The 57,671-nt window shown below is 73.7% G+C and carries 42 protein-coding genes (1 of these 42 running past the window's edge); 19 read left to right on the top strand and 23 right to left on the bottom strand.

Annotation, left to right across the window (positions count from 1 at the left end; all coding sequences use genetic code 11):
* Positions 1-1,031: hypothetical protein (locus tag CKY47_RS34705; protein ID WP_306750607.1), on the bottom strand; the 1,031-nt coding region annotated here is incomplete at its 3' end.
* Positions 1,032-1,550: 519 nt separating this feature from the next.
* Between CKY47_RS34705 and CKY47_RS34710 the strand changes: the two genes are divergently transcribed.
* A complete protein-coding gene (locus CKY47_RS34710) occupies positions 1,551-2,060 on the top strand; it encodes a hypothetical protein (protein ID WP_306750609.1) in 510 nt (169 codons plus the stop codon).
* A 260-nt stretch (positions 2,061-2,320) separates the two neighbouring features.
* On the opposite strand, the gene CKY47_RS34715 is transcribed toward CKY47_RS34710, so the two are convergent.
* The 4 genes from CKY47_RS34715 to CKY47_RS34730 are packed head-to-tail and all read right to left on the bottom strand — an operon-like array spanning position 2,321 to position 5,730.
* A complete protein-coding gene (locus CKY47_RS34715; RefSeq protein WP_306750610.1) occupies positions 2,321-3,043 on the bottom strand; it encodes an ABC transporter permease in 723 nt (240 codons plus the stop codon).
* The gene (locus tag CKY47_RS34720) at positions 3,040-3,951 is read right to left on the bottom strand and encodes an ABC transporter ATP-binding protein (RefSeq protein ID WP_306750611.1); all 912 of its coding nucleotides are present in this window, start codon (positions 3,949-3,951) and stop codon (positions 3,040-3,042) included. Before CKY47_RS34720 ends, CKY47_RS34715 begins: the two co-directional genes overlap by 4 nt.
* Positions 3,948-4,808, bottom strand: a complete 861-nt coding sequence (locus CKY47_RS34725; protein WP_306750612.1) for a hypothetical protein — start codon at positions 4,806-4,808, stop codon at positions 3,948-3,950. The genes CKY47_RS34720 and CKY47_RS34725 overlap by 4 nt, the downstream gene beginning before the upstream one ends.
* Positions 4,801-5,730 (bottom strand): ABC transporter ATP-binding protein, encoded by a 930-nt coding sequence (locus CKY47_RS34730; RefSeq protein WP_306750613.1) that lies wholly within the window; start codon positions 5,728-5,730, stop codon positions 4,801-4,803. Before CKY47_RS34730 ends, CKY47_RS34725 begins: the two co-directional genes overlap by 8 nt.
* A 113-nt stretch (positions 5,731-5,843) precedes the next feature.
* Between CKY47_RS34730 and CKY47_RS37135 the strand changes: the two genes are divergently transcribed.
* Positions 5,844-6,269: an alpha-galactosidase gene (locus CKY47_RS37135; RefSeq protein WP_371320787.1), complete on the top strand. Its 426-nt coding sequence runs from the start codon at positions 5,844-5,846 to the stop codon at positions 6,267-6,269.
* A gap of 444 nt (positions 6,270-6,713) precedes the next feature.
* Here the strand turns inward: CKY47_RS37135 and CKY47_RS34735 are convergent, their stop codons facing one another.
* Together CKY47_RS34735 and CKY47_RS34740 are read right to left on the bottom strand one after the other, a co-directional pair.
* Positions 6,714-8,279, bottom strand: a complete 1,566-nt coding sequence (locus CKY47_RS34735) for a pectate lyase family protein (protein ID WP_306750614.1) — start codon at positions 8,277-8,279, stop codon at positions 6,714-6,716.
* A 456-nt stretch (positions 8,280-8,735) separates the two neighbouring features.
* On the bottom strand, positions 8,736-9,317 hold the full coding sequence (locus tag CKY47_RS34740) for an integrase core domain-containing protein (RefSeq protein ID WP_306750615.1): 582 nt from the start codon (positions 9,315-9,317) through the stop codon (positions 8,736-8,738).
* 329 nt (positions 9,318-9,646) lie between these two features.
* On the opposite strand from CKY47_RS34740, the gene CKY47_RS34745 reads away from it, so the two are divergent.
* Positions 9,647-10,786 carry a family 43 glycosylhydrolase gene (locus tag CKY47_RS34745; protein WP_306750616.1) on the top strand — a complete coding sequence of 380 codons (1,140 nt, stop codon included), beginning with the start codon at positions 9,647-9,649 and terminating at the stop codon, positions 10,784-10,786.
* A gap of 91 nt (positions 10,787-10,877) precedes the next feature.
* On the opposite strand, the gene CKY47_RS34750 is transcribed toward CKY47_RS34745, so the two are convergent.
* The 4 genes from CKY47_RS34750 to CKY47_RS34765 form a co-directional block, all read right to left on the bottom strand.
* A complete protein-coding gene (locus CKY47_RS34750) occupies positions 10,878-11,591 on the bottom strand; it encodes an endonuclease/exonuclease/phosphatase family protein (RefSeq protein ID WP_306750617.1) in 714 nt (237 codons plus the stop codon).
* A 1,704-nt stretch (positions 11,592-13,295) separates the two neighbouring features.
* Positions 13,296-13,454: a hypothetical protein gene (locus CKY47_RS34755; protein ID WP_306750618.1), complete on the bottom strand. Its 159-nt coding sequence runs from the start codon at positions 13,452-13,454 to the stop codon at positions 13,296-13,298.
* Between the two features lie 28 nt (positions 13,455-13,482).
* Complete coding sequence (locus CKY47_RS34760) at positions 13,483-14,487, bottom strand: squalene cyclase (protein WP_306750619.1); 1,005 nt, start codon at positions 14,485-14,487, stop codon at positions 13,483-13,485.
* A 179-nt stretch (positions 14,488-14,666) separates the two neighbouring features.
* Complete coding sequence (locus CKY47_RS34765; protein ID WP_306750620.1) at positions 14,667-15,731, bottom strand: CobW family GTP-binding protein; 1,065 nt, start codon at positions 15,729-15,731, stop codon at positions 14,667-14,669.
* Positions 15,732-15,917: 186 nt separating this feature from the next.
* Between CKY47_RS34765 and CKY47_RS34770 the strand changes: the two genes are divergently transcribed.
* On the top strand, positions 15,918-16,214 hold the full coding sequence (locus CKY47_RS34770) for a hypothetical protein (protein WP_306750621.1): 297 nt from the start codon (positions 15,918-15,920) through the stop codon (positions 16,212-16,214).
* 60 nt (positions 16,215-16,274) lie between these two features.
* Here the strand turns inward: CKY47_RS34770 and CKY47_RS34775 are convergent, their stop codons facing one another.
* Positions 16,275-16,643, bottom strand: coding sequence for a hypothetical protein (locus CKY47_RS34775; RefSeq protein WP_306750622.1), 369 nt, complete (start codon positions 16,641-16,643; stop codon positions 16,275-16,277).
* Between the two features lie 411 nt (positions 16,644-17,054).
* Entirely contained in the window at positions 17,055-18,215 is a 1,161-nt protein-coding gene (locus CKY47_RS34780) for a GTP-binding protein (protein ID WP_306750623.1), read from the bottom strand.
* 445 nt (positions 18,216-18,660) lie between these two features.
* Between CKY47_RS34780 and CKY47_RS34785 the strand changes: the two genes are divergently transcribed.
* The 5 genes from CKY47_RS34785 to CKY47_RS34805 are packed head-to-tail and all read left to right on the top strand — an operon-like array spanning position 18,661 to position 36,065.
* Entirely contained in the window at positions 18,661-22,674 is a 4,014-nt protein-coding gene (locus tag CKY47_RS34785; RefSeq protein WP_306750624.1) for a non-ribosomal peptide synthetase, read from the top strand.
* Positions 22,671-28,991 (top strand): SDR family NAD(P)-dependent oxidoreductase, encoded by a 6,321-nt coding sequence (locus CKY47_RS34790; protein WP_306750625.1) that lies wholly within the window; start codon positions 22,671-22,673, stop codon positions 28,989-28,991. Before CKY47_RS34785 ends, CKY47_RS34790 begins: the two co-directional genes overlap by 4 nt.
* A 47-nt stretch (positions 28,992-29,038) precedes the next feature.
* A complete protein-coding gene (locus CKY47_RS34795; protein WP_306750626.1) occupies positions 29,039-30,544 on the top strand; it encodes an ABC transporter substrate-binding protein in 1,506 nt (501 codons plus the stop codon).
* The gene (locus CKY47_RS34800; RefSeq protein ID WP_306750627.1) at positions 30,544-31,479 is read left to right on the top strand and encodes an ABC transporter permease; all 936 of its coding nucleotides are present in this window, start codon (positions 30,544-30,546) and stop codon (positions 31,477-31,479) included. Before CKY47_RS34795 ends, CKY47_RS34800 begins: the two co-directional genes overlap by 1 nt.
* The gene (locus tag CKY47_RS34805; RefSeq protein WP_306750628.1) at positions 31,476-36,065 is read left to right on the top strand and encodes an ATP-binding cassette domain-containing protein; all 4,590 of its coding nucleotides are present in this window, start codon (positions 31,476-31,478) and stop codon (positions 36,063-36,065) included. The genes CKY47_RS34800 and CKY47_RS34805 overlap by 4 nt, the downstream gene beginning before the upstream one ends.
* Before the next feature lie 21 nt (positions 36,066-36,086).
* Here CKY47_RS34805 and CKY47_RS34810 read toward each other — a convergent pair whose 3' ends face one another.
* Entirely contained in the window at positions 36,087-37,013 is a 927-nt protein-coding gene (locus CKY47_RS34810; protein WP_306750629.1) for an NAD(P)/FAD-dependent oxidoreductase, read from the bottom strand.
* A 31-nt stretch (positions 37,014-37,044) separates the two neighbouring features.
* Here CKY47_RS34810 and CKY47_RS34815 point away from each other — a divergent pair, with 31 nt between their 5' ends.
* Positions 37,045-37,782, top strand: coding sequence for a thioesterase II family protein (locus CKY47_RS34815; RefSeq protein ID WP_306750630.1), 738 nt, complete (start codon positions 37,045-37,047; stop codon positions 37,780-37,782).
* A gap of 9 nt (positions 37,783-37,791) precedes the next feature.
* On the opposite strand, the gene CKY47_RS34820 is transcribed toward CKY47_RS34815, so the two are convergent.
* The 5 genes from CKY47_RS34820 to CKY47_RS34840 all read right to left on the bottom strand — a co-directional run bounded on the left by CKY47_RS34820 (position 37,792) and on the right by CKY47_RS34840 (position 43,357).
* On the bottom strand, positions 37,792-38,547 hold the full coding sequence (locus CKY47_RS34820; RefSeq protein ID WP_306750631.1) for a class I SAM-dependent methyltransferase: 756 nt from the start codon (positions 38,545-38,547) through the stop codon (positions 37,792-37,794).
* 4 nt (positions 38,548-38,551) lie between these two features.
* A complete protein-coding gene (locus tag CKY47_RS34825; RefSeq protein WP_306750632.1) occupies positions 38,552-39,619 on the bottom strand; it encodes a saccharopine dehydrogenase NADP-binding domain-containing protein in 1,068 nt (355 codons plus the stop codon).
* Positions 39,616-41,610 (bottom strand): phosphopantetheine-binding protein, encoded by a 1,995-nt coding sequence (locus tag CKY47_RS34830; protein WP_306750633.1) that lies wholly within the window; start codon positions 41,608-41,610, stop codon positions 39,616-39,618. Before CKY47_RS34830 ends, CKY47_RS34825 begins: the two co-directional genes overlap by 4 nt.
* Positions 41,607-42,749, bottom strand: a complete 1,143-nt coding sequence (locus CKY47_RS34835) for a class I SAM-dependent methyltransferase (RefSeq protein WP_306750634.1) — start codon at positions 42,747-42,749, stop codon at positions 41,607-41,609. The genes CKY47_RS34830 and CKY47_RS34835 overlap by 4 nt, the downstream gene beginning before the upstream one ends.
* Positions 42,750-42,913: 164 nt before the next feature.
* Positions 42,914-43,357: a Fur family transcriptional regulator gene (locus CKY47_RS34840; protein ID WP_306750635.1), complete on the bottom strand. Its 444-nt coding sequence runs from the start codon at positions 43,355-43,357 to the stop codon at positions 42,914-42,916.
* 721 nt (positions 43,358-44,078) lie between these two features.
* Between CKY47_RS34840 and CKY47_RS34845 the strand changes: the two genes are divergently transcribed.
* The 4 genes from CKY47_RS34845 to CKY47_RS34860 all read left to right on the top strand — a co-directional run bounded on the left by CKY47_RS34845 (position 44,079) and on the right by CKY47_RS34860 (position 49,328).
* On the top strand, positions 44,079-45,125 hold the full coding sequence (locus CKY47_RS34845; RefSeq protein WP_306750636.1) for a glycosyltransferase family 4 protein: 1,047 nt from the start codon (positions 44,079-44,081) through the stop codon (positions 45,123-45,125).
* A 213-nt stretch (positions 45,126-45,338) separates the two neighbouring features.
* Entirely contained in the window at positions 45,339-46,355 is a 1,017-nt protein-coding gene (locus tag CKY47_RS34850; RefSeq protein WP_306750637.1) for a hypothetical protein, read from the top strand.
* Positions 46,352-48,343, top strand: a complete 1,992-nt coding sequence (locus CKY47_RS34855) for a LamG domain-containing protein (RefSeq protein ID WP_306750638.1) — start codon at positions 46,352-46,354, stop codon at positions 48,341-48,343. Before CKY47_RS34850 ends, CKY47_RS34855 begins: the two co-directional genes overlap by 4 nt.
* 232 nt (positions 48,344-48,575) lie before the next feature.
* Complete coding sequence (locus CKY47_RS34860; RefSeq protein WP_306750639.1) at positions 48,576-49,328, top strand: class I SAM-dependent methyltransferase; 753 nt, start codon at positions 48,576-48,578, stop codon at positions 49,326-49,328.
* Here the strand turns inward: CKY47_RS34860 and CKY47_RS34865 are convergent.
* A complete protein-coding gene (locus CKY47_RS34865) occupies positions 49,318-50,529 on the bottom strand; it encodes an MFS transporter (protein WP_306750640.1) in 1,212 nt (403 codons plus the stop codon). The genes CKY47_RS34860 and CKY47_RS34865 overlap by 11 nt on opposite strands.
* A gap of 5 nt (positions 50,530-50,534) precedes the next feature.
* A complete protein-coding gene (locus CKY47_RS34870) occupies positions 50,535-51,668 on the bottom strand; it encodes a PrpF domain-containing protein (RefSeq protein WP_306750641.1) in 1,134 nt (377 codons plus the stop codon).
* Between the two features lie 342 nt (positions 51,669-52,010).
* On the opposite strand from CKY47_RS34870, the gene CKY47_RS34875 reads away from it, so the two are divergent.
* From CKY47_RS34875 to CKY47_RS34890, 4 genes are all read left to right on the top strand, one after another.
* Positions 52,011-52,850 (top strand): glutamate ABC transporter substrate-binding protein, encoded by an 840-nt coding sequence (locus CKY47_RS34875; protein WP_306750642.1) that lies wholly within the window; start codon positions 52,011-52,013, stop codon positions 52,848-52,850.
* A 131-nt stretch (positions 52,851-52,981) separates the two neighbouring features.
* Positions 52,982-53,518 carry a hypothetical protein gene (locus CKY47_RS34880; protein ID WP_306750644.1) on the top strand — a complete coding sequence of 179 codons (537 nt, stop codon included), beginning with the start codon at positions 52,982-52,984 and terminating at the stop codon, positions 53,516-53,518.
* The gene (locus CKY47_RS34885; RefSeq protein ID WP_306750645.1) at positions 53,515-53,856 is read left to right on the top strand and encodes a hypothetical protein; all 342 of its coding nucleotides are present in this window, start codon (positions 53,515-53,517) and stop codon (positions 53,854-53,856) included. The genes CKY47_RS34880 and CKY47_RS34885 overlap by 4 nt, the downstream gene beginning before the upstream one ends.
* A 147-nt stretch (positions 53,857-54,003) precedes the next feature.
* Positions 54,004-55,248, top strand: coding sequence for a wax ester/triacylglycerol synthase domain-containing protein (locus tag CKY47_RS34890; protein ID WP_306750646.1), 1,245 nt, complete (start codon positions 54,004-54,006; stop codon positions 55,246-55,248).
* Between the two features lie 350 nt (positions 55,249-55,598).
* Here CKY47_RS34890 and CKY47_RS34895 read toward each other — a convergent pair whose 3' ends face one another.
* Positions 55,599-56,456, bottom strand: a complete 858-nt coding sequence (locus tag CKY47_RS34895) for an oxygenase MpaB family protein (protein WP_306750647.1) — start codon at positions 56,454-56,456, stop codon at positions 55,599-55,601.
* A 22-nt stretch (positions 56,457-56,478) separates the two neighbouring features.
* A complete protein-coding gene (locus CKY47_RS34900) occupies positions 56,479-56,937 on the bottom strand; it encodes an SRPBCC family protein (RefSeq protein ID WP_306750648.1) in 459 nt (152 codons plus the stop codon).
* Positions 56,938-57,286: 349 nt separating this feature from the next.
* Between CKY47_RS34900 and CKY47_RS34905 the strand changes: the two genes are divergently transcribed.
* The coding region annotated (locus CKY47_RS34905) for a hypothetical protein (protein ID WP_306750649.1) crosses the window boundary (this coding region is incomplete at its 3' end): on the top strand, positions 57,287-57,671 show 385 of its 683 nt. Its footprint extends 298 nt past the window's final position.

Genomic DNA, 57,671 nt, shown 5'->3' on the forward strand with positions numbered 1-57,671 from the left:
GGGACGCCCGCGCCGGTGAAGCGGGTGTTGAAGCCGGTGACGTCCGCCGGGACGCCGGACAGGGACTGGCAGGTCCCGGTGCCGGAGCTGCCGACGTCGACCCGGGTGGTCCACTGCGCACCCACCCCGGCGTTCGCGTCGGTGGCGGAGTCCCTCCGCGGCGGCACGACCGGGTCCGGCGTCGGGGCGGGGCTGCCGAGGACGCCGGGCAGGTGGAACACGGACGACGAGCCGGTCGACGGGTCCAGGACCCGGCAGCGGAGGACCGGCTCCAAGCGGTCGTAGACCGGGGGGCGAGCGACCCAGGGCGGTGCCCAGTAGATGTAGTCCGCCAAGCCCAGCTGCAGCGGGTACGCGGCGGCGCGGCACCTCCGGTAGCGCTCGTCGTAGCCCAGGACCTGCACCGTGCCGGCGCGGGCGAGCACGCGGGTGGAGTAGGTGAGCTGGGTGACCGCGCCCGCGCCGTCCAGGGAGACGCGGATCTTCGAGCCGGGGCCCTCCAACGGGAGGCCGTCGAGTTGGAAGTCGAACGTCACCGTGGTGTCCAGCGGGGCCCCGGCCAGCGCGTTGCCGTTGGCGTCGGTGATGTCGAGCGTCGAGTGGGACGCGCTCGCGGTGGCGTTCCCGGGCAGCAGGCCGACACCGCGCAGGGTTTCGGTGACGCGCTTGGCGGCCTCGTCGAGGGGGACGGCCCTCAGCCCGCGTACGGCGTCGAGGTCGAGCTGGGTCTGGCTGGTCGCCTGACCGCTCTCGTCGGGTCGGCCCGCGCCGCGGTCGATGCCGGGGACGCGCAGGTGGCGGTCCTCGTCGATGAACGTGACCACGCCCTCGGGCGTGTGCTCGACGCTCCCGAGGCCGAACGCCTGTTGCAGGGTCGTCGCCTGCTCCGGGGTCAGGCCCTCCGAGCGGACGGCGTACACGGGCAGTTCGTCGGCCGCGGACGCGGTGCCGGCGGTGGCGCCGGTCAACGCCACCGCGCCCAGCAACCCGGACAGGGCGAGCACCGTCGCTCCCCGTCGTCTGGTGGACATGCGTTTCCCTCCTGCGCCGCGGAGCAGGGCCCGCGGCGCGACAGGAGGACTTCGCCGGACGTGGCCTGATACCGAACCGGACCGGCGTCCACTCGAACGGCGTCACCCGTTGCCGCTCTCGGCGCACGAAGAACCTCCAGGCGGGGGAGTCCCCGCTCCGGCCGGCGGATCGGACGTCGTCGAAGCGCCCCTCTGCCGGGAGTTGCACGGTCTGCAAGCACTCCGCCCGGAGGTCGGTGCCGCGCAGCGACCGCGATCGACAGGGGCCCGTCGACGCGGAGCGGTGGTTCGCGCGCCGAATGGCGCAGCCCGGACCTGCGATATTTCACGCACGATTTGTGCGGACAGCGTGTCCTGTATTCGTCGTATTCCATTTCGCTGCATGGCGGAGTGCCGGTTCCCGGTGGGCGCGGGCCGAACGGTCGTCACTCGGCGGACGCATTTACAATTCGATCGGACGGCGGCTAGCTTGAGCAACCCGGAAATCCGCTTCAACCGCCCCCGACGTCGAGGATGCGCATGAGAACACGTGAACGGCAGCCGCGCTCGAGATCGTGGCGACTCGTCGCCGTCGTGATCGCGGCCGCCGCGCTGGTGACAACCGGTCCCGGCGCGCACGCCGACACCGACGCCACAGGTCTCGGCAAGCCCGCGCTGTCCACGCACACCCCGGACATCTCCGCCCGGACCACGGCGACCGTGTCCAAGGGCGTCTGGTCCTGCACGTTGAGCGCCACCCTCCCCAACCGCTGGTACGGCGGCTCGGGCGGTGGCGAACAGGCGTTCGGCAACCTGAACTGCACCCACGTCATGCCCGAGATCTACATCGCGGTCGGCCTCTACCGCAACGGCGCCCTGATCGCCTCCACCGACAGCCACAAGTTCTCCGCGGCGTTCGCCAACGCATTCCCCTCCAAGTCGCCGCACGTGTCGGCGACGTACGAGAGCGGCGCCATCGCCGCCGTCCTCTGGCCCGACAACACCGTCACCGAGATCCCGCAGATCTACAGCCCCGCCATTTTGCTGTGACGCGGACGGGTCGGACGAACCACGACCCACGTGCCCGTGCGATCTTCGACCGGTTCTTCCGCACCGCATGACGGATGATCGGACCCGTGTTGCCCGTGAAATCGACCGGTCGCCGACAGATCGGCCCTCCGCGACCGCGGCCGCGGAGGGCCGTCGCGCGCCCGGCTTCACCGCCTCGGCACCGCAGGACCGCACTCGTGGTCACGACCACCGAACGAGTCGTCGACCCCGGAGCGAAGGGCGTCAGTTCGCCTCGCCCGTCAGTTCGCTTCGCCCGTGAGCGCGAACGACCGCAGCCGCCGGGTGGCGCCGACCGTGCCCACCACGACGAACACCGACGCCATGATCAACGCGGTGGGCAGCGACATGGTCGAGGAGATCAGCGGGCTGTCGCCGATGGCGTCCGCGACAGCCGTCGCGTGCCGGCGGATGCTGAACACGCGGGCGCCGTCGACGAACGACACCAGCAGGTTCTCCCACAGCACGATGTAGACGAGGCCGACCGCGACCGGGCGCTTGGTCATCACGCTCAGCGCCAGGAACAGGGCGCTGTAGGCCGACGCGCCGAGGGCCGCGCCCACGACCAGGCCGACCGCCAGCGTGCCGGAGCCCGCGATCACGGCCGCGACGGCCAGTGGCAGGGCGGTGGCCACCGTGGTCACCAACCAGGCCACCAGGAGCTTGGACAGGATGATCTCCGAGCGCGGCAGCGGCTTGGTGATCAGGTGGGTGATGGTGCCGTCGTCGACCTCCAGGCCGAGCACGCTGCTGCCGACGATCAGCGCGGTCAACGGCAGGATCACCGCGAGGCCGAGGTTGGAGAAGACCTGCGGGCCCCACTCGGCCCGGGTCACGTGCTCGTTCTCGCCGGTGACGCCCAGCAGTGTCAGCCCGATGAGGACGACCGGCATGGGGAGCAGCAACAGCACGCGCCTGCGGCCGAGGAGGGCCCTGGCCGTGAGGCCGATGATCGTCGGGTTCATGTGGTCACCAGGTAGGAGAAGACCTTCTCGAGGGACTCGTCCGAAGGCAGGATGGTGGTCAGCCGGATGTTCCTCGCCCTGCCGAGCTTGGCGAGGGCGCGGGTGAAGGTGCCGTAGTCGCTGGTGTGCACCTGGAGACCCGTCTCGGAGATGCTCACCCCGGAGACCGACGGCTCGGCCATCAGCGCCGTGGCGAGGAGGCGGTCGTCGGAGGAGGCGATGGTGAACACGTGTGGGCGGGTGGTCATCAACCGCCGGATGTGCCGGTAGTCGCCGGAGGCGGCGAGCCTGCCCGCCACGATCACCTGCACGGTGCCGGAGAGCTGCTCGACCTCCTCCAGGATGTGGGAGCTGAACACGATCGTCCGCCCCCGCTCGGCCATGCCGTCGAGCAGTTCCATCATGTGCATCCGCTGCCGGGGGTCCATGCCGTTGAACGGCTCGTCCAGCAGCAGCACCTCCGGGTCGTGCACCAGCGCCGCGGCGACCCGGCTCCGCTGGCGCATCCCCTTGGAGTAGGTGGAGATCCGGCGGTCCTGCGCGTCGCGCAGGTCCACGACGCCCAGCGCGGCACGGGCGGCGGCCGTCGGGTCGGGGAGCTTGTGCAGCTTGGCGCTGGCCAGGACGAACTCCCACGCGGTGAGGAATCCCGGCACGCTCTCGCGCTCGGTCACCAGGCCGAGCCCGCGGTACACGGCGGGGTTGGCCCACGCGGGCTCGCCGCCGATCACGACCTCGCCCCGCGACGGGGCCAGCAGGCCCGCCATCAGGTGCAGCACGGTGGTCTTGCCCGCGCCGTTGGGGCCGAGCAGCCCGGTCAGACCCGGGCCGATCGACAAGCTCACGTCGTTGACCGCGACCACGTTGCCGTACCAGCGGGACACGCCTGCGAGTTCGACGGTGCTCACGACCTCACCCCCTTGTACCGCCACACCGCGGCCATCGTGCCGAGCGCGGTCAGCGCGACCGTGACCAGGCCGTACACCGGTCCGAACGAGCCGATCGAGACGAGGCTGACGTCCGATCCGAACAACCACTGGTCCACGCCGTTGAGCAGGCTCGCCGGGTCGAGCAGCCCGGCGAGCCGGCCGATCGTCCCGGAGTCCAACTCGCGCAGGACGGCCGAGATCGGGGCGGTGAGCAGGAAGACCCCGATGATCATGCCGGTGGCGAACACCCGGCGTCCCGACAGCGACGCGATCGGCAGGCCCAGCGCCGCCAGCAGCGTCGCGTGCACGGCCGCGGCGACGAGACCGACGAGCAGCCCGCCCAGCTCCTCCAGCACCCCCGGGACGCCGTCGTCGGTGCTGAAGGCCATGCCGATGAACATGACCAGCATGGGGGCCGCGAGCAGCAGGAACGTCGCGGTGGCCAGCGCGGCGACCTTGGTCAGCGCGTAGCTCGACCGGCCCAGTGGGCGGGACAAGTACAGGTGGAGCAGGTTCGTGCGCAGGTCCACCGACACCAGTTCGGGCGCGACCACGGCGACGAACACCGCCGCGGCGAAGGTGAAGGTGGAGGCGACGCCGACGTAGTCGAGCACCGGCTGGGGCAGCTGGCTGCTGATGACCACGATGATCAACGAGGCGAGACCGGCCAGGCCGACCAGCCCGAGCGGCAGCACCTTCGCCCACGGGCTGCGGCCGAGGCCGTAGGCGCTGCGGACGCTGTGGGCGTACAGCGCGCGGGCCGAGTAGCCGGGGCCGAACCTCGGACCGGTGTAGCGCTGGTAGCCGATGTCGTGGATGACGCCGGACTCAGACACGGGACACCTCCTCGGCCGGACGGTCGCGGAACAGGTCGGCGACCTGGTGCCGCTGGCGTTCGAGCCGGTGCAGGCGGAGGTCGAGGTCCGCGACGGCGTCCCGGATGAGGTCGTACACCGCGCCGTCGTCCTCGCCGAGGCGGACGGTCAGCACGCGGTTCCGACGGCGCACGTCCACGCCTCCGGCGGTGAGCGCGTCGGCCAGCCGCTCGGCGCCCTCGTCGACCTCGACGACGAGGAGGTCGTTGTGCTCGGTCATCGAGGACAGCGTCGCCGAGCGCAGGAGGGTGCCCGCGTCGATGGCGATCAGCGACGTGCAGATCCGCTCGATCTCCCCGAGCAGGTGGGAGCAGACCACCACCGAGATGCCGAACTCGGTGCCGATGCGGTGCACCAGGTCGAGCATCGCCCGCCGGCCCGCCGGGTCGAGCCCGTTGGTGGGTTCGTCGAGCAGCAGCAGTTCGGGGTCGTGGACCAGGGCTTGGGCGAGTTTGACCCGCTGCTTCATGCCGGTGGAGTACCCCCCGATCCGGCGGTAGCGCTCCTCGTAGAGCCCCACGTGCCGCAACGTCTCCGACGCCCGCTCCCGTGCCGCCGCGGCGGGCAGGCCGCTGACCCGCGCCATGTGCGTGACGAACTCCGCGGCGATCATGTCGGGTGGCAGGCAGTCGTGCTCGGGCATGTAGCCGACCTTCGCCCGAACCTGCTCCCCGTCCTCGATCGGGTCGAGGCCGAGCACGCGGATTCGCCCGCTGGTCGGCGTGAGCAGCCCCAGCGCGAGTTTGATCAGCGTGGTCTTCCCCGCGCCGTTGACCCCGACCAGGCCGACGACTCCTGCCTCGATGTCCAACGTCAGGTCCGCCAGGGCGGTCACCTTGCCGTCGTAGCGCATTCCCAGCGCGGTGGTCTCGATGAGTGGCACACGGGGACCCTAGGCCGCTCGTCCACCCGCCACATCCGGTTCTCTCCTGAGGTTGCCGGCCTCCCGACCCCTAAGGGTGGCCGGCGCCCTTAGGGGTCGGCACACCGTTGATCGTGTCCGAATTCAAGCCTGGTCGGCATCTCCGGGTCTGCCGAACGAGCGCCCACCCCGACCGGGTGCTGCACCTGCCCGACCGCGAACCCACGCCGTCGCGCCACCAGTTCGTGCTCAACTTCGCGCGCGAGGACGTGCGCGAGGGCGTGCTCGTCCGAGCCCGCCGGTTGCTGAGCGGGCACCGGGTCGACTTCGTCAAGTGGGACCACAACCGGCCCTACACCGAGGTGGGGTGGCCGCAGGCCCCCGCGCCCGATCGGCCGCGACCCGCTCCTGATCGCCGACGAGAGGTTCCTCGCCGCGGTGCGGGAGGGAGCGCCGGAACAGGTGGTCTGCGACTACGCGGACGCCGTGTGCACGCAGGCGCTCTGCTGCCGGATACGGGACGTCGGAACACGTGCCCACGGCGACACACGGACGTGTGAGTCGACCGGCGACCGGAGCACGGCAAGCGGGCGCGCCGTTCGAGGTCGGCGAGGCCCGCCGCACGGAAAGGTCGGCGAGCACCTCGGTCACTCGGCGTTCGAGGGACGACCTCCGCTCGCGCGGGGGAAGGCACGAGCGCCGCCTCGAGGGCTCCGCGAGGCCGAGCACCGACTTGCCGAGCGGGTCTCGCCGTCCAGTCGGCTGACCCTGTGCTCGCCGAATGTCGTCCGTGCGGGTCAGGCGGCGCGGTGGTGCTCGTCGAGGAGTCCGCCCAGCCGCTCCGTAGCCCCCGAACGATCGCTTGTGGCCACTGATGCGTGGAATTAGCGGAACCTGCTCCGCCTGCGTTTCCGGGGTCAGCCGGCGCTGCGCCCTCGGTACCCACGCATCGAACGACGGCGGCTGCCGGGCCGTGCCGGCCGGCAGCCGCCGTCGCCTGCCTGCTAGCAGGTGCCGTCCGACTCCTTCAGGCCGGTGTCGGCGCCCGCCGTGCGGCTCACGATGCCGGGCACGCACTCGGTCCGGTCGAGCGTGTAGCTGTAGGGGATGCTGACCGTGGTGGTGGATCTGACGTCGGGGCCGGCGGGGTTGGTGTCGCTGCCGGGGGCGGACCAGGTCACGTTGTCGAAGATGTTGCCGCTGACCTGCCAGTACCCGGCCTCGCTGGTGTAGAAGGTGCCGAGGACGTCCTTGGAGTTCTTGAAGTAGTTGTTGTCCACCTTGGCCTTGGCGCCGGCGCGGGAGTTGATGCCGGACTCGTTGAGGCTGACGTAGTGGTTGTTGTACATGTGGCCGATGCCGCCGCGCAGCAGGGGCGTGCGGGAGTCGATGTTCTCGTAGAGGTTGTGGTGGTAGGTGACGAACCCGTTGGAGCGGTCGCTCTCGCTGGACCCGACCAGCCCTCCGCGGCCGGAGTTGCGCAGGGTGCTGTAGGACAGCGTCACGTACTGGGTGTCGTCCTTCATGTCGAACAGGCCGTCGTAGCCCTCCGACTCCCCGCCCGACGCCAGCAGGGTGACGTGGTCGACCCAGACGTTGCGGACGCTGCTCTCCATGCCGATGGCGTCTCCGCCGTTGGACGTGGGGGAACCCGACTTCTTGACGTTCCGGATGGTCACGTTCCGGATGATGATGTTGCGCGAGTCGCGGATGTGGATGCCCAGCTGGTCGAACACGGCGCCGCCGCCGACACCGATGATCGTGACGTTGCTGATCTGCTTGAGCTCGATCACACCGGCGGCGGTCGAACAGCTGTTACCCGAGACCTTGGCGGTGTTGCCGTGGTTGATGGTGCCCTCGACCTCGATGACGACCGGCGTGCTGCTGCTGGCCCGGCCGCACAGGGCCTGGTGGATCTGGGTTCCCGTGGTGGCCCGGACCTTCGCCCCGCCCTGACCGCCGGTGGTCCCGCCGTTCTGGGACGCGTAACCGGTCGCGGTGCCCGTGGGCGGGTTCGACGTCGTGGTGGTCGTGGTCGACGTCGTCGTGCTGGTGGACGTCGTGGTGGTCGTGGACGTCGTGGTCGAGGTCGGCACACCGCTCACCGGGGTCAACGTCCACTGCTTGGTGGCCACGCTGTCGCAGGAGTTGATCTGCACCCCGGCGCCGACGGCGGTCGAGCTGTCCTTGACGTTCATGCACTTGGTGCTGTTGGTGTCGACCAGGCGGTAGTTGCTGCCGCTCGCGGTCACCGTCCAGGTCTGGCCAGGGCCGCCGGTGCACGCGACCTGCTGGATCGCCTTGCCCGCCGACGTGGACGCGTCCTGCACGCCGACGCACAGGCCCGTGGCGACCGAGCTGATCCGGTACCCGCCGCTGACCGCCGTGAACTTCCACTGCTGGCTGCTCGTGGTGCCGCACGACGCCTGCTGGAGCTGAACGCCCGCGGTCGTGGTCCCGTTGGGAACGTCGAGGCAGTGCCCGGTGCCCGCGTTCTTCACCGTGTACGTGCCCGCGCCGATCGCCGCCGAAGCGGTTGTGATCGGCCAGGCGACGAGCGTGGCGGCCAACGCCGTGACGCCCGCCGCCGCTGCCGCGCCCGCGCGCCATCGCGCGCGGTGGGGCCTTGCGGCACGCGTGGTGGGAGGTTGAACATTCATCGACTACTCCGCTTCTGGCTTACCCGGACGCCGGAACTGGCGGGGGAGACTATTCGCGCTGGGCGGAACCCGCCGGCAAGGAATCCACCGGCACGCGATGGCCGATGCCGCGTGTCCGGGGTGCTTCTTCACGTCGTTGTGGAAATCGCCTTCCCGGCGAATGTTAGATGGCCCGGAAGTGGCCGGTCAATAACGGTTTCGGCGGCGGCTGAGGTCGGGTAGGTGTCGAATACGGTCGAACGCGCAGGTCGAAGGCGGTCGAACCGATCGTCCACCGGCTGCGGGGTCAACGCGGGCGGTCATACTCGTGAACAGAACCGACGGGTGTCGATCACATTTGTGAAATTGGGACACCGGTGGTCGCATTCAACCCGGCAGTAGCCGCCGAGAGCCGGTCCGGACCATGCCCGTGAAACCGGAAGTACGCCCGCAGCGCGTCGGCCAACGGCCACACGTGACGGGGCGGACCGTGTTCGGCCGCGTGCGCCGTCCCGCGATGAGGTTCGACGCCTCGGCGTCCAACCGCTCCAGCGCCGCCGGCACGGCGAACGCGCGTCGGCACGCGATCCGCCACCAGTCGCGTGTCGGGCCGGTCGGCTCTGTGATCGACCGGTCCGGTCGTGGTGGGGCGAGTTGCAGGGCTTGGTGTGGTCGACGGTGGTTGTAGCGGTTCGCGTAGCGCTGCAGTACCGCTCGCAGGTGGTGCTCGTCGGGGATGGGCAGGTGGTCGGCGACTTCTCGCCTGACGGTGCGGGGTGCCGGCTTGTTGCGTTGTCCAAGGACCGTCCGGGTGCGTGGCGGTGTCGAGGATGTACACGTAGCGTGTGGCGACCTCCACCACGAAGAAACGTGGACGCGTTTGAGGGTGACGGCGCAGTCGACGTGGAAGAAGTCACAGGTCAACAAGCCCGCAGCCCGTGCGCCGTGTTCGTGGTCGCAGGCCGACATGCCGGCGGCCTGGGTGTGGAGGAGCTCTCGGGTCGCCTTGTGCAGCCGGGGACACGATCACCCGGCCGTGCTCTCAAGCGGAGTCCGCGCCTCCTCTGCCGGCGGCGATGACGTTCGGGTGGTGCAGGAGCATCAGTGGGTACCACGGCATTCGGGTCTGCGTGCAGCGAAGTGCTCGTACGGGGCGGGCGCTCGGCCTAGCATCCCACCGTGCCGTCAATGCCTAACCGGATGTCGGGCGTGATGGTTGGTTGGCACCATGCGGCGTGTCCCAGTCGCGCTGTTCCGACCGGCCTTTCCTTCGTGGGGCGGCTCTCAGGAGGTCAGCTGTGGTCAATGGTTTAGCTCGAGCGCTCCGCCGATCCACCGGCATCGCCGCAGGGGTCTGTCTGGTACTCGGTGTTACTCCCGGCGGGATCGCTGCCGGACAACCGGTTCGCCCGACCGAGCGCATCGTCGCCGCCGATCCGGCGGATGAGTCGCAGGACTTCCGGTTCCCTGGCGCGGACACCATCGCCCTGCACGACGGGTCCGACAAGTACATCACTTACGGCGCCAGTCAGCATGGTCGCGGGATGCCCTACTCGGTGCATGGGGCGGGCAACCACGTGGGCACCTCACCGGTCATCACCGGTGACTCGATGCCCAATGGCGGCGGGGCGTGGGTGGACGACACCAGGGGTTTGTGGGCCCCGGCCGCGTTCTACCACGTCAAGAACGGCGTTGGTCGCTACTACCTGTTCTACACCGCCACCAAGAAGGGTGGCGAGGACCAGCACTGCGTGGGCGTGGCCTCCTCCACCAGTCCTTTTTCCGGCTTTCGCGCCGAGGCCACGCCGATCGTGTGCCCGCTGACCAACAGGTGGGCGATCGACGCCGACGTCGTCCGCGGGCCGGAAGGCGCGATCTGGATGACCTGGCGCGACGGCCAGCGAGCGGAGGGCGGGGAGTCGGCGTTGTCGGTGATGATGCTGTCGTTCAACAACGACGGCACCGTTGACCGTGCCACCGAGCCGGTGGTCATCCTGCGTAGCGACAACCTCGCCTGGGCCAAGTACCGCGAGGGCGCCGGCGTGACGGTGATCGAGAACCCCAGCCTCTTCCACCGCAACAACGCCTGGTACGTGTTCTACTCCGGCAACAACTGGCGGACCAACTACTACGCCACCGGTATCGCCTACTGCGGTCCGCGCATCGACGACGGGCTGTGCTCGCAGGTGCCAGGTCCCCGTAGGGCGTGGTTCTCCTACGCCGGGCCGGAAGACCACCTGCCCGACGACCTGCGGCTGCGCGGCTTGCCGGGCAACAAGCGCGGTCCCGGTGCGATGGACGTCTACCGGGCGCGGGACGGGCAGCCATGGGTGACCTGGAACTACCTGTCCGAGGAAGGTGGCCGCAAGAGCCGCACGGGCAAGCTGTTCATCACCGGCAGTGGCGCCGACGTCGACTTCGAGGTGCGGCTGCCGTAGCACCCGTTGCAGTGCCCTGTTCGGACTGTCCGGTTCGCACGCGCTCGGATCGTGCGAACCGGACAGTCCCGGGGGCTCTGCCCCGATCGGATCAGAAGGTGGCGTACACCAGGTAGGCGTGGTGGTCGGAACCCCACCGGGGCTGGCGGTGAACCTGCGTGTGCGAGATGTTCGACGGCGCGTACACGTGGTCGAGGGGCACTTCGCCGCCGCCCACCAACGGCACGTACCTGATCGGCGCCGGCATGCCCATCGCCCGGTGCCGGTTGAAGTCGCCGACCACGAAGATCGGCGTTGCCGGGTGGTTCTGCCGCATCTCCGCCACCTTGTCGCGCAGGACCTCGTAGTGCCGGTTCCACCGGGCCTGGCGTTCCGGGTGAGCGCCCCATGCGCCGGAGATGAAGTGCGTGTTCACCACGATGAAGCGCTTGTCCGTGCCACGCAGTTCCAGGATGACCCAGTTCACGTAGCGCGCCGGGGTCACCCCCGCCTCCCCTCCATGGGTGAGGATGCTGCCCGAGTTCGCCAACTGGAACCTTTCCACCCGCCAGGAGATGGGCACCGCTTTGGCCGGCTCGGCCGCAGGGAAGAACGTGTCGTACTCGGCGCCCAACCGGTTGTTGAGCTTGGTGCGGTCTTCCGGCTCGTTCACCTCCTGCCACCCGATGACGCCGGCGAAGGGCTCGAAGCTCGCCGCGCCGCGGAAGGTGTTGTGGGTACCGATGGAGATCGTGTCGAGCGCCACCGTGCCCGACTCGGCAGAGGCTGGTGCCCCGACCGTCAGTACGGTCAGGGCGGCGATCACGGCGGTGACCGACCTGGTGAGTTTCACGGCGTTCCCCTCTGGGCGGATGTCGGTAAACTACCACCCAAAGTGATTGCGACCGTGTGAACAAGGACCAAAAGCAGTATCCTGAGTCGACCACGTCCGGCGAGAGGTCGGTCCTTGAAGCGATCTTGCCGGGGAGGTTCACAAGGCCGACCTGATCCACATGTCGCCTACGCATCCGGCCCGGGTGGCTGCGGCCCTGCGGGGTGTAGAAGTCGACAATGTGGTGTGATCTGTGGATGGGGCGGTTGCGAGTTCGGCCTCGTTTCCAAGCCGACAAGTAGAGCAAGTGCCGCGTCTCGGAACGTCCACCCGGTGATCATATCGGCCGTAATAGTGCGGTGTCGGTGTCGGTGTCGGTGTCGGTGGCATAGCGGCAGTCCGGCCAGTCGGGGGCGCTGCACGTCGCCGAGCCGGGTCCAGTTGCGCAGCGTCTCATGGTTGACACCCAGGTCATCGGCCACAGACTTGATCGTCACGCCAATCGGACGGGTAAAGCGCGACCGCCTCAGCCCGGAACTCCGACGGGTACTACTTCACCACCATCTGAACAGGCCCCTGGGACCACCAGGGGCCAAGTGTGCCCGGTGTCCAACATCCGGAGGCGAGGCTCACCCTCGGAGTATCCATTCCGCCAACCGGGTGACGTTATTGCTCCGGTCGATGCGCTGAAGGTCGCCGTAGGCCCGAAACGGGTCGTGTCGGTTTCTTCGAAGGAACAGTTACGCCCACCCGGTGGCCGAACTGCCTGTGCCATGACTTCGCTTCAGTGCCTCCTGTAGATCACTGTTCGCTTGTCGGAAACAGTGGTACCGATACTGGATTCATTCGTATAGGGTCGTGATCCGGACATCACGCGAACGGATGGGGAGAGATGAAATTCGGTTTCCGATCGGCCGGTCCTGTACTCGGTGCCCTGCTCATGGCTGTGGGGGTATCCCTGGGGGGTGGCACCCCGGCGAGCGCGGCCCCGGTGGACTGCACCGGTTCGGTCGACCACTACGACAACACCGGCCTCCGGAGGTGGATCGCGGATGGGCAGGCCGTCCGCTCAGGTCCCCGGGCGGACTGCTCCGTTCGCTTCCGCGGGCCGGTGGAGGTCGACGTGGACTGCTGGATGGAGAACAGTCTCGGGGCCACGTGGTGGTTCGTGCAGAGCAGGCTGGGACAGGGATGGGCTTACGAGGGGAACTTCGGTTCACCCCCTCCCCGGCACGCCCACGCCTGGTGCTTCGCTCCGGACTAACCATCTTTGAGCCATTTCATCGTGACGTCGCAGGTCACGGCGCAGGCTGAGCAGTGGGGGCGCGGTGGGTGAGGCTCCCGGTAAGACAGCAGTCGATCAAGATCCGATGCCCCGACCTGGGGCCTCGCCGTGCTGTCCTCCCCTGCCGCGATTCCGCTGTCCGACCACACGCTGGTCCGTCCGGCCGATCCCATTCGCGCGGAGCGTGCGCGGCGCCGGTGCGGCCGCGGTTGCCGGCGGTCCAGGACCACCCCCGCTCGCGCGGGGAAGACGCAGGGCACCGCGGAGGCCAAGGGCGAGCTGGTGGACCACCTCCGCTCGCGCGGGGAAGACCCACCTGGTCGGCCTCGACGGCTCGGTGCGCGAGGACCACCTCCGCTCGCGCGGGGAAGACACTTCTTGACCAGCGACTTTACATGCCGAGGTGCGCAATCTCATTCGGTTCGCCTTGGTCTCGGATATGACGCCTGCACGGTCGAGGTAGCGACGTCGCCGAGTTCATACAACAGTGTCGTGTCCTGTTCGACCACACGCAGCGCGGCGACCATCCTGTCGGCCAGCACCGGCTTCACCTTCAGCCGCGACTGGGCCACGGTGTGGAACGAGGCGGAGAGGATCTCGTCATGGTCGAGCCTGATGCGGCCACATCCCCAGGGCGCAGAACGCCCCCGTCGAAGCCGTCGAGTGTGACAAGCTGCCGGAGCTGCCGGTGATCAACGGCTCGCCGGCGGGGACGTCGACCTCGAACCACACCCGCCCGGGGTGCCGGCGGGCCTGGAGCCACGTGCCGTCGGGCTGCCGGGCGGCCCGGACCCGCTCGATCGCGGCGGCCATGCGCGGGTCCGGCGGTGTGCCGTCGAGGAGGGCGGCCCGGCGGAAGTGCTCGGCCGCGTTGAGCACGCTGCAGTACCAGCGGAACGGGTAGGCGAAGCGGTCCACCCACGGCGCCACCGGTTCGCCCGTCGACAGCCGGCGGAACAGCCCGCGCCGCAGCAGGTACTCCTCGCCCGCGCGCCGGGCGGCGTGCGTCGCGTCCGTGCCCCCGGTCGCGGCGTCGTGGGCGAGCAGCCCCGTGAGGGAGTTGAGCGTCGAGTGGAACGACGATCGCCTGGAGCCCTCGACCCACGCGCGGTTCCAGCCGCCGTCGGGCAGTCGGTGCTCGACGAACCAGTCGACGACGCCGGTGACGTCGGCGCCGAGCCACAGGCCGTTCCCCACCGTCCAGGCGTTGATGCAGCAGTCGACCTCACCACCCCAGTACGGGAGGTCGTCGTACTCCCAGCGGCAGTGCTCGGCGAGCAGTTCGGCCGTGCGGCGCTCGCGCAGGGCCGCTGCGTCCAGACCCCACTCGCGCAGCGAGTTCAGCGACCACGTCGTCGCGGTCCAGGGCTGCCCCTCGGTCTCCGCCGCACCGAACTCGAAGCCCGCGGGGAAGTACGCGCCGCCGGCCCACCGGCCGTCGGGGTCCTGGAGGGCGAGCAGTCGCGCGCCGAAGCCCTCGGTCGCGACCAGGGCCCGGGTCGCCTCCCAGACCTCGGGCGGTTCACCCGCGAGGTCGCGCTCGACCTGCCGGCGCAGCGCCGGGTCGGAGTCGAGGAGCCACGCGAGCACGTCCTCGGTCACCATGGCGCGACCTTGGTGGGGCTTCGCCAGGTCGGTTGAGGGTGGCCTGTGGTGGTGTGGCCTTCGTGCGGCGTGACGCCGGAGGAGATGGCCGAGCGCCTCGGCGGTCGACGACACGACTTCCGGGGGCGGACCTCCTCGCCCGAGTCGGCGCTGGACTGGAGGTCGTTCCGCCGCGGTGTTCAGGTGAGCTGTTCGCGCGATCCGGGGAAGGGGTCGGCGAACCGCAGTTCGGCCGCCAGTGCGCACTCCTCGTCGGTGAGCAGCGCTTCCCGCAGGGCGGAGGCGACCACCTCGGGCGAGGAGCGGTGCGAGACGACCACCAGTTCCTGGGCGCGGTCGCCCGTGCGCGGGTCCCAGCCCGTCGCGGTGGTCCGCGGCCGGTCGTCCACCGCGGCCGGCCACGGGCCCGCTTCCCCGATCCGCAGCGACCTGCCCGCCGCTTCCAGCCACAGGGCGGTGTCGTGGCGGCTCGCCAACCGGACCCGGCCCCGGATGCGGACGGCGCCGCGGCAGAGTGCGACGAGGACCCGCTCCAGGCGCGCGGGGTGGAAGGCGCGTCGGGCGGTGAAGTGCACGAGGTGGACCCCGTGGGCCGGTTCGCGGGGCGGTTCGCCGTGGAGCACGGGACCGAAGGTGTCGTCCACCTCGCCCCGTCGCGAGTCGGCGGGGATGGCGGCCAGCAGTGCCGGGACGTCCAGGTGGGCCAGTTCCTGCCGCGCGGCGGTCGGGTTGAGCCGGTCGAGGACCGCGGTGACCCGCTCGTCCTCCGGTCCGGTGAGCACCAGCGCGTCGGCGAACTCGGCCTGGCCCACGACCAGTTGCGCCACGGTGCGGTCGTCACCGGGGGCGGCGCCCAGGCCGCGGTCGGCGAGGAGTTCGCCGCCGGTCGCGTCGGACAGCCACGTGGCCCGGTCGACGACGGTCACGACGGCGGTGACGCGGATCGGCTCGTCCGTCAGCGCGAGGCACACCGCCTCGGGTTCCAGTGCCGGGTCCAGGTGCACCACCACCGGTCCGTCCAGGCTCCGCAGCAGCGGCAGCAGGTCGTGACGCATCGTGCACGACACGCAGCCGTGCTCCAGGTGCAACTCGGTCAACAGGCCGTCGACCCAGCGGCGCACGACGCCGTCGGACAACCGGCGCAGGTCGTGGCGGACCAGTACCGCGCCCGGCAGCGCGTGCCACACCTCCTCCGCCACGACGTGCTCTTCCGACCCGGTGACGAGAACGACGGAGGTACCCATGCGGGCACTGTAAATGAAAACCATTATCAATACAATGGCGACTGGTCGAGGGTGGTGCCGGCATTCGGGTGAGCGTGCGACATGCGGCATACATGCGCATGACCTAATGTGTTGTTGCGCTCGGTCACGAGCACTGAGACGTTCGGGCGCTTTTGACGCCCCGGCGGTACCGAAAGGCGGAACCCCATGACCACCGCACACCTGGAGCACACCGACCACGACCACGTGCACGGCGAGGGCTGCGGCCACGTGGCCCTGCCGCACGAGGGCCACGTCGACTACGTGCACGACGGCCACCTCCACCGGGGGCACGACGGGCACTTCGACGAGTGCGAGCCGGCCGACCACGGCGCCCACGACGACCACGACCACGCGCACGGCGAGGGGTGCGGCCACGTCGCGGTCCCGCACCGCGACCACGTCGACTACCTGCACGACGGCCACCGCCACGCCGTCCACGGTGAGCACTACGACGAGCACTGACCCGCGGTCGCGGTCCCGCCCGCCGGGCCGCCGGACGGCTGTCCCGCGGTGCGGCCGTCCTCACGTCGCCGGGCCGCCGGTCGGTCCCGGGTGCGGGCGGGCCCGGTCGACCCTGGCGGCGAGTTCCCCCAGGACCACGTCGCGCACGTTCCCGGGCAGTGGTGCGGGCACGTCGACCAGTGCGCTGCGGCTGGTGACGCCGGTCGGTCCGGCGTCCGTCAGCAGGTCGGGCCAGCCCCCGGTCCGGCGCACCCGACCGGGTCGGGCCTCGGACCAGGCGGTGAACCAGCGGTTGTGCGCCTCGTCGAGGCGCACCTCCAACCCGGGGCGCCCGACGCCCACGTCCCAGGACAGGCACCGCGCGGGCAGCCCGCCCTCGACGAGGCAGAGGGTGCCGCCCGGGCGCAGCAGGCCGGCGAGGCCCGCCACCGCCGCGCCCCGGTCCCCTCGTGTGGTGCACGCAGGCGGCCGACCACACCGCGCGCACCGCCTCCTCCAACAGGGGCGGACCGTCGTCCAGGTCGTGCAGGACCGGCCGAACGCGGTCCCGCACGCCTGCTTCCCGCGCCGAGCGGAGCACCGCGTCGAGCACGGCCGGGTCGTTGTCCACGGCGTAGACCCGGCCGGTGTCCCCGACCGCGCGCGACGGTGACCGCGCCCGCGCCCGGCCCGACATCCGCGACGACGTCGCCCGGGCGGACGCGCAGCGGTGCCAGGAGGGACGAGTGGGCGGCCAGGAAGACCGCCTCGGCCGCCCCCGGTTCCCGTGTGGATGTTCCGGTGCCGTCACGTGGAGCGGTCGTGGTCATCGTCGCCGTCCTGGTCCCCGGTGTCGTCCGGTCAGAGCTGCGCGGTGTGCCGCGGCAGGGGGAAGTGGTGCTCGTGGTCGTGCGCGTCGAGGTCGTCCCAGGCGGGCAGCGGGTCGTCGAACCGCCGCCACGCCGTCGGGCCGCCGGCCAGCTCGTCGTCGGTGAGCAGGGCGGGGTCGAGGCGGCGACGGGGTTCGTCGCGGTCGAGGCCCACGCCGATGAACACCAGCTCCTGGCGCGCGGTGTGGCCGTCGAGCAGCTCACCCGGCTCGATGGTCAGGTTCGGCCCGGCCTGGGACCACACGGCGAGGGTGTGCGGGCGGCTGGCGATGTGGCAGAAGCCCTTGCTGCGCACCACGCCGTGCCAGTCCTCCAGCGCGGCGGCGAGCCGGGCGGGGTGGAAGGGCCGGTCGGCCCGGTAGGTGGCCGAGCGGATGCCGTACTCCTCGGTCTCCGGGGTGTGCGACCCGGCCAGCTCCTCGGCCCAGCCCGGTGACGTGGCGGCGGTGACCGGGTCGTAGCGACCGGTGTCGAGCACGTCGGCCAGGTCGACCACGCCGCGGTGGGAGCGGACCAGCCGGGCGTTCGGGTTGAGCTCGCGCAGCAGTGCCTCCACGGTGGCGAGCCGGTCGGGCGTGGCGAGGTCGGTCTTGTTGAGCACCAGCACGTCGGCGAACTCGACCTGGTCGACCAGCAGGTCGGAGATGCCGCGCTCATCGCCTTCGCCGGCGGAGATGCCGCGCTCGTCGAGCCGGTCGCCGCGTTCGAGTTCCACCATGAAGGTCGAGGCGTCGACCACGGTGACCATGGTGTCGAGACGCGCGTGGTCGGACAGGCTGGTGCCGTCCTCGAAGGTCCACTCGAACGTCGCCGCGACCGGCATCGGCTCGGAGATGCCGGTGGACTCGATGAGGATGGTGTCGAAGCGGCCCTCCCGGGCGAGCGCGCCGACGCTCTCGAGCAGGTCTTCGCGCAGGGTGCAGCAGATGCAGCCGTTGGTCAGCTCCACCAGGCGCTCGCCACCCCTGCCCGACACCAGCGAGGCGTCGATGTTGACCTCGCTCATGTCGTTGACGACCAGGGCGACCCGGCGTCCCTCGCGGTTGGCCAGCACGTGGTTGAGCAGGGTGGTCTTGCCCGCGCCGAGGAAGCCGGACAGGACGGTGACGGGAACGCGGGGATCTGCGGTCATGGGGTTCTCCGGGTGGGAGGGCGGACGTGCTCCGCTCGACCGGTGGAGCGCACCCGGTCGGTCGACGTCCTCGGCGGGGTGGGGGAGCGGTGCCACCTCGCGGCCGTTCTCGGTGGAGTCGCCGTGAGGACACGGCGGCTCCAGAAGAATATGACAATCGTTTCCATTATTTTAGCCCGCCGGGCACGCGAAGGTCGAGGGGGTGTGGGGGCGACCGCTCTCGTCCGGCGTGGAACGGCGTTGGCGTCCGGGGCGGGCGCCGGGTGGCGTCTTCAGGACCGCGCACGGTGGTTGCGCCATCCGGCGGATGGAGAGCGGGGTTGCAGCTGGGCTGAACGGCCCAGTTCGCCTCCGATGCCGGCGAACTTATGGAAATGATTGTCGTTGTCCTGTAGGAACTCGGGTGCCACCCGAGCGCCCCTCGCCTTGCTCCCGGAGGAGACGTATGAGTTCCGCACCCGTGTCCGCTGATGTCACCTCGGTCGCCGCCTGCGTGGCCGACGTGCTCGGTCTGGTCGAGACCGAGGTGGACGTGGACGCTCTGCTCAGCGAGTTGGGCCTGGAGTCGTTCACCGCGGTGCGACTGCGCCGCAGGCTGCTCACCGACCTCGGCGTGGACCTGCCGCTGACGGCGTTCCTCGGACGCGCCACGGTGCGCAGCGTCGCCGCCGGGGAACGGGACCCCGGCGCGGACGAGCCGTTCCCCCTGACACCGATCCAGTCCGCCTACCTGGTGGGGCGCGAGCCGCTGTTCCCCCTGGGGGGCGTGGCGACGTTCTTCTACCACGAGTACGACCGCGTTCCCGGCGGCGACCAGGAGGCGGACCTCGCGGCGCTGGAGGCCGCGTGGAACCGCGTCGTGGCCCGGCACCCGATGCTGCGCATGGTGATCACCCCCGACGCACGGCAGCGCGTGCTGACCGAGGTGCCCGTCTACCGGTTCGAGCGCGTCGACCTGCGTGACACCGCCGACGTCGACGCGGCGCTGGACGCGATCCGCGCCGAGTCCTCCCACCAGGTGCGGCCGGCCGACCGGTGGCCGTTGTTCGACATCCGCGCGGCCCTGCTGCCCGACGGCCGCACGCGCCTGTACGTCGGCATCGACGTGCTCACCGTCGACCTGGGCTGCTGGTTCCAGCTCATCCGCGAGTGGGGCGCGCTCGTCGCCGACCCGGACGCCGCGCTGCCCGAGCAGACCACCACGTTCGCCGAGTTCGTGCGCCGCCGCGCCGACGACCCCGCCGAGCAGCGGCGGCGCGAGACCGACAGCCGCTACTGGTCGGAGCGCGTCCTGCCGCCCGGCCCCGACCTGCCGTGGCTGCGCCCGGCGGCCGAACTCGGCGTGCCCCGGTTCACCCGCAGGCAGACCGGGCTCGACGAGACCGAGTGGGCCGCGTTGCGCAAGCGGGCCGCCGGGCACGGCCTGAGCCCCACCGGCGTCCTGCTCGCCGCGTTCGGGCTGGTGCTCGACCGGTGGGGCGCCACCGCGCCGTTCAGCCTCAACACCACGCTGTTCGACCGGGCCGACCTGGCCGCCGCCGACCGGACACCCGGCCTGGAGCACGTGGTCGGCGACTTCACCTCGACGGTCCTGGTGGACGTGGCGGTGCCGGACCTCACGGCGTGGCGGGGGTTCGCCGACTACGCGGTCGCCGTCAACCGCCGGTTCTGGTCCGACATGGACCACCGCTCGGTGTCCGGGATGGAGGTCGCGCAACGGCCGGGCGACCCGGGCGCGGCGCCCGCGCACCCGGTGGTGTTCACCAGCGGCGTCGGCCTGTCCGGTGAAGGACCCGCGCCCACCGACTGGCTGGGGCGCGAGGTGTTCGGCGTGTCCCAGACCCCGCAGGTGCTGCTCGACCACATCGTCTACGACGAAGCGGGCCGGTTGAAGATCGCCTGGGACACCGTGGACGGCGCGCTCGCCCCGGACTTCGTCGACGGCATGCGCGACGCGCACGTGCGGCTGCTGCGCCGCCTGGCCTGCGCGGACGACTCGTGGACCGACCCCGCCCTGGGCTGGGACCCGGCCTTCCTGCCCGACCCGCCGCTCACCGCCGCGCCGTTCCCCGACGCGGGCCCGCTGCTGGACGACCCCGCCCGCACCGCCGCCGTCCCCCACGCCGACGCACCGGCGGTCATCACCACCGGGGGCGCGGTGACGCACCGCGAACTGTCCGACCGGGCCGACCGCGTCGGCGCCGTGCTGGCCGGCGCGGGACTCGGACCCGGCGACCTGGTGGCCGTGGTCGCCCCCAAGGGCGTCGACCAGGTCGTCGCGGTGCTGGGGATCAACCGCAGCGGCGCCGGGTACGTGCCGGTCGAGCCGGGGTGGCCCGACGCCCGCGTCGCCGCCCTGTGCGAACGCGCCTCCATCCGGCACGCCGTCGTCGCCCCCGGCACCGGCACGAACTGGCCCGACGGCGTCGTCGTGCACCGGCTCGACGCGGACGGCGTGCTCGCCGGCCCCGAGGCCGCGCCGCGCCGCGCCGAGCCCTCCGACCTGGCGTACGCCATCTTCACGTCCGGGTCCACCGGAACCCCCAAGGGCGTCGCCGTCGAGCACCGCGCCGTGCGCACCACCCTCGACGACCTCGCCGAGCGGTTCCCCCTGGACGCCGACGACCGCGTCCTGGGCCTGTCGGCGTTCAGCTTCGACCTGTCGGTCTACGACGTCTTCACGCTGCTCGGCGTGGGCGGCGCGGTCGTGCTGCCCGACCCCGAGCGGCAGCGCGACCCGGGTCACTGGCTCGACCTCATGGCCGAGCACCGCGTCACGGTGTGGAACACCGCACCGGCGTTGCTGGAGATGCTGGTCGAGTACGCCGAGATCGACCCCGACCTGGCCCGCGAGGCGCTGAGCCGGCTGCACCTGGTGTTCCTGTCCGCGGACTGGATTCCCGTCACCCTGCCCGACCGCCTGCGCGCCCTCGCGCCCCACGCGCGGGTCGTCTCGCTCGGCGGCGCGACGGAGGGCTCGATCTGGTCGATCTGCCACCCGATCGGCGACGTCGACCCCGCGTGGCCGAGCATCCCCTACGGCCGCGCCCTCACCGGCCAGTCCTTCCACGTCCTCGCCCCCGACGGCAGGCCCTGCCCGGTCGGCGTCGACGGCGAGCTGCACATCGGCGGCGACGGCCTGGCCCGCGAGTACGTCGGCGACCCGGTGCAGACCGCGCAGCGCTTCTTCCACCACGACGTCCTGCGGCGCAGGCTCTACCGCACCGGCGACCTCGGCCGCTGGCGCACCGACGGCACCATCGAGTTCCTCGGCCGCGTCGACCGGCAGGTCAAGATCCGCGGGCACCGCATCGAGCTCGGCGAGGTCGAATCCGTGCTCGACCGCGCGCCGGGCGTGCGCAAGTCGGTGGCGAAGTCGGTGCCCGGACCGGACGACCGGCCGCGCCTGGTCGCGTTCGTCGCCCCGGCGGACCCCTCGTCCCCGCCCGGTGACGAGGACCTGATCGCGCTGCTGCGCTCCTCGGTGCCGGAGTTCATGGTGCCCAGCAGGTTCGTGCACCTGCCGGAGTTCCCGGTCACCGCCAACGGCAAGATCGACTACGCGGCACTGGGCAACCCCTACCGCCGCACCTCCGCTCCCGCACCGTCCCGGCCCGCCGTCCCCGAAGCCGTCGCCGTGGCGCAGGTTGCCGCGGCGCCGGTCGAACGACCGACGCCCTCCGCGACGGTCGCCGACGGCTTCGGCGCGCTGCTCGGGTCGGCCGGACGGCGCGGCCTCGGGATCACCATCACCGTCACCCCCGGAGCACTGCCGCCGATCGAGGCGTTGACGGCCGCCGCGGAGTGGGCTCACGAGGTCCGGCAGCACGCCGCCGCCTCCGGTGTCGCCCTGGTCGAGCGGCTGCCCGACTCCGGCCTGCTGGCCGTGGACCTCGGACACCCGCCCGCCGCCGGGGTGCGTCCCTCCACCACCGCGCCGCCGCCCGCGGTCACCCGCGACCACCCGGAGATGTCGGACCCCCGTGGCACAGTGAACGCAGGGGACCCCCTGGGCGGGGACCTCCGCCACAGCGCGGGCACCCACGCGGTCCCGGTCGTCGAGGGAGCCGATCCCGCCGTCGAGCGGGCGGTGTCCGACGTGGTCGGTGACCTGCTCAAGGCCCCGGTGGACGCCACCACACCGTTCTTCCGCCTCGGCGCGACCTCCCTCACCCTCGTGCTCGCCCACCGCCGCCTCGCCGCCGAACTGGCGCCGGAGCTGACCGTGGTCGACCTGTTCGCCAACCCCACGGTCCGCGACCTCGCCCTGTTCATCACCCGGCAGCGGCACCCCGGCACCCCGGCGACCCCCGAGCCGGCCACCGCACCACCGGTCACGGCACCGACCACCGCACCACCGGCCACCGCACCACCGACCGGCGCGGCACCCGCCGACCGGCAGGACGCGGCGGCCCGCCGCCGTGCCGCGCGGGTCCTCGCCGGCGAGGTGGCCCGATGAGCCCGATCGCCGTCACCGCCGCCGCCTGCCGCTTCCCCGGCGCCCCCGACGCGCGGAGGTTCTGGGAACTGCTGCGCGACGGGAACGAAGGACTGCGCCGGTTCACCGACGACGAACTCGACGCGCGCGGCGTCCCGGCCGCGCTGCGCCGCCACCCCGACTACGTCCCCGTCGGCGGCATCATCGAGGGGCAGGACCTGTTCGACCCGCTGCCCTTCGGCCTCACCGACGCCGAAGCCGCCCTGATGGACCCGCAGCAGCGGCTGTTCCTGGAGTGCGCGTGGCAGGCGCTGGAACAGGCCGGGCACGGCGGCGGCGCGGGCGTGGACTCCGTCGGCGTGTTCGCCGGCGCCATGCACAGCTCCTACCTGACCAGCAACCTCGCCGGCCGGTGGGACCCGACCGGCGGTGGGCTCGACCCCATCGGCAGCCTCCAGACGGCCATGTCCACCCAGGCCGACTACCTGCCGCTGCACACCGCCTACCGGCTCGACCTCACCGGCCCGGCGATCAGCCTCAACACCACCTGCTCGACGTCGCTGGTCGCCGTGCACGTCGCCGCCCAGTCGCTGCTGGCGGGGGAGTGCGACATGGCGCTCGCCGGCGGGGTGTCGCTGATCGTCCCGCAGGGCCACGGCTACCGGTACGTGCCCGAGGGCATCTTCTCGGTCGACGGCCGGGTGCGGGCGTTCTCCGCCGAGGGCACCGGCATCGTCTACTCCCAGGGCGTCGGCGCCGTCGTGCTGCGCAGGCTCGACGACGCCCTCGCCGACGGCGACCCCGTCCTGGCGGTGCTGCACGGCAGCGCGGTCAACAACGACGGCGCGGACAAGGCCGGGTTCACCGCGCCCTCGGTGCGCGGCCAGGCCCGCGTCGTCGCCGAAGCGCTCGCGGTGTCCGGGATCGACCCGCGCGACGTCGGCTACGTCGAGGCGCACGGCACCGGCACCCGCATCGGCGACCCGATCGAGGTCGCCGCGCTGCGCAAGGCGTTCGGCGGCACCGGGCCGGCCTGGTGCGGGCTCGGGTCGGTCAAGAGCAACATCGGCCACGCCAACTCCGCCGCCGGGATCGCCTCGTTCATCAAGGCCGTGCTCGCCGTCCACGAGCGGACCCTGCCCGCCACCCTGCACGCCCACCCGCTCAACGACCGGCTCGGCCTGACCGGCTCGCCGTTCGAGGTGGTCACCGAGACCCGCCCGTGGGACACCCCGCCGCACGCGGGCGTCAGCTCCTTCGGCATCGGCGGCACCAACGCCCACGTCCTGATCGGTCCCGCACCGACCCGGCCCGCCGGCGAACCCGACCCCCGGCCGCAGGTCCTCGTGTTCTCCGCGCACGAGAAGGCGGCCCTGCCCGCCGCCGTCGTGCCGCCGGGGGAGCCGTGGGCCGACGTGGCGCACACCCTCCAGTCCGGCCGCACCCACCTGCCGCACCGCGTGGCCGCCGTGGCGCTCGACGACGGCGATGTCCGGTTCGGCGCGCCCGCGACCGCAGACACCCCGCCCAGGATCGTCTTCGCCTTCCCCGGCGGGGGCAGCCAGCGCGCGGGCATGGGCGCCGACCTCTACACCGGGGAACCGGTGTTCGCCCGCGGCGTCGACGAGTGCGCCGCGCTGTTCGACGACCTGCTGGGCACCGACGTGCGCTCCGTCGTCCTCAGCGACGACGAGGCGCTCGCCGAGGACGCGGCCACCGGACTGCCCGCCCTGTTCACCGTCTCGGTGGCCACCGCCCGCCTGCTCGCCTCCTGGGGGGTCCGACCCGACGTCCTGCTCGGCCACAGCCTCGGCGAGTACGCCGCGGCCGTGGTGTCCGGCGCGCTCGACCTGCCCGAAGCCGCCCGACTGGTCGCGGTCCGCTCCACCGCCATGGCCCGCGCCGCCGGCGGCGGGACGATGCTGGCCGTCCCGCTGGGCGAGGCCGAGGTGACGGCCCTGCTCGCCGAGCACCCCCGCGTCGACCTCGCGGTGGTCAACGCCCCGGACGCCTGCGTGGTGTCCGGTCCCGCCGACGCCGTCGACGCCCTCGCCGCCGTGCTGACCGCGCGCGGTGCCCGCGTCTCCCGCCTCCCCCTCGACTCCGCCGCCCACTCCCGGCTCATCGAACCCGCGCTCGGCCCCATGCGGGACGCCGTGCGGTCACTGCGGGCCGGCAAGCCCGAACTGCCCGTCGTCAGCTCCCTCACCGCGGCCGCGGTCGGACCGGAGTTCGCCGACCCCGGGCACTGGGTGCGCCAGCTGCGCGAGCCGGTGCGGTTCTCCGCCGCGCTCGCCACCGCCCTGGCCGAACCCCGCCGCACGGTGCTGGTGCAGGTCGGCCCCGGCGCGGCACTGGCCGCACTCGCCCGCCGGCACGGCGCAGCCCACCTGGCCGCCACGCTGACCACCTTCGACACCGACGGCACGGGCGCCGACCTGGCCGCCTGCCGCGCCGCACTGGGCGAGCTGTGGGCCCACGGCGCCGGCGTCGACCTCACCGCCCTGCACCGACCCGGGCGCCGCCGCGTCACCGCACCCGGCTACGCCTTCCGGCGGCGCGCGCTCTGGGTCGAACCGCGCGAGGCACCGCGCGAGGAGACCGCGACCGAACTGCTCCAGGTCCCGGTCTGGCACCAGCAGCCGCCGCTGCCACCGGCCCGCGTGGACGGCCGGTGGCTCGTCACCGGCACCGACGCCGCGCCACTGGCCGAAGCCCTCGCGCGCGCCGGCGCCGAGGTGGTCGCCGACGCGGCCGGGCGGCCCGTGCGCGGTGTGCTCGTCGTGGTCGGCGAGGGGGAGACGCCCGCCGAGGCGCGCACCACCATCCTCGACCACGCGGCGCTCGCCGCGCTCGACCCGCGCCCCGACTTCCTGTTCCAGGTCACCACCGGCGCCTGCCGCGTCGTCCCGGGCGACCGGCCCGCACCCGGCACCGCCACCGCCCGCGCCCTGCCCCGGGTGATCGCCCAGGAGAGCCCCGGTCTCGCCTGGCGCACCGTCGACGTGCCCGACACCGGCTCCACCGCCGACGCCCTCGTCGCGGAACTGGCCGACCTGCTCGACCCGGGCACCCGACCCGGCGCCGAGGTGGCCCTGCGGGACGGCACGCGGTTCCTGCGCACCCTCGCACCCTGGCCGGTGACCCCCGAACCGCCGACCGGAGGCACCGCGCTCGTCCTGGGCGGCCTCGGCGACGTCGGCCTCACCATGGCCCAGCACCTGGCCCGCCACGGCACGCGGGTCGTGCTCACCTCCCGCTCCGGCGACGACCCGGAGCGCGCGGCCGCCGTGCGGACGCTGGTGGAGCGCGGGCACGACGTGAGCGTCCGGGTGGCCGACGCCGCCGACGAGCAGAGCACCCGGGCACTGCTGGACGAGCTGCGCCCGGACCTGGTCGTGCACGCGGCGGGCGTCGTGGCCACGGCCGACCTGCGGCCCATGCGGTCCGTCGGTCCGGAGCAGGTGGACGGCCACCTGCACGCCAAGGCCGCGGGCGCGCTCGCGCTGCGCGCCGCGATCGACGCGCTGCCCGCCGACGCCCGCCCGCGCACCGTGCTGCTGATGTCCTCCGCCGGCACCCTGGTCGGCGGGATCGGCACCGGTCCCTACTCGGCGGGCAACGCCTTCCTCGACGCCCTCGCCGAAGGCCGCACCGACCGCGAACCCCGCTGGACCAGCGTGGTCTGGGACGCCTGGAAGGTCGGGCCGCTGGGCACCGAGCGCGAGGTCAACCTCGACTTCGCCCTGGACGCCGCCACCGGCATGGCCGCGCTCGACGCGGTGCTCACCGCCTGCCGCACCGGGCACGCGCCACCCGTCGTCGCGGTGTCCACCACCGACCTGCGCGACCGGGTCCGCCGAGCCGCCACCGCCGTCGCCGTCGAGCCCGCCGGGACCGACACCGACCTGGGACCGGTGGAATCGGTCGTCGCCGGGACGTGGTCGGAGCTGTTCGGCGTCCGCGTCGGGTCCGCGGAGGCCGACTTCTTCGCCCTGGGCGGCCACTCGCTGGTGGCGACCCGGATGCTCGCCGCCCTCGGCGAGCGCTACGGCACCCGCCTCGGCCTGCGGGACCTGCTGGCCAACCCGACCGTGGGCGGCCTGGCCGCGCACATCGCCGCCCACGCCGGCACCACGTCCCCGGCCGCACCCGCGGCGGTCGTGCCGGGCAGCGGCACCGACGCCGACGGCACCTTCCCCATGACCCGCGTGCAGCACGCCTACTGGGTCGGCCGCGACGGCGGGTACGCCCTCGGCGGCACCGCCTGCCACTTCGCGCTGGAGTACGACTGCCCCGACCTGGACCTCGACCGCTACGAGCGGGCGTGGAACCGGGTCATCGCCCGGCACCCGCTGCTGCGGGCCATCGCCACCCGCCAGGGCCGGATGCAGGTCCTCGATCACGTCCCGCACTACCGCATCCGCACGATCGACCTCGCCACCGCCGACGACGACAAGCGGGAACAGCGCCTGGCACGGCTGCGCGACCAGGTGTTCCGCCGGCCCGGACCGTCCGACCGCTGGCCCCTGGTCCAGGTGCGCGCGGCCCGGCTGCCCGGCGGGCGCACCAGGCTGTTCCTCGGCGTCGACGTGCTGATCTGCGACGCCGCCAGCTACTGGATCATCGACCGCGAGCTCCAGCACTTCTACGAACACCCCGACACCGACCTGCCCGAGGTGGGCACCACCTTCGCCGACTGCGTCGCCGCGCTCGACGCCCGACGCGGCACCCCCGGGTGGCAGCGCGCCGCCGAGCACTGGCGCGCCCGCCTGGACGACCTCCCCGCAGCACCCGCGCTGCCGGTGGACACCACCGTCGGGAGCGCGCGCTTCACCCGCCGGGCCGTGCGCCTGGACCGCGACCGGTGGGCGGCCTTCCAGGCCGCCGCGGCCGAGCACGGCGTCACCCCCACGGCGGCGCTGCTGGCCGCCTACACCGACGCCCTGGGCGACTGGACCGGCCAGGACCGGTTCGCGGTCACGCTCACCCTGTTCGACCGGCCCGCGATCCACCCGGCCGTGGACTCCGTGGTCGGCGACTTCACCTCGCTGCTGCTGCACGAGACCGACCGCGCCGCCGCGCCCGACTTCGCCGAGCACGCCCGCCGCACCCAGGCCGCGCTGTTCACCGACCTGGACCACCGCGAGTTCTCCGCCCTGGAGGTGCTGGCCGAACGCGCCACCCGCACCGGCGAGGTCACCTCCGTGCCGGTGGTGTTCACCAGCGCCATCGGCCTGGCCGACGTCATCGGCGGCGACCGCGACCTCCAGTGGGCGGGCGAGCAGGTCGGCGCGCTGAGCCAGACCCCGCAGACGTGGCTCGACCACCAGGTGCTCGAACAGCGCGGCGAACTGCTCGTGCAGTGGGACGCCCTGGAACCGGTGCTGCCGCCCGAGGAGGTCGACCGGGTCTTCGCCCGCTACACCGCGCGCCTGCGCGAGCTGACCGACCCGGCCGCGTGGGGCGCCTGGCCCGTCGAGGACGTCGCCATCACCCTGCGCGAGGGCACCGGCGACCGCACCCTGTTCCTGCTGCACCCCTCCGGCGGGGACGTGCTCTGCTACGGGGGGCTGTCCCGGGACCTCGACGAGCGGCTCACGGTCGTCGGCATCACCGACCCCGGCCTGGCCGGGCACACCGCGCCCACCGACCTCACCGCGCTGGCCCGCCGCTACGCCGGGGTGCTGCGCCGCGTCCAACCCACCGGGCCCTACCTGCTCGGTGGCTGGTCCATGGGCGGCAGCCTCGGCCACGAGGTCGCCCGCGTGCTGCACGAGCAGGGCGAGCACGTGGCGCTGCTGGTGATGCTGGACTCCAACGACCCCACCTACATCACCCCCGTGACCGGCGACGTCGAGGGCGAGGTGCTGGCCCGCCACCTCGGCGCGCTGGAGGCCTACCTCGACGTGGACCTCGGCCTCGGCGGCGACGACCGGTCCGCGTTCCTCGCCCTGCCCCCGGAGCGCCGCCGGCAGGCGGCCACCGACCGGCTGCGCGCCCACCGGCTCCTGGGCGCCCGGGAGGACCTGCGCGACCGGGTCGCCGTCTTCGCCCGCCACCTCGCCGGACTCGCCGCCCACACCCCGCGCCCGCACACCGACCCCACCACGCGCACCGTCCTGCTGCGCGCCGACCACCGGGCCCCGCGCAACAGCGGCATCGGCATGGGCGTCGACGACACCCCGCCCGACCTGACCGACCTCGGCTGGTCGGCGCACCTCGCCGGGCCGCTCGACGTCACCGGCCTCGACGCCGACCACTACTCGCTCATGCGGCCACCCGCCGCGGCCACCGTCGCCCGGGCGCTCGACGCCGCCCTCAAGCCCTTCCTGTGATCAACCCCCGAAAGGCACCACCGATGAGCCGACACCGCCTCCGCCAGGTGTCCAGAACCGCCCTCGCGCTCGCCACCGCCACCGCGCTCGCCGCCGGGTGCGGCTCGGCGGACGACCGGGGCGCGCCCGCCGCCGTCCCCGACACCCTGCGCTACGTCACCGTCGGCGCCGCCGCCTCGGCCACCAACGACCCCCACGGCGGCATCCTCAACCAGTCCGACCTGGCGCGCTTCGCCCTGGTCTACGACGTGCTGGCCAAGCCGGGCGCGGACGGCGGGACCGAGCTGCGGCTGGCCGAGTCCATCACCCCCGACGCGGCGCTGACCCGGTGGACGGTCACGCTCCGCCCCGGCGCGACGTTCACCGGCGGCAAGCCCGTCACCGCCGCCGACGTGCTGTTCTCGCTGCGCCGCATCCACGGCAAGTCCGCCGAGAACTTCGGCCGCATGACGATGTTCGACCTCGACGCGTCGAGGGTCGTCGACGACTCCACCGTCGAACTGGTCACCACCAAGCCCTACGCCGAGGTGCCCCGCGCCCTGGAGTCGGTGACCTTCGTGGTACCCGACGGCACCACCGACTTCACCCGGCCCGTCCCCGGCTCCGGCCCGTTCACGCAGGTCGAGGGCACCCCGGAGGCCGCGGTGCTGGAGCGCAACGACGGGTGGTGGGGTCCCGCCCCCGCGCTGCGCCGCGTCGAGGTGCGCGCCGTGATCGACCCGCAGGCCCGCGCCCAGGCCGTGCTCACCGGGCAGGCCGACGTGGCGATCGGCGTCAACCCGGCCACCGCCGAGCAGGTGAAGGGCAACGCCGACTACGCGGTCGTGCACCGCGAGGCGATCACCCTCTACCCGTTCGTCATGCGCCTGGACCAAGCGCCGTTCGACGACGTCCGGGTGCGCGAGGCGATCAAGCTCGCCGCCGACCGCGACGCCCTGGTGGACAAGGTGTTCCTCGGCTACGGCAAGGCCGGCGGCGACCTGATCACCCCGGCCGACCCGATCAGCCCCGACCTGCCCGCCCGCACCCGCGACGTGACCAGGGCGCGCGACCTGCTCGCCCAGGCCGGTCACGCCGGCGGCCTGAACCTCACCCTGCACACCACCACCTCCTACCCGGGCATGGACACCGCCGCGCTGCTGTTCGCCGAGCAGCTGCGCGAGATCGGCGTCACCGCCGAGGTCGAGACCGCCCCGCCGGACACCTACTGGACCGAGGTGTGGGGCCGGCAGCCCTTCTACGTCGGCTTCTTCGGCGGCATCCCGTTCCTGGACGTGGCGCGGGTGTCGCTGCTGTCGGACGCGCCCACCAACGAGACCGGCTGGAAGCGCCCCGAGTGGGACGCCGGCTTCGACGCCGCCCTGGCCACCGCCGACCCCGCCGAGCGCACGAAGCGGCTCGGGCAGCTGCAGACCGCGCTGCGCGACGAAGGCGGCTACGTCGTCTGGGGCGCGGGCGACGGCCTGGACCTGGTCCGCGCGGGCGTGGAGGGCCTGCCCACCGGCCCCGGCTTCGAGAGCAGCTTCATCGAACGCACCCGCCTCACCCGCTGATGCCCGTGCTCCTCGGGACCGCCCGCGCGCTCGGCCGCGCGGCGCTGGTGCTGACCGCCGTGTCGGTGCTGGTGTTCCTGGCCACCGCCGCGCTGCCCGCGGACCCGGCACGGGCGCGCACCGGCGGTCGGGGCGACGTCACCGCGCTGCGCGCCGAGCTGGGCCTCGACCGCCCGCCGTGGACGCGGTTCGCCGGGTGGGCGGGCGACCTGCTGCGCGGTGACCCCGGGGTCTCGCTGGTGTCCGGCCGCCCGGTGACCGACCTGCTCGCCGCCCGCCTGCCCGCCACGCTCGCCCTGGTGGCCACCGCCGCCCTGGTGGCGCTGCCGCTGCTGCTCGCGGGCGGCTGGGCGGCGGGCAGGCGACCGCGCACGGCCGCCCCGCCGCTGGTGGCGGTGGCGGCCGTGCCGCAGGTGGTCGTCGCCACCGGCCTGGTGGCGGTGTTCGCCGGGGTGCTGGGGTGGTTCCCGGCGGTGTCGTTCGTGCCGGTCTCGGGCTCGGTGTGGGACCGGCCGGAGGCGCTGGTGCTGCCCGCGCTCGCCCTCGGCGTCCCGGCCGCCGCCTTCGGCGCGGGCCTGCTCGGCGGCGCGGTCGCCGACGCGCTGGCGCTGCCGCACGTGCGCGCGGCGCGGGTGCGCGGCCTGCCCGAGCCCGTGGTGCTGCTCCGCCACGTCGTCCCCGGTCTGGCAGCGCCGCTGCTGCGGGTGGCCGGCCTGGTCGTGGCGGGCATGACCGCCTCCAGCGCCCTCGTGGAGACCGTGTTCGGCTACGCGGGGCTGGGCGAGCTGCTCGTCGGCGCGGTCTCCACCGGGGACGTGCCCGTGGTGCAGGCGATCGCGCTGCTGTCGGCGGTGGTCGTGGTGGTCACCTCGACCGCGGCGGACCTGCCGGCCGGCACCCCGCCGGGCAGCACGCGATCGGGGAGCACGCGGTGACGCGGGTCGCGCTGCTCTGCGTCCTCGTCGTCGTGGTGCTCGGTGCGCTGTGGACCCCGCACGACCCGACCGCCGCGATCGGACCGGCCTGGTCGCCTCCGGGCGGTGACGCGCTGCTGGGCACCGACGCCCTGGGCCGCGACGTCCTCTCGCGCGTCCTGGCGGGCGGCGCCGACCTGCTCCTCGTCGCGCTCCTGGCCGCCGCGTGCGCGAGCGCGGTCGGCCTGGCCTGGGGCCTGGTGGCCGGCTGGACCGGGCGCGGCGGCGCGCTGCTCGCCGACGTGCTGATGGCCGTGCCGTTCCTGGTGCTGGCGCTGCTGTTCGCGGTCACCCTGCCCGGCTGGGCGGCCGTGGTCGCCGGCACGGTGTGCGGCGGCGCGCCGCTGACGGCGCGGCTGGTCGGCGACCTCACCCGGCGGGCCCGCGCGACCGGGTACGTCGAAGCGGCCCTCGGGCGCGGCGAGCCCACCGCGTCCGTGCTGTGCCGCGAGGTGCTGCCCTCCATCGCCCGCTACGCCGTCGCCGACGCCGCGCTGCGGTTCGTGGTGGCCCTGCAACTGGCCTCCGCGCTGGCGGTGCTCGGGTTCGGCGCCCGGCCACCCGCACCGGACTGGGGGCTGATGCTGCGGGAGAACCTGCCGGGGGCCGCGCTGAACCCGGCCGGTGTGCTGGGACCCGCCGCGGCGCTGACCGCGCTGTCGCTCGCGGTCGCCCTCGCCGGGCACGGCGCGGTTCCCCGGCCGCGCACCCCGCGTCGGGCGGCGGCGGAGGACCCGACCGGGGTGACGCCCGCGCGAGGGCTGTCGGTCGACGGGCTGTCCGTCGTGGACGGCCGGGGGCGCGTGCTGCTCGACGACTTCTCCGCGCTGGTCGCGCCCGGCGAGGTCGTCGGCCTCGCCGGGCCGTCCGGCGCGGGCAAGACCACCGCGGTCCGCGGGCTGCTGGACACCCTCGGCGGCGACGCGGTGAAGGTCGCCGGGACCACCCGCTGGCAGGGCCGGCCCGTCCGGCCCGGCCGCGCGGCCCGCCGCTGGCGGCGCGAGCACGTCGGGGTGCTCGACCAGGACCCGGCGGGCACCCTGGACCCGCGCCACACCGTCGGCCGCGCCCTGGGACCCGCCGGGCTCGCGGTGCTCGCCGACCTGGGTCTGGACCCGGCGGGGTTCCGCGACCGGCTGCCGCGCACCCTGTCCGGCGGACAGGCGCGCCGGGTGGCCCTGGCCCGCGCGCTCGCCGGCGCACCGGCCGTCCTCGTGCTGGACGAACCCACCGCCGGCCTGCACCCGGAAGCCGTCGACCTCGTGGCCCGCGCGGTCCTGGCCCGCCGCGGCGACCCGTCCCGGGCGACCCTGCTCGTCTCGCACGACGAGGCGTTCCTGGCGCGCGTCGCGGACCGCGTGCTCGCCGTCGGGGTCGTGGCCGCCGCGCACGTCGAGGCCCGCGAGCCCCGACCGCCGGGACCGACCGCGCTCTCGGTCGACCGGCTGACCGTGCGGCGGGGTGGCTCCACCGTGCTGCGCGGCCTCACCCTGGACGTCGCGGCGGGGGAGGTGGTCGCGGTCCTCGGCGAGTCCGGCAGCGGCAAGTCGACCCTGCTGCGCGCCCTGGCCGGCCTCGTCCCCGCCGACACCGGGGAGGTCCACCGCGGGCGGGTGGTCCTGCCGCCCGCCGTGGCCGACCGCGACCGCGCCGCGCTGCGGGCCGTGCAACTGCTGGCCCAGGACCCGGCCGACGCCCTCAACCCCGCCCACACCGCCGGCACCGCGATCACCCGACCGCTGCGCGTCCTCGGCGACGCCACGCGGAAGGCCGCCCGGTCGCGGGTGCCGGACCTGCTGACCGTCGTCGGGCTGGCCGCCGACACCGCCCACCGCCGCCCCGGGCGGCTCTCCGGCGGTCAGCGGCAACGCGTCGCCCTGGCCCGGGCGCTGGCGGCCGAACCCGCCGTGCTGCTGGCCGACGAACCCACCGCCGCCCTCGACCGCGCCACCGCCGCCACCGTGCTCGACCTGCTCGACGACCTGCGCGACCGCGGCCTGGCCGTGCTCGTCGCCACCCACGACCCCGCGGTGGCCGCCCGCGCCGACCGCGTCCTGCGGTTGTCCGCGGGACGCCTCACCACCGACCACCCCGCCCACCACGCGAACGGAGCCAGTCCCGTGTCCCCTGAGCAGACCGCCGAGCTGATCGCGCTGCTGGCCGACCACCCCTGGATCGCCTCCGCCGTCCAGGACGGCCCGCGCGTGCGGATCAGGCCCACCCGCGCGGCCACCGCGATGCGCCCGACGCCCGGGCCGCTGGTCCTGGAGCACCTGGAGCACTGGGGCGAGGTCTACGACTTCACCTACTCGACGGGCGCGGCCCGCCCGGTCGGCGAACCGGACTTCTCCGGGTGGCGGTCCTCCGAGACGGGGGAGCCGTTCCCGGTGGAGCACATGACCGACTGGGTGGAGCGCACGGTCGACCTGGTGCTGGCCGCCCGACCGCGGTGGGTGCTGGAGCTGGGCTGCGGCACCGGCCTGCTGGCGCACCGGCTGCGCCCGCACCTGGCGGGCTACGTGGGCACCGACGTGGCGCAGTCGGCCGTGGACCGCCTGGCCGCCGAGGCCGATCCCTCCTGCGCCTACGTCCGCGCCGCCGCGCACGAGGTCGCCTCACCGGGTGTCCTCGCCGCCCTCGCCCGCGCCGGCTTCCCCGCCGAGGGCCCGGACTGCGTGCTGGTCAACTCCGTCACCCAGCACTTCCCCCACGTCGAGTACCTGGCCGCGGTGGTCGTGGACGCGCTGCGGCTGCTGGCCCCCGGCGGGAGCCTGGTCATCGGCGACGTGCGGCACGCCGGCCTGCTGGAGGCCCACTGCCGGCGCGTCGAGGCGGCGGCCGACCCCGACCCGTCGACCCTGGACGAGCGCGCCAGGAGCCGCGCCGAGCGCGACGACGAGCTGAACTTCGACCCGGCCACCCTCGCCGCGGCCGCCGCCGGCGCCGGGCGGCCGGTGCGCGTCAGCGTGCACCCCAAGGCGCTGCGCGCCGACACGGAGCTGACCCGTTACCGGTTCGACGCGGTGCTGCGCGTCGACACCTCCACCACCGTCCGCCCGGCGGACGTGCCGTGGTCGGGCACGGCGGACCTGGTGGGGGCGGTCGACGCGGGCCGGCCGGTGCGCGTGACGGGCATCCCCAACCGGCTCCTGTCACCCGAGCCCGGCGGGGTCACGGCCCGTGAACTGGGCGACGCGCTCGTCGGCCGCGACGCCGCGGTCCTGCTCGACGTGCGCGACCCCGCGCTGCTGGAGGTGGTCGCGCCCGCCTCGGCGGCGGCCGCGCCCGCGGCGCTGGTGGCGGCCGGGCCCGCACGGGCGCACGAGCCGTTCACCGCGTTCCTGGTGCGCCGCCTCGGCGAGGTCGCGCGGGTCGCCGCGCGCCGCAACGGCCTGCCCGCGCCGGTGGTCACCGTCGACGCCGACCCGCTCGCCGACGCCGCCCGCGCCGCCGACGCGGCGATCGACGCCGAGGACGCCCGGCGCCTGCCCGCCTTCCTGCGCGACCTGGACCGGGTCGCCCTGCTGGCCATGGCCGCCACCCTCGGGCAGGCCGGCGCGGAGGGGACCGCCGAGGAGGTCGCCGACGCGCTGCGGGCCGCGCCGCGGCACCGCTGGATCGTGCGGCGCTGGCTGGCCGCGCTGGTCGAGGAGGGCATGATCGCCCACGACGGGCGCACCTACCGGGACGTGCTCGCGGTGTCCCGCGCCGAGCTGGAGGAGGCCGTCCGCGACATCGACCGCGCCCGCCGCGGCATGGGCTACCCGCCCGAGCTGACCCGGTTCTTCCAGAGCGCCACCCGGTACCTGCCCGAACTGCTGCGCGACGAGGTGGCGCTGCAGTCGCTGCTGTTCGCCGACGGCGAGACCGGCACCGCCGAGGGCGCCTACCGCGACAACCCGGTCAACCGCTACGCCAACGCCGCCGTCGCGCACCTGGTGCGCGCCCACGCCGGCACCCGGCCCGCCGGAAGGCCGTTGCGCGTGCTGGAGGTCGGTGCGGGCGTGGGCGGCACGACCGCCGACGTGCTGGCGGCGCTCGCCGACGTGCCGCTGGACTACCTGTTCACCGACGTCTCGCGGTTCTTCCTGCTCGACGCGGAGGAGCGCTTCGCCGGGGTCGACGGGCTGCGGTTCGGCACCTTCGACATCGACGGCGACCCGGCCGGCCAGGGCGTCGGCGCGGGGGAGCTGGACGTCGTGCTGGGGGCGAACGTCCTGCACAACGCGCGCGACCTGGGCGCGACCCTGCGCGGACTGCGCGACCTGCTCGTCCCCGGCGGGCTGCTGGTGTTCGTCGACACCACCCGCGAGATCCGCCAGCTGCTGACCTCGATGCAGTTCCTGATGTCGGCCCGCGCGGGCCGCGAACCGGCGGGTTCCGGGGACTTCCGCGCGGGCACCGGCCGCATCTTCCCCACCGAGGCCGAGTGGACGACCGAGCTGCTGGTCGCCGGGTTCGAGCCGGTGGGCTGCCTGCCCCCGCCGGGCCACGCCCTGCGGCCGATCGGGGTGCAGGTGTTCGCGGCGGTCCGCCCGTCGTCGTGAGCGGGCGGACCGCCGCGCGGATCAGGAGGGGAACACGCCGAGCCCGGAGCGGAACAGGTCGCCCTCCATCCACACCGCCGCCCGCACGCCGTCGGCGGCGCCCAGCACGACCAGGGTGGTGGCGTCGGGCATCCCGGGCAGCTTGGCCATGTCGCCCGCCGCGGACACGCCCGGCGTGGTCGTCTGCCCGATCTCGTCGACCTTGATCGTGCCGTCGGGCAGCACCTCGCAGCCCAGCTGCTCGGCCAGCCCGGAGTGCTGGCGGGTCGGCGCGCGGTGGAAGACCGCCTCCCGCCGCAGGGTGCTGCCGTCGGCGAAGTGGATGGTCAGGTCGTCCGCGTCGCCGGTGATCCCGACGATCTTCTCGTCGACGATCGGCAGCGCGCGGGCGGCCACGGCGGCGGCGACCGGCTCGGGCAGCTCGATCGGCCCGTCGGTGCACAGCACCACGTCCTGGCTGAACCGGTCGCCCAGGTACAGCGCGAGCATGGCCTCCACCGGCTCGCGGGTAACCACGGCCAGGGTCTTGTCGCCGGCTTCCCAGCCGTGGCAGAACGGGCAGTGGAACACGCTGCGGCCGAACCGCTCGGCCAGGCCGGGGATGTCGTAGGGCTCGTCGACCTGGCCCGTGGCCAGCACGACCCGCCGGGCGCGCACCACCGCGCCGTCGGCCAGTTCCAGCTCGAAGTCGTCCTTGGCGCCCCGCGCGGCCACCACCAGGCCGGTGCGCACCTCCACGCCCGGGTAGGCGGCCAGCTCCTCACGGCCCAGGGCGAGCAGCTGCTGCGGCGGGAAACCGTCGCGGCTGAGGTACATGTGCATCTCGGAGGCCGGCGAGTTGCGCGGCTCGCCGCCGTCCACCACCAGCACCGAGCGGCGCTGCCTGCCGAACACCAGCGCCGCGCTCAGACCGGCCGGTCCACCGCCGACCACCACCACGTCGTACATCGGGGTTCCCCTCTCTGGTAAAACGATAATCATGTTCGATGATATGGGTCCGTGGCTGCGCCGGTTGAGCACTCCGGCCGCATCCCGCCTGCGCCTGGTGTGCCTGCCGCACGGCGGGGCCGGCCCGTCGGTGTTCACGCCCTGGGCCGAACACGTCCCGCGGGACGTCGAACTGCTCGCGGTGCGCTACCCGGGCCGCGAGGACCGCTGGGGCGAACCGCCGCCGCGCGACCTCGGCGAGGTCGTCGCCCGCGTCGTGGCCGCCCTGCGCCCACTGCCGGAGCTGCCGTTCGTCCTGTTCGGGCACAGCCTGGGCGCCGCGGTCGCCCACGAGGTGGTGCAGCGGCTGCGCGCGGTGGGCAGACCGCTGCCGGTGCGGCTGGTCGTGTCCGGCCGCGAGGCGCCCCAGGACGAGCGCGGCGGCGACGTGCACCGGCTCGGCGACGCGGGCCTGCTGGCCGAACTGCGCCGGCTGGGCGGCGTCGACCCCGCCGTGCTGGCCGACCCCGACCTGAGCGCCCTGGTCGCCGAGTGCGTCCGCGAGGACTACCGGCTGGTCGAGACGCACACCGGCTGGAGCACCACGCCGCTGCCGGTGCCCGTCTCGGCCTTCGTCGGCGACCGCGACCCCGACCTCACCCCCGAGCACGCGGCCCGCTGGGCCGCGCTGACCACCGCGGGGTTCCGGCTGCGCGTGTTCCCGGGTGACCACTTCTACCCGGCCGCGCAGCCGGACCGCGTCGCCGCCGAGGTCCTCGCCGACCTCTAGCGCCGACCTCTAGCGCACCCGCCAGGCCAGCACACCGGCCGGCGGGTCGGCCACCGGCTCGCACCCGGCCTCGCGCAGCTCGGCGTGCAGCACCTCGTCGGAGGCGATGAACGACGGGAACGACACCGACTCCTCCGACACCAGCCGATCGCCCTCGTGCACCCGGTAGGTCATCGTCCACACCAGGCCGTCGCCGTCCACGACCGCCTCGCTGACCGTGTCGTAGCGGCGACGGCCCAGGGTGCGGCCGGGCACGGGGGTCGGCGGCACCGCCACCGGCGCCTGCGGCATCTGCACGTCCACCACGACCACACCGCCGGGGGCGAGGCGGGGCACCCAGCGCGCCCACAGCGCCTTGCGGTCGGCGGGGGAGAAGTGCGTGAGCACGTGCAGCAGCACGACCGCGTCCACCGGTCCGTCGACCTCGGCGGTCAGCGCGTCCTCGGGCAGCACGGTCACCGGCGGGTCCTCCAGCGCCGCCAGGCGGGTGATCAGCGCGGCGCGCATGACCGCCGCCGGTTCGACGGCGAACACCTCGCCGCCCTCGGGCAGGTTCGCCAGCAGGGTCTCGGTGAACTGGCCGGTGCCCGCGCCGATCTCCACCACCCGCCCCGCGCCGGCCAGCAAGGCGGTGAGCGCCGCCCGCATCGCGTCGCGCTGCGCCCCCGGGAAGATCAGGTCGTAGTACTGGGCGTTGACGGCGTAGCCGTCCGCCCCGGAGTTGTCGGCCCCGGAGTCGTGGGTGGTCGTGGTCTCGGTGGTCATCGCGTCAGCTGTCCTTCGGTAGTTCCAGTGCGGTCACCAGGTCGTCCGCCGCGAGCGCGGCGGCGGTGCGCCGGGGGTCGAGCACGTCGGCGGCGTGGTGCGCCCCGGCGGGCACCCGGCCTTCCAGCACGTCCGCGGCGACCAGTGCCGCGACCACGCCGCTGAGCTCGTAGGAGTCGGGGGTGCGCAGCAGGACCCGGCGGCTGCCGGCTCCCGACCCCGCGGGTGGGCGGGCGTGGGCCAGCAGCGCGTAGTGCCGCCCGCACTCCTCCACGTCGCGCCGCGCCGCCTCCACCACGGCGTCCACGTGGGCGTCCAGCGGTCCGTCGTCGGCCCACGCCGTCGCCAGCACCTCCGGGAGGTTCTCCGTGGCGTAGACGGTGTAGTTGCGCAGTTCGGCCACGCCCAGCGCGCCGGCGAGGGCGACCATCTCCGCGGACAGGAACGGCCAGGCGTGCACCCGACCCCGGAAGCCGGGCAGGGTCACCCCGCGCAGCGGGGCCAGGGCGTGCTCGACCACCCGGCCCTCCCGCCACGCCGCCAGCGCGTGGCCGAAGCGCGGCCCCCTGGTCAGCAGCGCGTCCACCGCCGACAGGCGGCCGATCCCGACCGAGCCGCCGACGTAGACGTCCAGCCTGCCGATCGGGCCCGCCTCGGCGAGCAACCGGGGCAACAGCCCCGACAGCCCCGGCATCAGCCCGGCGGAGAACACCGCGGGCAGCCGCCCCAGCGCGTCGGGCGCGCCGGCGGTCAGCGCCTCCAGCGCCACCGCGTCCCCCGCGGCGTCGACGTACCCGGCCCCGGCGGCCAGCGCGACCCGCGCGACCACGTCCAGCACCCGGTAGGACGGACCGGCGCAGTTGACCACCACGGCGCACCCGGCGCAGAACGCGGCGAGGGCGTCGGCGTCGTCCAGGTCCACCGCCACGGCCTCCGACGCGCCCCGCACCGCCTCCGCCCGCGCCAGGTCGCGCCCGCCCACCCGCACCGGGTGACCCGCGGCCGCCAGGCGGTCGACCACGACGCGGCCGACCGCGCCCGATCCGCCGAGCACCCCGATCAGGCCGGTCACGACGACGCACCCCGTGCGGCGAACGCGGCGGCCACCCCGGCCACCGTGGGCGACTCCAGGAAGTCCCGCACCGCGACACCACCACCGAGCCGCTTGGTCAGGCGCGCCAGCGCCCGCACCGCCAGCAGCGAGTCGCCGCCCAGCGCGAAGAAGTTCGCCGAGCGGTCCAGCACCGGCACGTCGAGCAGTTCCTCCCACAGCTCGGCGACGGCCTCCTCCAGCGGCGTGGACAGCGGCCCCTCGGCCACGACGGCGTCACCGTCGCCGTAGCGGCCCAGCAGCAGCCCGTCGCCGGTCGACTCGGCGGCGGCGGGCAGCTCGACCACGCGGTCCCAGCCCTCGCCGTCGGCCAGGGTCCCGATCAGCTCGACCAGGTCGGTGAACGCCGCCTCCACCTGCTCGGCCTCGAACAGCTCGTCCACGAGGGAGAACACGATCGCCATCTCCGAGCGCAGCTCGTAGAAGCGCACCTCCAGCGCCACCTGCGGGGTGCGCAGCTGGTGGTGGAAGTCGCCGAAGTCCACCTCGCCCAGCGGGCCCGCCGACTCCGGGTGCGCCGCGCCGACCGCCGCGTCCATGCCCAGGGTGCTCTGGAACACCACCGGCGCCACCGGTCGGTGCGTGCCGCGCCTGCGGCCCAGCTCGCGCGACACCTCGACACCGGTGATCAGGTTGTGCGCCGCGTGCTCGCCGAACCTCCGCTGCGCCGTCGCGGCCAGCTCGGCGAACGTCGCGCCCTCGGCCAGCTCTGCGGGCAGCAGCATCGTCGACGCGCACGCGCCCACCACCCGGTGCACGTCCGGGTGCACCGGCAACCGGTTGAGCTGCAACGAGTTCAGCAGCATCCGCCGGTGCCCGGTCCACCGCGCGAGCACGACGGCGAACGCGGTGAACATCGCGGTGGACGGCGTCACGTCGTGCGCGGCGCACCGGTCGCGCAACGTCGCCCACCGGTCCGCGGCGAGCCTGGTCTCCCGCGTGCCCATGGTCGTGGCCCGCACCTCGCGCGGGTCGCGCACCAGGGGCAGCGCGGGCGGTTCGGGCAGCGCGTCCAGCCGCTCCCACCACCACGCGCGGTCCGCGTCCCACGCCTCGGTGCCGGGGAGGCCCGCGACGGAGGCCACGTAGTCGCCGAAGTCCATGTCCAGCGGCGCCAGCACCGCGTTCCAGTCGGCGCTCAGCGCCAGCAGCTCGCGGTTGAGCAGCGTGGCCGACCAGCCGTCGAACACCAGCAGGCTCATGCTGGTGTGCAGGCGGGCCGCGCCGTCGGGCAGCAGGCTCAACCGGATGTCCAGGCCGGGACCGCGCGTGGGGTCGGGGCCGGTGGCGCTCATCTCCGCCCGCACCCGCTCCAGGGTTTCGCCGGCGGTGCCCGCGTCGGCGTCCCGCAGGTCGTACACGGTGGGCACGGGCACCGCGCCGGGCGCGTCGAGCGGCAGCACGTGCTGGTCGCCCTCGGCGGTGACCCGGGCCCGCAGCATCGGCTGGTGCTCGGCCAGCCGGCGCAGCGCGTCGTTGAGCGCGTCCTCCGCCTCGTCGCCGTCGACGTCGGTCAGGCCGACGTCGCCGTAGAAGTGCGCGGAGTCGTAGGACAGCTCCCACCCGTCCTGCTGGCCCACGAAGTAGCCCTGCTGGAGCGGCAGCAGCGGGAACGGCGCCTCCGGGTCGGCCCGTCGGCGCAGCTCGACCGGCAGCGCGCGGGCCGTCGACCCCGCAGCCGACCGGCGGCGCACCAGGTCCGACAACTGCCCGATCGTCGACTCCACGCCCACGTCGGACAGCGCCAGCACCACGCCCAGGCGCTTGCGGATCAGCGCCGCCATGCGCACGGCGAGCACCGAGTCGCCGCCCAGGCGCAGGAAGGTGGTGGCGGGATCGACCGGCCGGTCGCCCAGGTCGAGCAGGTCCGCCCAGATGCCCGACAGGACCGGCGTGGGGTCCTCGGCATCGGGCGCTGCCGCGGGGGCTGCCTCGGTGGCGGAGGTGGTCACGGGGTTCGGCTCCTCTTGCTCGAAGGGGTGAAGACCGCCAGCCGCTGGGAGAACGCGGCGAGCGGGTGGTCCGGCGGCGGCAGGTCCACGACCTGCTCCAGCCCGGCGCCCTTGGCGGCGGACGCCCACTCCGGACCGGTGAGGTAGGTGCGGGTGGTCCCCGCGCGCAGGTCGGTGCGCACGACCGGCCGGCCGCCGGGGCGCGGGGAGAGCAGGAACGGCATCGACGCCAGCGACTGGTGGTGCTCGTGGCAGGTCTCCACCAGCAGCAGCGCGCCGTCGGCGCGCAGCAGCCCGGTCACCTGGCGGAGCAGGTCGGGCACGTCGGTGGCGTTGTGCGCGGTGTTCACCGCGACCACCAGGTCGAAGTCGCCCTCGCGCACCTGGGGTTCGAGCGGTTCGGTGAAGTCGACCAGCCGGAAGCGCAGGTAGGGGTGGTCGGCGAACCGCGCGGCGGCGTCCCGCAGGAACAACGGCGACAGGTCGGTGAACAGGTAGTCCGACCCCGTGCCGGCCAGTGCGGGCAGCAGGTCGGCGGTCGTGGCGCCGGTGCCCGCGCCCAGTTCCAGCACGCGCAGCCCTCCCCGTGCGCGCACCAGGTCGGCGACCACCGACGCGGCGGCGGCGTTGAGGTAGCGGTTGACGGGGTTGTCGCGGTAGGCGGCGTCGGCGGTGGCGCGCTCGGAGTCGCGGAACAGCAGCGCCTGCGCGGTGACCTCGTCGGTGAGCAGCGAGGGCAGGGCGCGCAGGGAGTCCAGGACGTAGGTCGCCAGCGCGGGCGGATAACCCAGGCCCGCCACCGAAACCGTGATCGCCTCGCGCGCCGCCGCGAGTTCGGCTCGGCGCGGTGACCGCACCGAGCGCAGCAGGCCGCTCCCGTCCACGTCGGCCCACCCCTCGGCCGCCAGCGCGCGCACCCAGTGCCCGGCGATCCACCGGTGCCGGTCCGCGGCGGGCACGACGTCGGCGGGGTCGGCGGGCAGCGCCACCCGGGCGGCCGCGCGTCCCACGAAGTCGCAGATGCCCAGCAGGACGGCCAGGTCCAGTTCGCGGACCAGTTCCGGCGCGACGTCGACGTCCTCCACCGCCGCGCAGCCCAGCGCGTGGGCCGCGGCGGGCAGCGATCCAGCGATCAGCACCCGGTTCCCCTTCCCCTCCGCCGCGGTGCGTGGCGGAGTCAAGGCGAACCTACACGAAAATGATTGTCGTTACGTAGAACATCCGCCGACGAGCGGAGAACGGGTGCGAGCGGGGTCCTCGACGGGCTCGTCCGCGATCCCGGCCACCTGATCGCCGGCCCTCGTCACCCCGGTGGCGCAATCACCCCGGTCTGCCCGTCGAGCGGGCAGCGCGCGCACAGGCCGGCCAGTTCCGCCGCCACCCGGACGTCCGCGAACCCGTGCGCCGCCGCCGTCTCCGCCGCCCACCGCGTGACGGGCGTCGTGTCCACGCCCACCGTGCGGCCGCACCGCACGCACGTGAGGTAGTGGTCGTGCGCGTCGGTCCTCGGGTGGAACAGGTGACGGCCCTCCCGGTCCTGCGTGATGCCGAGGACGCCCGCGTCCACCAGCGACGCGAGGTGCCGGTAGAGGGTGGTCAACCCGACCCGCCCGCCCCCGGACCGCAGCAGGTGGTGGATGGCGTTCGCCGTGGAGGGGCCGGGCAGGTCGGCCAGCACGCGCAGCACCGCTTGGCGCTGCGGCGTCATCCGCGCCCCGACACCCCGGTCGAGGACGTGCCCGTTCATCCCGCGGATTCCCCGTGCGCTCACGATGCCGCGGCCTCGACGGGGCAGGGCCCCGACAGGGTCGGCGGGACGACGTGGGTGGTGGCGGAACCCGCGTGCGCCGGCGGTGCCCCCGACCCGGTGCGCGTGCGCTGCCGGCCGGCCGGGTCGATCGGCACGTCGAGGTCGCCGAGCACGTCTGCCGCACCGAGTCCGATGCGGGTCCTCGCGATCGGGGCGGACGTGGGGCCGGAGATCGGGTTTGTCGAGGTGCGGCGTGCGTCGGTGGTCGAATCGAGTGGCGCGGACATGGAGACCCCCGGGCGAAGCGTCCGTCGACAACGATAATCAACACCAATATAGTCGTTCTTCCGGCCACCGCGCGGCCCCGGTCGAAGTCCGCCTGGCCGACCGCGTGCGACCGCTTCCGGTCACCCTCGGCACCAGGGCGGAAATCCACCCACAAGCTGATCGACCTCCCGGTCGAGCACGTCCCCGGCGGCGAGGGCGGACAGGTGGTCGTCGTATCCGACCGTCCCGCGGCACGGGAGTCGCTCGCCGCGCCCAGCGTCGACGAAGGACGCGGCTTCCGACGGGAACGGACTCGTCATGCGAAGCGACGCGTCACTGCTTAGGTTCGGAGTGGGGTTCGGTCAAACAACGTGCCGAGCGTTCGCGCCTGTTGCCGCGCGTTCGTCCGGTCTCCGTCCCGGGTGAACGGCGCGCCTGGAACGGAGGTCTGATGACAGCACGCCCGGACAACGCGTCGGATGTCGCGGTGGTCGCACTGGGCGCCGACCGGGTCGACCGGGCGGTGGGGCTGGCCCGTGGTCTGGGGCGGGCCGGGCACCGCGTCACCCTGTACACCAGCGCGCCGGTCACCGCGTCCCTGCCGACCGGGTGCCGGTCGATCGCGACGCGGGACCTCGCCCGCGACTGGGAGCGCCGCGCCGCCGCGCCCGACGTCGTGCACACGGTGACACCGGCGTCGGTGCGTGCCGTGGCCGCGCTGGACGGTGTGTCCGCGCCGGTCGTGCACAGCCACGACCCGGGCGACGACGTGGGGACCTTGCCGCCCGGGGTCGTCGAGCACTTCGTCGTGGGCGGCGCCGGCGAGGTGGCGGGCGTGCTGGGGACGGGAGTGCCGCGTCGCGCGGTGAGCGTCGTCCCCGAGGGGGTCGACCTCTCCGAGTGGGGGGTCGGGGGACCGGCCGCGCCGCGGTCCGGAGTTCCGCGGCTGGTGTACCTCGGCGCGCTGTGTCCCGGGGACGGCGCGGACACCGCCGTCGCCGCGCTTCGCTGGGTGCCCGACGCGGAACTGGTCATCAGCGCCGACGTCGACGCGGACAGCGGACGCGCTCGCGAGGAGGTCGACCGGTTGTGCGCGGGCGCGGCGGCGCTGAAGGTCGCCGACCGCGTCCGGGTGACGGGACCGGTGTCCGCCGAGCTGCTGCGTTCGGCGGACGTCGTGGTCCACGCCCCGTGGAACGCCCGTCCGGTACGCCCGGTGCTGGAGGCGATGGCCTGCGGCGTGCCCGTCGTCGCCGGCGCGGTCGGCGTGCTGCCCGACACCGTCCTGGACGGCGTCACCGGCGTCCTCGTGCCGCCCCGGCTGCCGAAGGCGCTCGGGCTGGCCGTCAGGCGCCTGCTCAACGACAAGACCCGGCGCGCCGCCTTCTCCACCGCAGCCTCGGACCGGGTGGAGCAACGCCACACCTGGGACCGGATCGCCACCGAGACCGCCGCCGTCTACCGAAGCTGCATCGGAGCCCGCGCCGAGCCCGCGTGACGCCGGGACCGCGCACGGCATCCGGGGCGACGTCCACCGGCGGGAAGTCGACGACCGCGTCGGGAAGGCCCACCGACAGCACGAATTCACCAACGACGGCGGAGTCGTCACCTGAAACGGGGAACATGCTGTCCGCCCGGATTCGGCGCGCGTAGCTTCAGGAACGTTCCTCCGCTTCGCGGAACGGGATTCACGGAATGCGGGAGCGCCGCCATGCCCGAATACGCGGACATCTACGTACGCGACTCGTTGCGGGACACCGGCGTGGTGCCCTCGACCGACAACCCGTGGGCTTCACCGGACATCATCCCGAACCAGGGCGACACCCTCACCCCGGACCAGGCGGCGTCCACCTACACCGACGACATCGGCAAGAGGATCGTCAACGGCGGCCTCAACTACTTCTACGTGCGGGCCAAGAACCTCTCCCCGACCCCCGAGAGCGGCACGGTCTCGCTCCACTACTCGAAGGCGTCCCTGCTGATGACGCCCTCGCAGTGGCTGGACCAGCCGATCTCCACCGCCTCGGGCCTGACCAGCGTCCCGTTCCTCGACCGCTCGGCGCAGCGACTGCTGGCGCCGGGCGACATCGGCCTCGCGCAGCCCGCCTTCATGCTCACGAGCCTGCCCGCCACGAACGACCACTACTGCTTCGTCGCCGTGGTCACCACACCGCGCACGACGGTCGAGATCCCGCCCGCGTTCGGCTCGAACACCCAGTTCGCCCAATGGGTGATGAACACGCCGGCGGTCGCCTGGCGGAACGTGGCCATGATCAACAACCCGCGGGACAACCAGGTGGTGGCGTCGGCGCTCTTCGGCAACATGGACCCCAGCCCGCGGAGGGTCTACTTCCGCGTCGTGGGCACCGACATGCCCGTGGGCACGGACGTGCACGTGCAGAACGCCGACACGCGCTGCCCGATCGACGAACGGGTCTACCTGCCGGTGCCGGAACCCGACGGCAAGCAGATAAACGGCTTCGAGTCCGACGTGCCCGCCCGGTACGAGGGCGGCGTGTCGATGACCATCACGACGCCCCGGAACACCCCCTTCGGCCCGGGCGCCACGATCCGGCTCGAGTACTACCAGGTGCCCGACCAGTCGAACGACATCGAGGCGAGCGTGGCCACGGACCACCGCGTCCCCGAGGCCGACGGGAGGGCGCCGGCGTACCGGTCGCTGGTCGAACTGGGCCGGGTCACCCTCCGGATCGGCGCGGCGTCGTGACCGGGCCGCGGACCTCGGCGCAGGTCACCGACTTCGCCGCGGGTGACGGTGTGATCGGCTTCGGTCCGGTGCCGCAGATCGTCTTCCGGGGCCGGGAACCGTGGTCGTTCGAGCTGTGGGCGAACTTCGACGCCCTGACCGACCGCATGGACCTGGTGACCCGGGAGGGCGAGTTCGCGTTGCAGACCCGCAGCCGGGCGCTGTGGGCCGCGCGGACCGGTCAGCCCGTCGTCCTCACCACCGACGACGTGCTGGAACACCACCGCTGGTACCACATCGCCGTCACGTTCGACGGCTTCACGATGACCGCCTACCTCGACGGCCGCCGGCTGGGCTTCGTCACGGTGCCCGACGGCGGCGTCGCGCCCACCGGCAAGCCACTGGTCCTCGGCTCGGGCTTCTACGGGTGGAGCACGGGCTTCCGCGCGTGGAACACGGCGGTCGTCCCGGCGAAGGTCTACCGCCACCAGTGGGCGCCCTACCCCGCCGGCACGCCGGGCCTGATCGGTCAGGTCGACCTCACCCGGTGGCCGCCGGTGGACACCTCGGGCGGTGACCTGCCGATCACCCCCGGCGCGTCCGGCGTCGGCCCGGTGGTCCTGACGCCGGCGGCCGCACTGGGCGGGGCCGCGTCGTTCTGCGACCCGTACAACGACGGCTCGATCAACCCCGGCGCCTCCCAGTGGGACTTCTCCGTCCTGGCCTGGGTCAACCCGGCCCGGCTCGGCACGTCGCAGGTCATCTTCTCCAACGGCCCGGTCGGCGGCCCCGGCATGCGGCTGGCGCTGGAGAGCACGGGCGCGGTGTCGCTGCGCGTGGGCGACGGCGAGACCGTGACGTCCACCGCGCGACTCGACGTGGGCGCCTGGACCTCCGTCGCCTGCACGTGGAGCGTCGCCGCCGCCACCACCACCCTCTACGTCGCCGGCGAGCCCGCCGGCACCGGGTACAGCGCCACGGGCAAGCAGAGCCCTACCGGCACGCCGGTGATCGGCGGCATGAGCGACCCCGCCGCGCGCCCCCTGCCCAGCGCGAACTTCTTCGGCTCCATCCAGTCGGTCGACGTGTGGAACCGCGTGCTCACGGCCGCCGAGGTGGTGCGCTACCAGACCGAGGACCCCACGACCGACCAGGCGTGCGTCGCGGCGTGGTCGCTGACACCGCCGCTGCCGCAGAACACCGTGACGCGCAACCCGATCGGCATCGTCGGCGACACCGCCGTGCGCGCACTCGCCACCCCCGGCACCACCGGTGAACCGGGCATGTGGGCCACGTGCGCGCCGACCTCGGGCACGCCTCCCACCGGCACGCTCCCCGACGCGGCCACGCTGGACGCCTGGGTCGCCGAGTTCCGCACCCGCTGGGCCGACCTCGACGAGGTGGACGAACTGGCCGACCGGCTGCGCCACAACCTCGACGAGGTGGCGGCGCAGGTCTCGGCGGGCACCTTCCGCGTGCCGTTCGACCTGACCACCGAACGGCTGCCCGACGGCCGGACCCGTGTCCTGCTGCACGCCGAGGGGCAGACCGCGGTCGTCCACGAGGGCGAGTTCGACCCGTGCACCGAGTGGGCGATCTGGTTCATCATCGCCCTGGGCGGGGCGGTGTACCAGGTCTTCGGGTTCGGCCTCAACCTGTCGAAGGTGGGCGCCGGCCTGACCAACTACCTGGGCATGTCGCTCCGGACGCCCGGCCTCGTCGCCGGCCTGCGGGCGGCGTTCGCGGCGGGTGTCACCCCCACCGCCGTCTTCGACGCGATGCAACTGCTGTGGCAGCTCGGGCTGCTCATGCCGCTGATCCGCACCCTGCGCGAGGCCGCCACCGCCAGCCTCACCTTCTGGACGGTGCTCTCGCTGGGCGGGCGGCTCCTGCTGCTGTTCGGCCCCAGCGCCCCCCTGGAGATCGCGCTGTTCATCACCGAACTGGGCGTCGCGGCGTACAACGTCCACAACCAGTGGACCAAGAGGCCGGCCGGCTGCTGGTCCTGACCCCGGGCCCGGCGGCGCGAGTGCGTCGTCCCCCCCCGGTCGACGGGCGTGTGCGGAAGCGGCCGGTTGCGCACTCGCGCACCGCGGTCCTCCCCTCCGGGCACGAGGAGTGCCCGGTCCGGGGGGTCCGCGCACGGGTCTTCCACACTGCACCCGGACGACGACGCCTCGGGCAGCCCCGGCCGGTCGGAGCGCGCCCCACCCCGCACAACCCGAGTGAAAGCAGGAACGCATGTCGCACGGTGACGCCGGCACCGCGGAGCGGGCCTTCTCGTTCGGTCTCGACGCACGGGCCTACGCGGACCTCCGCCCCTCCTACCCGGACCAGGCCGTCCGCTGGGGGCTGAACGGCACCTCCGGCCGGGTGCTCGACCTCGCGGCGGGCACCGGGAAGCTGACCGAGTGCCTGGTCGCGGTCACGCCGAGCGTCGTGGCGGTCGAGCCGGACGCCGACATGCGCGCCGAGCTGGAGCGGCGACTGCCCGACGTGACCGCGCTGGACGGGGTCGCCGAGGCGATCCCGCTGCCCGACGAGTCGGTGGACGCGGTGTTCGTGGGGCAGGCGCTGCACTGGTTCGACCTCGGACCGGCGCTGACCGAGATCGCACGGGTGCTGCGGCCCTCCGGCGCGCTGGTCGCGCTGTGGAACCACGACGACACCGGCGTGCCGTGGGTGGCGGAGTTCGCCGCGCTCGCCCGGACGACCACGGCGAGCCGGCACTGGGCGGACCCCCTCGTCCCGCTGCCGGCCCATCCCCGGTTCGCCGCGTTCGAACACCGGAAGTACCCGAACCCCCAGCCGTTCACCGCGGAGTCGCTGGTCCGGATGGTGTGCACGCAGTCGCACATGCTGCTGGCGACGCCGGGGGAGCGGGAGCGGCGGGTCGCCGAGCTGCGCGGCTTCCTGGCCGACCGACCGGCCACCTCGTCCGGCGGGTTCGAGCTGCCGATGGTGACGACGGCCATCCGCGCGGTCAAGCCCTGATCGCACCCATCGCCAGGCCGAACTGCCGGCACGTCGAGGTGATGCCCGCGACCACGCCGACGCGGTCGCCCTCGACGCGTTCGGTGGCCAGGGCGGTGATCAGCGCGTTGGTCAGCCCGAAGCCCGCGCCGAAGAGCGCCTCCCCGACGACCGGTGCCCACGCGGGCGAGTGCGCACCCGCCCGGACGAGCACCAGCTCGGCCGCGAGCACCACCACGCCCCCGAGCACGAGGGTGCCACCGGTGCCGAGCAGGCCGCGCACCCGTGACGCGAACCAGGCGCACAGCACGACCGCCAGCGGCATCGGCGAGGTCATCAGACCGGACGCCGCCGCCGAGAGGCCCCGCACCTCCTGCCAGTACCACGAGGTCCTCAACAGGAACCCGCCGAGGGCCACGAACAGCACGACCGCCGCGAGCGCGGACACCCACAGCGCGGTGATCCGGAACAGCCGGGGATCGACGAACGGGTCGCGCCGGCGCAGCCCGTGGCCGACGAAGACGCCGGACAGCACCAGGGCCGCCGACGCCCAGGCGAGGGCCGACACCCCGGACACCGCCACCGACCGCATCAGCACGAAGAACAGCAGGACCACCAGGAGCTGGCCGAGCGGGTCGACCCGCCGCGTCCGGAGCGCGGTCGACTCCGGTACCACGGCGGTCGCCGCGACGAACACCCCGCAGCCGAGCACGGCGACCAGGGCGAAGACCGCCCGCCACCCGAACGCGTGCACGACCGCGCCGCCGACGAGCGGACCCGCCGCCATGCTCGACCCCATGACCGCGCCCCACACGCCGAGCGCGCGTGCCCTCTCCTCCGGCCCGGGGAACGTGGTCAGGACGATCGAGAGCGACACCGGGTTGAGCATCGACGCCCCGACACCCTGCACCACCCGACCGGCAAGGAGCACCCGGTGGTCGGGCGCCACCGCGCACACCGCGGCGCCGACCGCGAAGACCACCAGCCCCACCCGGAACACCCGGCGGCGGCCCAGGCGGTCGGCCACCCCGCCGGCCAGCACCAGGAAGCTCGCCAGGGCGAGGCCGTAGCCGCCGACCACCCACGGCAGCACGGCGGGGGGCACGTCCAACCCCCGCCGGAGCGCCGGCAGCGCGAGGGTGACCGCCGTGGCGTCCACGCCGACGAGGAACACGCTCAGCGTGCAGACCGCCAGGACGACCGGTCGGCGGTCGGGCGTCACGCGGATCACCCGCCGCCGCACGGCACGAACAGCTCCATGGTCGCGATCCGCCGCGCCACCCGCTGGAAGACCACCTCGCGCAGCACACCGGCCCCGTCCACCCGCGTGCCCAGCTCGACCACGCCGGCCGCCGTGCCCAACCGGATCGTGGACGCGACACCACCACCGACGATCCGGTTGGGCACCGTGCCGGGCGTGACAGCGGCGGCGGCGAGCGCCACCGCCGAGGTGAGGCCGATCGCCGGGTGCGGCGCGAACATCGACATCATCCGGACGGACACGTCGTACTCGTCGGCCCCCACGCGGCGGCCGGACGTCGTCGTGTACGCGGTGGGCGGTGCGACGAGGCCCACCTTCGGGATGACGTCGGGCGTCGGCGCGCCCGGCGGCACCAGTCCCATCCGGACCGCGCCCTGCCGACGCAGGGAGACCAGTTCGGAGGCCGCCTCCCGAGCACCCTCGATCGTGCTCGCGCCGAAGCCGCCGGCGTCGATGAACATGGCCGGCGCCCCGGCGTCCACGAAGGTCACCTCGAGCGCACCCACCACGTCCACCGCGTGCCCCGAGGGCAGCAGCCGCCCGGTGGTGCGGCCCACGGGGTCGACGAAGCCCAGTGCGACGGGCACACCCGTGCGACTGACCGAGCCGGGCACGAGCGCGTCACCGCACTCGGGGACGGCGCCGTGCTCGGTGGCGACCGCGGCGGTGAGCAGCGTGCCGGTGTTGAGGTTGAGCATCCGCACCACCGTGGTGCCCGCACGGGGCGTCACCAGGCCGGTCTGGATCGCGTGGAGACCGACGGCGGTGGCGCAGTTGCCGCAGTTGCTGCCGTACTCGACGACCTGGTCGCCGATGCCGACCTGCGCGAACAGGAACTCCACGTCGACACCGGGCTGCGACGACGGGGAGACGACCGCCGCCTTGGACGTGGTCGACGTGGCGCCGCCGACCCCGTCGACCTGGCTCGGGTCGACGGAGCCGAACGCGGACAACAGGATGTCGTCCAGCGCGATGTCGTGGCCCGCGAGGTCCTCGGCGCGGAAGATCACGCACTTGCTGGTCCCGCCGCGCATGAGCGTCGCGGGGATGCGCAGCAGTCGTCGGGAGGGAAGGACGGCGATGTTCGGGGAAGACAGCACGGTGACCACCTCCTCGCAGACCGTAAACCCCCGCTGCCCGGGTGTGATCCGGCTGTGCGCCTTGAGGAAGGGGGCTCGTCCCGTTCGGGAAGCGCCCCGACGCGGATCGTGCCGGTGTCTCGGTGGCGCTCTTCAGGCGGCCACCGAGCCCGACGCGACAGTCCTACCGGGATCGACGCGCACCGACCGGAGGTGCCCGACACCCCGACCCCGGCGCCGCCCGGGCCGCCGAGGACTCCCCGCGTCGACGCGCTGCGCGAACGACCGCCCCGCGTTGCCCGATGGGGCGCGGCGCGTCCGGATGATCTTCTGCACGCGTTTCGCGAGTCCTACCGTGTGCGAATGGGAGTGTTGCCCCCCAACAGGAGTGACGCGCCGGCCGTGCTCACGGCCGCGACCGCGCTCGTCCTCGCCCTCATCGCGTGCGGCACCGTCGACGGCTCGCTGGCGGACGAGGCCGGCGACGGCCTCACCATCGGCATCCGCTTCGACCAACCGGGCATGGGGCAGCGCCGCGCCGACGGCAAGTACGTCGGTTTCGACGTGGACGTGGCCCGGTACGTCGCCGCCGGGTTCGGCGTGGCCGAGGAGGACATCACCTGGCGCGAGGCCCGCCCCGCGGACCGGGAGAGGCTGATCGAGGACGGTTCGGTCGACTTCGTCGTCGCCGCCTACTCCATCACCGACCAGCGGCGGGAACGGGTCGCGTTCGCGGGACCCTACTTCGAGACGGGACAGGGCCTGCTGGTGCGCTTCACCGACACCGGCATCACCGGCCCGGAGGCGCTCGACGGCAGGGGACTGTGCTCGGTGACCGGGTCGACATCGGCGCAGAAGGTCAAGGACGGCTTCGCGGCGGGTGTGCGCCTGATCGAGTACGGCGACTACTCGGACTGCGTCACCGCGCTGCTGGCCGGCAAGGTCGACGCGGTCACCACCGACGAGGCCATCCTGGCCGGGTACGTGGCCGCGAACCCCGAGCTGCTCACGCTCGTCGGCGAACCGTTCACCACCGAGCGCTACGGCGTGGGCCTGGCCAAGGACGACGCCGCCGGCCTGGCGGACGTCGAGGCCTCCCTGGAGGAGATGATCCGGTCGGGGGAGTGGCGCGCCGCGCTGGAGCGCAACCTCGGCGCTTCCGGCATGGACCTCCCCGAGCCCCCGCAGGTGACCGGCGGGTAGCCGGCCGGTGACGTGCGGGGTACGTCCGGGCAAGCAACCCCACCCGGGCGGGCACAAGCCGTCCCCGACGGTTCCGCGTGACGGCGGCCGCGTGGTCGGCTTGGTCCGACCCTCCCGGAAGGAGGCCCGCCATGACATCCCGGGCACACCGGGTCGAGGCGACGGCCCCGGCCCACCCGCAGCGGCGCGGCACGAACGAGGTCGCCGAGTGGTACCGGTTCCGCCTCGGTTGGCCGGTGGAGATCACGGACAGCGGCGTCGACCTCCCCCTCGCCGGCGGCATGGTCGCCTTCGAGGTACCCGTGCACCTGGCCGGGGGAGTCCTCAAGCGACTGACCGAACTCGGCGCCGTGGGTCCGGCCCTGCGCACGGGGGTGGGCAAGGACCGGGTGACGTTCCTGTGCGACGTCAACGACATCGTGATCACCCAGGCGGACGTGCCGCTCGGGGTCAGGTACCTGCGGGTGGGCACCGTGCTCCCGCTCCCGTCACCGAGGCCGTCGGGGGCGTGGTTCGTCGCGCCGGACCCGGATCGCGGGTGGCTGCCTTCCGCGAGCGCGGTACTGCACGCGGTGTGGCGCACCACCACGGCGGCCGCGCGGGTCATGTCCTCCGGCTTCGCCGTGCGCCACGTCGGGCAGGCCCGTCCCCGGAGGGGTTTCGCGTGATCGACCCGGCCGGTCTGTCCCACGCCGAGCCCGTCGTGTTCGCCGGTGACCTCTTCCTGCGGCTGGCCGCCGAGGGCAGGCTCGTGCTGGACCCCGCCGAGGCGGACCGGGTGATCGAGGGCCTGCGCCACACCCTGCACGTGCTCACCGACCGCGTCCACCTGGTCGAACTGCTGCACGACACCCCGCTGGACGACATCCGCCGCCTCCACCCCGAGGCGGAAGGCGCCGTCGTGGACGCGATGTTCGCCGAGCAGGTCTCCGGGGGCGCCCTGCGGCGTGCGCTCGACGAGTTGCCCAAGTACATCCGCGCCTTCGAGAACGCCAAGAGGCCGTGAGCCGATCACCGGCCGCCCGCGGTCGAGTCCTGCCGGTTCAACCGGGCAACGCGCACCCGATCATCGCGCACAGTCCACACCCCGCGTGTTGACCGCCGCGCGCGCCGGGTCGAGCCTCTCCCCGAGGGGTGAGCGGAAGGTGTTCGCATGCACACGACTGATACACCGGGCACTCCGGCCGACTTCATGGCCGGGGCCTTCGCCGTGCTCGGGCAGTTCGCGCCCGACCCGACCGACCTGTTCATCGGGCTGGTCTTCCGGGTCTCGGGACCGTGCCCGTCGGTGGACGCGGTGCGGGAACGCGTCGCGTCACGCCTGCACCGGTTGCCGCCGATGACCGAGAGGCTGGTCCCCGGCGAGGTGGCGCGCTGGGAACCGGTCCTCGACTTCGACGTGGACCACCACGTCCGGGTGTTGCCCCGCCAGGAGGGGGTGGCGACGGCACGGGAGGTGTTCGCCGACTCGTTCGACCCGACCCGGCCGCCGTGGTGCCTGTGGATCTCGGACAACGGATCGGGCACGTGGGACGTCTACTACCTGGTGCACCACGGGCGGCAGGACGCGGGTGGCGCGGTGCGCACCGTGGAGGCGCTGCTGGGTGACGGCGAACCCGCCACGTGGCGGAGGACCGGTGACCGCCGCCGGTCGTGGTCGCGCGGGTGGCCGGGCGCGGTGTCCCTGCTGCCCGACCTGCTGCGCACCCGCCTGCCCGCCGAACCGGCCCCGCGGTGGTCCGGCGGGGACGAGCGGGTGCTCGGGCTGGGGAGCGTGCCCGTCGAGGACCTCAAGCGGGTCTCGCGGCGCAGCGGCGCCTCGGTCAACCAGGTCCACCTGGCGGCGATGGCCGAGGCGCTGGCCGGGTGGCTGCCGCCGGTGCCCGGCAGGCAGGTGTGCCTCCCCGTGGAAACCCGGCGCGACGGAGAACCGCACGACGACTTCGCCAACCGGATCGGGTTGATGCGGGCGGTCCTGCCGTGCGGTGGTGACGTGACCCCGGCCGAGAGGTTGCGGGCCGTGGTGGCCTCGGCGAGCCGGACGCGGGTCGAGCGGCACCGCCGGGCCTGGCGCGACCTGGCCGACAACGCCCCGGGGCGGGTCGCCGGCCGGGTGCTGCAGCTGATCACCGACCCCTCGCGGGTGGGCGTGACGGTGGCGGCCGTCCGCATCCCGGAGCTGTCGGCCCTGATGGGCGGACAGGTGCTCGGCGTGACGGCGATCCCGTGGCTGCCACCCGGGCACACCTGCTTCGCGTCGCTCATCAGCTACGGCGACCGGGCCCGGCTGTCCGTCCTGGTGCCCGAGGGCGCGCCCGACCCTGCCGAGCTGATCCGGCTGTGGGTGCGGGCCGTCGACGCACTGGACGCGGACCGCGCGGACGTGTCGGCGAGTTGAGGGGCCGCCTCGGCCCGCGCCCGCGTGCCTGACCCCCACCCCGTGCACGAGGACGCGCTCGACGCGGCGCCCCGGCGCGGGCACGCCGCGGCCGGGCCGCCCTGTCGGGTGTGAGCACGTCGACGGCACGACACCGGGCTGCGCCGACCCGTTCGGCGGCGGCCGGACGGTCCAAGACCCCGCCTGCCCCGTCCGGTGGGCGGGATCTTGGACCGCCGGCGGACCGGTTCCCGGTCGGCGGCGACGATCGGCGGACGCCTGCGGGCACCCCGGTGCCCGCGTGGACTTCGGCCGCCGATCCCTCGTCGGACGTGGCCCGCGACACCGGGCGGACCGGTCGCCGGGCTCCCTCAGCCGGGGAGGTGCCGGGTTGGCGACTCGACGGGGTCCACGACCGCTCCACGCGAACGGCGCCAGCCCGCACGTGCCCGGGGGTGGAACCGGCGGTCGTGCGGGACGAGGCGGAACACCAGGTGCACGGCCCGGCCCAGGACCCGGTGCAGGCGCTCGTCGAGCGCGCTCCAGTTCAGCCCCAGCCGGTCGCGGATCACCGGGTCGTACAGCCCGGTGGTCAACCACCCGAGCCCTCGCGCGAGCAGGGACCACAGCGGTGACCAGAGCGCCTGCGGCACGGCAGGCAGGAAGTGGGGCTTCGGCAGACCGGCCAGGTCGAGCACGTCCCGGGTGGCCTTGTTGTCCACCAACACCCGGGAGCACATGTCGTCCCAGTAGGTCTGGAACTCCTCCCACGAGCCGGGCACCGGCCGCATGCTCAGGCCGTACAGCGCGTACCACTGGACGTGCTCGGCGAACAGCTGCCGCCGCGCCGCCTCGGGCACCCCGCCCATGAACCTGTCCCCGAAGCGGATCATGGTCATGAAGAACACCGCGTGCGCCCAGTAGAAGACGTCCTGCTCCAGTGCGTGGTAAGCCGCGCCCGAGTCGTCCGCGCCCCGGATGGCGGTGTGGTGACCGCGCACCTCGACGGCGGTCTCACGGGCCCGCGCGCCGTCGTAGACGACGCCCAGGATCGGGTAGAACGAGCGGAACACGCGCTTCCAGCGCTCGCCGAAGAACCGCGAGTGCTGTTCCACCGCGAGTCCCAGGCGCGGGTGCATGTTCTGCATGGACCCGGTCCAGAGCATGACGAGCACGTTGCGCCAGTCGCCGAAGTAGCGCCACGTCAACGAGTCCGGGCCCAGCGGCACGGGATCTCCGCGGTTCCCCACCTCAGCGCTGGTGGCTCGTGGACAGCAGCCGGTCCAGGCCGAGGTGGCCACGCCGCATCGTCAAGGCGTGGTTGTGGGCGAAGGCGCGGCGGGCGACCGGGGCGAACACGCGCAGCAGCTTCTTCCGCGCGGTGCACTCCTGGGTGATGTGGACGTCGGTCGAGCCGTCGCCCCGATCGGTCACCGCGAAGTCGATCCAGCCGGCGATGTCGCCGTCGAGCGCCAGGCGGAAGTGCCCACCCGGCGCGTCGCGGATCAGGAAGCGGTTGGTGACCCTCAGCGTGTAGGGGAGGGAGGAGCGCAGCGCGATGGCCACCGCTTCGTCGTCGATCCGCTCGACCCGGCGGTAGTCCGGCCACCAGCGCGGGTACTCGTCGATCGCGACGAGCGCGTCGAAGACGGCTTCCTTCGGGTGTCCGACCGTCCACGAGAGGTCGAACCGGTAGAAGTTCAGGTCCACGGCACACCTTCCATCCGATGGGCCCCACCCTCGTGAGCCGGGCCGAACGCTAGTGCCCTGTCGTGAGCGGGTCCGGTCGGCGCGCTGCTCTCGTCCCCTTCGACGGGAGGAGGTGCGCGTTCGGACAACCGCGGAGCGCCCCGGCCGACGAGGAAGGCCGTTCTTCCTGTTCAGGCACTCCTGCGGGGAATGCCGAAGTCCCGGATCGCGAGTCGGCCCATGATGCACGGGACAGGTGTTCCGCCATCACCCCGGAGGTCGTCCGCTTATGACCGGAGCAGATCGCGATGCCGCCGACGAAGTGACGCTGGCGGTCAGGTGGCCGAGTCCACCGGACGGGCAGCACGCCGTGAGGTCCGCCGACTGGGCGACGGGGTTGTTCAAGAAGCTCGACCCGCTGCCCAGCGGGCGCGAGCCGCTGCGGGTGGAGGTGGTGGGCGGCGGCCCGGTCGGGTTGTCGTTCGCGTGCACGCTGCGGGCGATGATGGGTGACCAGGTGGTGATCCGCATCCACGACCGGCGGTGGAAGCGGCAGGGCAACAAGGTCGTGTGGTTGGGGCAGGCGGAGGGCAACTTCCGGCGTGAGCAGGTCGTGACGTTGCAGAGCAACGTGTGGTCGACCCTGCCGCACCAGGTGCAGGAGCGGTTGTTCGCACAGGGGCGGTTCGGGGAGATGTGGCCGTTGGGCCCGGACTCCCCGGAGGGGAAGGGCCGGCCGCGCAACATCAAGATCC

It is taken from the genome of Saccharothrix longispora (assembly GCF_030852425.1).
GTDB lineage: Bacteria > Actinomycetota > Actinomycetes > Mycobacteriales > Pseudonocardiaceae > Actinosynnema > Actinosynnema longispora.

Bases quoted from the DNA above. Each gene is read 5' to 3' on its own strand.
- CKY47_RS34710 (WP_306750609.1), top strand. From the start codon at position 1,551: ATGAGAACACGTGAACGGCAGCCGCGCTCGAGATCGTGGCGACTCGTC.
- CKY47_RS34715 (WP_306750610.1), bottom strand. From the start codon at position 3,043: ATGAACCCGACGATCATCGGCCTCACGGCCAGGGCCCTCCTCGGCCGC.
- CKY47_RS34740 (WP_306750615.1), bottom strand. From the start codon at position 9,317: ATGTCGGCCTGCGACCACGAACACGGCGCACGGGCTGCGGGCTTGTTG.
- CKY47_RS34760 (WP_306750619.1), bottom strand. From the start codon at position 14,487: ATGGTGACCGAGGACGTGCTCGCGTGGCTCCTCGACTCCGACCCGGCG.
- CKY47_RS34765 (WP_306750620.1), bottom strand. From the start codon at position 15,731: ATGGGTACCTCCGTCGTTCTCGTCACCGGGTCGGAAGAGCACGTCGTG.
- CKY47_RS34770 (WP_306750621.1), top strand. From the start codon at position 15,918: ATGACCACCGCACACCTGGAGCACACCGACCACGACCACGTGCACGGC.
- CKY47_RS34780 (WP_306750623.1), bottom strand. From the start codon at position 18,215: ATGACCGCAGATCCCCGCGTTCCCGTCACCGTCCTGTCCGGCTTCCTC.
- CKY47_RS34785 (WP_306750624.1), top strand. From the start codon at position 18,661: ATGAGTTCCGCACCCGTGTCCGCTGATGTCACCTCGGTCGCCGCCTGC.
- CKY47_RS34790 (WP_306750625.1), top strand. From the start codon at position 22,671: ATGAGCCCGATCGCCGTCACCGCCGCCGCCTGCCGCTTCCCCGGCGCC.
- CKY47_RS34800 (WP_306750627.1), top strand. From the start codon at position 30,544: ATGCCCGTGCTCCTCGGGACCGCCCGCGCGCTCGGCCGCGCGGCGCTG.
- CKY47_RS34810 (WP_306750629.1), bottom strand. From the start codon at position 37,013: ATGTACGACGTGGTGGTGGTCGGCGGTGGACCGGCCGGTCTGAGCGCG.
- CKY47_RS34815 (WP_306750630.1), top strand. From the start codon at position 37,045: ATGTTCGATGATATGGGTCCGTGGCTGCGCCGGTTGAGCACTCCGGCC.
- CKY47_RS34820 (WP_306750631.1), bottom strand. From the start codon at position 38,547: ATGACCACCGAGACCACGACCACCCACGACTCCGGGGCCGACAACTCC.
- CKY47_RS34840 (WP_306750635.1), bottom strand. From the start codon at position 43,357: ATGAACGGGCACGTCCTCGACCGGGGTGTCGGGGCGCGGATGACGCCG.
- CKY47_RS34845 (WP_306750636.1), top strand. From the start codon at position 44,079: ATGACAGCACGCCCGGACAACGCGTCGGATGTCGCGGTGGTCGCACTG.
- CKY47_RS34850 (WP_306750637.1), top strand. From the start codon at position 45,339: ATGCCCGAATACGCGGACATCTACGTACGCGACTCGTTGCGGGACACC.
- CKY47_RS34860 (WP_306750639.1), top strand. From the start codon at position 48,576: ATGTCGCACGGTGACGCCGGCACCGCGGAGCGGGCCTTCTCGTTCGGT.
- CKY47_RS34875 (WP_306750642.1), top strand. From the start codon at position 52,011: ATGGGAGTGTTGCCCCCCAACAGGAGTGACGCGCCGGCCGTGCTCACG.
- CKY47_RS34880 (WP_306750644.1), top strand. From the start codon at position 52,982: ATGACATCCCGGGCACACCGGGTCGAGGCGACGGCCCCGGCCCACCCG.
- CKY47_RS34890 (WP_306750646.1), top strand. From the start codon at position 54,004: ATGCACACGACTGATACACCGGGCACTCCGGCCGACTTCATGGCCGGG.